Here is a 56,196-nt window from a genome sequence, read left to right on the forward strand (position 1 = left end):
AGCCCCCCGCGACGCCTGACGAACCTGGGTCGACAGGCACAAGGGGGCTTAGACAAACGCGGTCATGCGCAAAGTGCGGGGGAAGCTCTGGGGTTGGCCGAGGGCCAGGAATAACGTGGGGGCGCCTTGCAGCGCTGTTCGCGGTCAGGCCGGCGTACCTGCGCGATCCGCAGCAACCAGCCCAGACAGAACAGCAAGGCGATGCTCAAGGTCACGGACGAGCAGATCGGACAAGCAAAACTCCCGGCCCAGCCACTGGCGGACAGATCGGCGAGGTCTGTTTTCGAGGTCGGCGCGGAACTGCCCTGGGAGGAGCAGAACTGCCCGCCGACGCCATTGAGCGTCAGGCCCGTCACCTGTCCGTGAGCCAAACCGCAGGCGAACACATTGAACAGGACGCAGAAATACAGCGTCCAGGCAATGAGCGAGCGGTCTGAGCGGGTCAGTTTCATGGCGGCGACTCTAACACCGAACAGCCAGTCGGTTGAAGCGCGACCAATGTCGCCTCACAGGTTCAAACAGCGAGCCTTCAAAGCCTGAGCTGCTCGACCTGCCCTTCCAGCACCCGTGCCAACTGCCGCAACGCGTCGCTGGAATCACGCGTGCTGACGCTGGACGCGCCGCTGACCGTCACCAGCGTATGGATGCGCGCCAGGGTGCGGCTGATTTCATCTGCCGTCACCGCCTGCTGCTCGGCCGCACTGGCGATCTGCAAGGTCATGTCGCTGACGGTCGCGGCCGACTGGGTGATCCGCTTCAAGGCGTCGCCCGCCCGCGCCGAGATCTCGACCGGCACACGTGCCGTTTCGACGTTTGCGACGATGCGCTCCAGCGCCCCACGGGCACCTGACTGCACCTGCTCGATGATCTGCTTGATCTCCACCGTGGAGGCCTGCGTGCGCTGAGCCAAGGTCCGCACCTCATCGGCGACCACCGCAAACCCCCGCCCATACTCGCCCGCCCGCGCGGCTTCGATTGCCGCATTGAGCGCCAGCAGGTTGGTCTGCTCGGCAATCGCGCTGATCACATCCAGCACACTGCCGACTCGGCTGGAGTCAGCCTCCAGTTGCTTGACCAGTGCATGGGTGCCGAACAGCGCCTCGACCAATTGCTGGATAGCGTCGATGGTCGACTGAACGATGTGCTGCCCATCGCTGGCCTGCCCTTCGGCCAGCCGCGTGGCATCTGCCGCCACGGCGGCGTTGCGTGCGACATCCTGCACGGTGGCGACCATTTCATTCATGGCGGTGACCAGGCTGTCGGTTTCCAACAGTTGGTGATCGAGGCTGGTCTGGGTAGCCGCTGTGACCTCGCCGAGGTCGTCACTCAGGCGCAACACCTGCCCGCTGGCCACTGCCGTGCCTCGACTGACTTCGTGGGCGGCGTGGATCAAGCAGTTGACACTGCGTGACAGTTGCGTGAGTTCGTCATTGCCAACGGCGGGCAGCCGTATCGTCAGGTCGGTTTGCCCGCTGACCGCTGCCCCCAGCACCTCGACCGTCTCCCGCAGCGGCCGGGTAATGCTGCGGATGATCATCCAGGCAAACAGCATCAACCCGAGCAGCACCACGGCGCTGATCCATGCCGGCGCCACCAACACGCGGTTGACGACCCGTTGTACATCGCTGGGGTAGATGCCGCTCGCCACCACCCAGCCCCAGGGCTTGAACAGGCGCGCCTCAGACAGTTTGTATTCGGCCGGCGCGCCATTGGCACGGGGAAAGTAGTAATCCACCAACACCCGCCCCTGCTCGCGCGCGCCTTCCACGAACTGGCGGGAAAACGGCTTGCCGTTCTGGTCCTTGAAGTCGCCCAGCGCCTTGCCCACCAACGCCGGCGCCGTCGGGTGCATGATCATCCGATAGTCCAAGTCGAGGATCAGCAAATAGTTATCGCCCAGGTAGCGCAGGGTTCCGACCACCTCGGCGGCCTGGCGCTGGGCCAACGCCAGGCTCATGTGGCCGTTTTCCACTTGCCCGGCGTAGTACGCAAGGATCGAATTGGCGGTGTTCAGCGCGGTGTCGACGCCCGCCATTTTTTCTTCGAGCAACGAGCGCTGCAGCAACAGGCCCAGCCAGATGGCCAGACAAATGATCAACACGCCCAGGCCAACCACCAACGCGCCAATACGCGTCGTGATGCGCCATTTTCTAAGATTCAGCACGCAAGCCTCTCAGGATTATTGTTGTTGGGCAGGCAAGCAAACCGGCGGCCTCGGGGAGCCGCCTGATTCACCTGGCCTGGGGGCACGCACGCTAAAAACGCGCACGGTCAGGCTCTAGACGAAGGCGTCGGCATAGAAGTCGGCCGCCTCCAGTTGCCGCAACTCGACGTAGTCGCGCCGCGCTGAATCAACCACGATCGGCGCGCCACAGGCATACACTTCAAACCCCTTGAGGCTCTGGAAGTCGCTCAGCACCTGGCGGTGGACGAAGCCGGTCGCACCCTGCCAATCACAGGCCGCGGTAGGATCGGACAGCACCGGGGTGTAGCGCAGCCACGGCAACTGTGCCTCCCAGGCCAGCAACTGTTCATGCCGATACAGATCCTCACGGCGCCGGCCGCCCCAGTACAGGTAAACCGGACGCCGGTTGTGCCCCTGTTCGCGCAGCTGTTCGAGCAAGGCCTGGATCGGCGCAAAACCGGTGCCGCTGGCCAGGAAGATCATCGGCCGCTCGCTGTCGCGCAGGTAGAACGAGCCGAACGGGCCTTCCATGCGCAGGATGGCCTTGGGTTGCAAGGCGTTGAACACATGCCCGCTGAACACCCCGCCGGGCATGTGTCGAATGTGCAGCTCCAACTGGTTGTCCCGTGGGGTGTGGGTCGCCATCGAATAGCTGCGCCGGCTGCCATCCTTGAGCAACACCTGCACGTACTGGCCCGGGAAATAAGTAAACCCGGCGCCCGGGGCGAGTGTCAGCCGCAGCACTGCAACGTCACTGCTGACCTTGTCGAGGCTGGCCACACGCACGCCCATCTGCTGGATGCCGATACCGCGCAACGCCGTCACTTCTGGCGCCTCGATCACCAGGTCAGAGCGCGCCGTGGCGCAGCAAAACAACGCCAACCCCCGCGCCCGCTCGGCCGCGCTAAGTACCTCCAGCGGGCTGTCGCCGTGCTCCACTTCACCGCTGAGCACCTGGCCCTTGCAACTGCCGCACGTGCCGGTGCGGCAGCTGTGCTTGAGCATCAGGCCGTCGGCCAGCGCCGCGTCCAGCACGGTTTGTTCAGGCAGTAGCGGACAACTCAGGCCGACCGGAAGAATCTGCAGTTGATAGCTCATGCGCGCCTCCTCAGTGTGTGTGCTTGCCAGCGGCCAACAGGTCCAGCGCGACGTCGACGATCATGTCTTCCTGGCCACCGACCATCCGGCGTTTGCCCAGCTCGACGAGGATGTCCACGGTCTTCAAACCGTACTTGGCCGCAGCGATTTCGGCATGGCGCAGGAAGCTCGAATAGACCCCGGCATACCCCAGCGCCAGGGACTCGCGGTCGACCCGCACCGGCCGATCCTGCAACGGCCGCACGATGTCGTCCGCTGCGTCCATCAAGGTGTAGAGGTCGGTGCCGTGGTTCCAGCCCAGGCGTTCGGCGGCGGCGATGAACACTTCCAGCGGCGCGTTGCCGGCCCCGGCGCCCATGCCGGCGAGGCTGGCGTCGATGCGGTCGCAGCCTTCCTCGACCGCGGTGATCGAGTTGGCCACGCCGAGCGAGAGGTTGTGGTGGGCGTGCATGCCGGTTTCGGTTTCCGGCTTGAGCACGGCCTTGAACGCACGGAAGCGATCACGGATGTCCTGCATGTTCATCGCGCCGCCGGAGTCGGCCATGTACACGCAGGTCGCGCCGTAGCTTTCCATCAGCTTGGCCTGGGCGGCGAGCTGCTCGGCCGGGATCATGTGGCTCATCATCAGGAAGCCGACGGTGTCCATGCCCAGTTCGCGGGCGTATTCGATGTGCTGTCTGGAGACGTCGGCCTCGGTGCAATGGGTGGCGATCCGCACCACGCGGGCACCGGCGCTGTACGCCGCCTTGAGGTCATGCACGGTGCCGATGCCGGGCAGCAACAGCGTGGTGATCTTGGCGTGGCTGATCACATCGGCGGCGGCTTCGATCCATTCCAGGTCGGTGTGCGCGGCGAAGCCGTAGTTGAAGCTCGAACCTTGCAGGCCGTCGCCGTGGGCGACTTCGATCGAGTCGACCCTGGCCTTGTCCAGGGCGCGGGCGATGTCCTGCACGTTTTGCAACGAATACTGATGACGCACCGCGTGGCTGCCGTCGCGCAGGGTCACGTCGGAGATGTAGATTTTCTTACCGTTCATGTCGCTCTCCTCAGGCCTGTTGCATCGACTGCGCCATGCGCTCGGCGGTAGCCAAGGCTGCGGAGGTCATGATGTCGAGGTTGCCAGCGTAGGCTGGCAGGTAATGGGCGGCGCCTTCGACTTCGAGGAACACCGAGGTTTTCAGGCCGGAGAATTTGCCCAGGCCAGGGATGTTCAACGGCGCGTCTGCCGGAATCACGTCGAACTGCACGTTTTGCTTGAGGCGATAGCCCGGCACATAAGCCTGCACGGCCGCCGCCATTTCGACGATAGAGGCTTCGACCAGCGCCTGATCCGCCGCTTCGGACAGCACGAACACCGTGTCGCGCATGATCAACGGCGGCTCGGCCGGGTTCATCACGATGATCGCCTTGCCCTTGGCCGCGCCGCCGATGACTTCGATGGCCTTGGACGTGGTTTCGGTGAATTCGTCGATGTTGGCGCGGGTGCCGGGGCCGGCGGATTTACTCGCGATCGAGGCGACGATTTCGGCGTAATGCACCTTGGCCACGCGCGACACCGCGGCGACCATCGGGATAGTCGCCTGGCCGCCGCAGGTGACCATGTTGACGTTAAGCTGATCGAGGTTCTGCTCCAGGTTCACCACCGGCACGCAGTACGGGCCGATGGCTGCTGGCGTCAGGTCGATCAGGCGGATGCCGGGCTTGATCGCGCGCAGGAACGCATCGTTCTGCACATGCGCGCCGGCCGAGGTGGCATCGAAGACGAAATCGATGTGCTGGAACACGTCCATGCGGGTCAGGCCTTCGACGCCTTCGTGGGTGGTGGCCACGCCCATGCGCTGGGCGCGGGCGAGGCCGTCGGAGGCCGGGTCGATGCCGACCATGACCGCCATTTCCAGGTGTTTGGCGTTGCGCAGGATCTTGATCATCAGGTCGGTGCCGATGTTGCCGGAACCGATGATGGCGACTTTGAGTTTTGCAGGGTTCATACGGCTTCTCCGTAGACTTCAGCGAGGAGGATGACGCTGGGCTCGAGGCTGTCGGCGTACAGCCGTGTCACGGCCTCGGCGCGCAGGCTCAGCGCCATGCGCTGGTTGATGTAGCCTTTGTCGGTGATTTCGCCGTCATTGAGGCTGGGCGGCGAATCGAGAATCACCAGGCGCATGGCATGCTGGGACGACGCCGGGAATTCCTTGGCCAGCGCCAGCAGCCCCGAACACAAGGCCAGGCGCACCTCGGACTGCATCGCCAGTTGTGCGCCGCTCATCTGTTGTCCGGCGGCACCGAGCAGATCGCGCAGGGCCGGGCTCGGGTAGATCAGCGCACCGATCACGTCGCGATCATGCCCACAGATCACGCAATCGCTGACGTAAGGCGCCAAGGCACTGACCAGGCGTGGACGCAGGGTGCCCACCGACACCCAGGTGCCGCTGCTGAGTTTGAAGTCTTCAGTCACCCGACCGTCGAACTGCACCCCCAACTCCGGCCGCTGCGGGTCGACCAAGCGCCCCGCGTCGCCAATGCGGTAGAAGCCCTCCTCATCGAACGCCGCCAGGCTGCTGACCGGGTCCTTCAGGTAGCGCGGGAACACCGACGGCCCGCGCACGCGCATCTCCAGCTTGTCGCCGCAGGGCACGAACTTGAGCTGCGTGCCCGGTACCGGCAGGCCGATGATGCCGGCCTTGTCGGCGGCGAAATGCACGTTGGTGACCACCGGCGACGTCTCGGTCGAGCCCCACTCGGTGGCAAAGAACAGCGGGGTGTCGCGGACCTTGGTGGCACACGCCGCCAGCCGCCCCCAACTGCTCTGGGGCAGCGCGGCAGCGGCGTAGAACAGCATGCGCAGGCGCCCGAACAAGGCGCGCGCCAGTACCTCGTCGCGCTCGAGGTACGGCAGCAAGACCTCGTAGCCGCGCGGCACGTTGAAGTACAGGGTGGGTCGCACCGACTTGAGGTTTTCCACGGTGCGGTCGATTTGCCCCGGCAACGGCAGACCGTCATCGATGTACAAGGTGCCGCCGTTGCGCAGTACCAGGTTGAAGTTGTGGTTGGCGCCGAACACATGGCTCCAGGGCAACCAGTCGAGCACCACCAGTTCTTCGTGTTCAAGAAAGCGCCAGCACTGGGCAATCGCCTGCTGGTTGGCACAGAGCATGCCGTGGGTATTGACCACCGCCTTGGGCGCACCGGTCGAACCGGAGGTCATCAGGTAGCGCGCCGGGGTGTCGCCGTCGAGCCGTGCAAACGCTTGCATCACCGCTGGGCTTTCGGCCTTGTACAACAGCGGCAAGGCCAGCGCCCCGCGAATTTCCTGGGCGTTGCGCGCCGCCACCACCGGGCAATCCGGGTTGACCAACTCGATGGCACGGCAATAGGCATCGCCGTCGTTGACGAAAATCAGCGCCGGCTTGAGCACTTCGACAATCGCCTTGAGTTTGCTGCACCCGCTGCCGGTGTTGCGCGAGTACGCCACGGAAATCGTCGACACCGGGATGCCCACGTGCAGCGCCGCCAAGGTCAATAGCGCCTGGTCCAGATCGTTTTCCGAGAGCATCAGCAGCGGGCGCCCGGCCGGCAAGTCCAGCTCGAGCAAGCCCTGGGCCAATGCCCCCACGCGCTGGCGCACCTGGGCATAGTTCAGGCTGAACCAGCCGGCGCCGCGCCGCTCGGCCAGGTAGGCACGCTGCGGTGTCTGCACGGCCCAGTGTTCGAGCCACTGCCCGATACAGCGCGCATAGGGCTGCAGGGGTTCGGGGGAACTCAGCACGAAGCTGCCGTCGGCTCGTGCCTCATACAGCACCTTGGCAGGGGCCAATTGGGTCGGATCATTGAAAAAATCGTACATTGCACGCCCTCGTGAATACGGCAGGCCATCAGCCCGCTGCTCACTCGTTTTATTGTTGTAATCGCCACCGGGTCGTCAGCCCGGTAGCAGGGTTGTTGCCTGCCGGCCTCAGCCGAAACGACAGCTCACTTCACCCAGGCGGGTGAGGCGCAAGCGCACGCTGTCGCCCGCCACCACCGGCACCATAGGCCCGAACGCGCCCGACAACAGCACGTCGCCCGCCTGCAACGGGCGCCCGGTCAGGGCCATGGTGCGCGCCAGCCACAGCGCAGCGTCGAGTGGGTTGCCCATGCACGCGGCCCCCACGCCGATGGCCGCCTGGGCCGCGTTCTTCTCCAGCAGCATGCCTTCGAGCGCCAGGTCCAGGCCACGCAGGCTGACAGGGGTCTTGCCCAGCACGTAGAGGCCCGATGAGGCGTTGTCGGCCACGGTATCGACCAGGGTGATCTTCCAGTCCTCGATCGCCGAGTCGACGATTTCCAGGGCCGGCAGCACATGGTCGACAGCGCGCAGCAATTCGCCCAGGGTCGTATCGGGGTGAGGGAGATCGCGCCCCAGGACGAAGGCGATTTCGCCCTCGACCTTGGGCTGGATCAGCCGGGTGCTGTCGATGGTCTCGCCATCGCGGTATTCCATGTCGGCGAACAGCATGCCGAAATCGGGCTGATCGACGCCCAACTGCTGCTGCACCGCCAGGGACGTCAGGCCGATCTTGCGCCCGCTCAGGCGCCGACCGGCAGCCAGGGCGGCCTGGGTGTTGATCTCTTGCACGGCGTAGGCGTCGTGCAACGACTGGATGTCGAAACGCTCGGAAATGCGTGGGCAAGGGCTGCGGCTCGACCGCGCCAGGGCCAGCGCAGCGGCGGCGGCCTGAAGGTTTTCGTGGTGCATGGGGTTGCTCCTGAACGGTTCTGGATGGCTCACAACTGACGTGCGCGGCTTTCGCGATAACCCTGGTGCAACTCGTCCACCAGTTGCGCCACGCTGTAGGTGCCGGTGATCTGGCCTACGCCCTGGCCGGCCGACCACACGTGTTTCCAGGCTTTGTTGGCAGTGGAGATGTCACCGGAAAAGTCGATGCTGGCGCGGTTTTCGGCGCTGGGGTCGATACCGGCCTTTTCCAGCGACGGCCGCATCCAGTTGGCAAGCACGCCGCTGACCGCCTTGGTGGTGGTCACGTCATCCAGCGAGCAGGCCACCAACATGTCGCGGTAGGCGGCTTCCACCAGGCTTTCATGGGCGGCAATCAGACGGGTTCCGACCAGCGAGAAATCGCAGCCCAATACCTGCGCCGCATGGATGTCGCGGCCGTTGGAAATCGCCCCGGCCAAGCCCAGAGGGCCGTCCCAGAACTGGCGCACTTCGGCGACGAAGGCGAACGGGTTGTAGCTGCCGGTATGCCCGCCCGCCCCGTTGCACACCAGGACCAGGCCATCGACGCCAGCGGCCACCGCCTTGCGCGCCAGTGCCGGGCTGATCACGTCGGCGATCACCACGCCGCCATAAGCGTGTACGGTTTCAAGGACGCGCTTGGGGCTACCCAGGGCTGTGGACACGATGGGCGGCTGATAACGGCGCACCAACTCGAGCTCAGCGTCGAAGCGGTCGTAGGTGCTGTGTACGATCATGTTGAGCATCCATGGCGCCCACTGCTCGCCGCGTTGCTGCGCCAGCTCACGCTCGCGGCTGATCTGCTCCAGCCATTCCTGCAATTGCTCGACCGTTCGCGCATTGGGCGCCGGAAGGCTGCCGACGATGCCGGCCTGGCAGCAGGCGGCCACCAGGCCCGGCCCCGACACCAGGAACATCGGCGCCGCGAGGACCGGGAGGTTGAGCCCGGCAAACAGGTTCAGGAGTTGCTGTTGCGGTGCACTCAGGCTTGTTCTTGTCATCACGCATCTCTCTTATTCTAGTTATCAAGGCGTCGGCCTGGCTCAGGCCTTGCGCGGCTTGGCTGCACCGGCACTGCGGATCTCCCAGCCGCCATCGCTGTGGATGATGTTCGCCGTGGTCAGGCCGGAATTTTCCCGCGAGGCCAACAGCACGTAGTGCCCGGTGTGGTCTTCGGGCTCGGCAATCCGTTGCAACGGCACCGCCTGCGCCGCACCGGCTTCGAAGCCCGGGATCTGGTTCAGCGGCACACTGCGGCTGTTCAAGCCTTCCAGGCTTTTCATCGGCGTGTTGGTCGCCCCCGGAGCCACGCCGTTGACGCGGATGTCCGGCGCCAGCTCGTAAGCCAGTTGGCGAATCATGCCCACCAACGCATGCTTGGCGGTGACGTAGAGAATGCCACCGCCGCCGGCATAAAAGGCACTGTTGGAGAGGGTAAAGATCATGCTGCCCCGGGTTTCGCGCAGTGCCTCGATCGAGGCTTGCGCGCCCAGCAGATAACCCTGCACGTTGGTGGCGAAGAGTTTCTGGAAGGCGCCCTCGAACTCTTCCGGGGCAATACGGTCCAGGCGCGTGAAATAATCGAACACGGCAGCGTTGCCGACGAAGGTGTCAAGCCTGCCAAACGCCTCGAGGGTCGCCGCCACCGCACGCTGATTGTCCTGATACCGCGACACATCCCCCTCAATCGTGATGACCGCGTCGCCAAGCGTGTCAGCCAACGCGGCCAGTTGCGCCGCATCGCGGCCCATGACCGCGACGCGCGCGCCCTCGGCCACGTAACGACGGACGATGGCGCTGCCAATCCCGCCGGTACCGCCGGTGACCAATGCCACCTGCCCTTTTAACCAAGCCATATGCCAGCCCTCAGAGGAAGGTGTTGATGTTCTTGCACAGCAACATCGCGTTAGGGATCAGGATCTTGCGCTTGAGCAACTTGAGGCCGTCGGCCTCCAGGCGCAGTACATCCTCGCGCCGGCCAGCGATCTGGTGATGCTCGTCCAGGCCGCGGCTGCGCACGTTGATAAAGCACGAGTAGGCCAGGTATTCGCCCGGCGCCGGGCCGGCATACACTTCGATGTTGCTGATCAGGTGAACGTTGCGCGTCGGCGGGTTCTCGGCCCAGGCCGACGGCTGCTTGAAGCGTGCCACGCGGCGCTTGAGTTCGCGCATGCCGTCATCGAAGAAGGCCATGTGTTCCAGGCGATAGGGCCCGGATTTGTCCTCGCGGCGCCGGTTCTCGATGCCCGGCATCCAGTAGTGGATGGCTTCGCTGAGACCGTGCAGCCACGCGTCCCAGCATTCGCCGTCGAGCAGGCGCGCTTCGCGCAGCAAGAACTGTTCGACGCGGCGGGTTTCCTCGACTGAAACGAGGCTGTCCTGTTGTTCGTGTGTCATCTGGCCCCCTCAGCGCAGCGTGCCGTTGCGGTCCGGAACATCGGCCCAGGTCGGTGCCTGCAGCAGGTCCTTCCAGCGCTGATAGAACGCCCGCGCATTACATTCGTTGAGCTGGCCCTTGAACACATTGCCGGGCAACTCGCTGTTTTCGAGACGGGTGTGCATGCCCAGGCCGACGTACAGGTCCTGATAACGCGTGACCACGCCACGGCTGCTCTTGGTGCAGTACTCCCAGTTCTCGCCGTCGTCCATCTCGAACACCCCGGTGGGCGAGAACGTCATCATCGCGCCGCGCCGCCATTTGTCCTTGATCTCCTGCGGGGCGTTTTTGTTGACGATCACCCAGGTGAACAGCTCGATCTTGTGCGGGCCGCGCGGCTGCCAGATGCGAACGGTGTTTTGCCCCGGCAGAAAGGAAAAGTTGGGGAACACGGTGAACGAGGAAATCGCCCCGATCAGCCGCGAGCGGAATTCGCCGAGGCGGTCCGCCACCTTGGGACGCAGCACGTGCAGGTATTTGTTGATGTCTTTCTCGCCCAGGGTCGCGGCGTTGCCGACCACGTCGGTGGCGAACTCGTAGCCGTGGCCATTCCAGTTCACCGAGTACGACTCGGGCAACTCGCCGACATTCGCCACCGGCCCGCCGAGCATGGCCTTGGCCGCCGAATCGTGGGTCCAGCCGCCGTGCAGGATGTCACCGACGAAGTTCTCGGCGGCGATCTTCCAGTTGCACTCAATGGTGGAGCGGATGCAACCACCGAGAAACTCGCTGCCGCCTTCATCCATGTCGAGCATCACGTCCATGTACCAGGTCATCGGCCCGAGGTATTCCTCCAGGGTCGGCGCATCGCTGGCAAACGTGGCGAAAACCAGGCCTTTATAGCTGGCGACACGCGCCTCGCGCAGGCCGTGCCTGGACTTGTCGAACTGGCTTTCTTCGTAGCATTTGGATTCGTGCATGCCCATCAGCCGGCCGCCATCGGCACCGAACGACCAGCCATGGTAGTTGCAGATAAAGCCGCGGGCGTTGCCGGCCTCGGCAAAGCACACCTTGTTGCCACGGTGCGGGCAGGCATTGAGGAAGACCTTGATCGAGGCGTCCTTCTGGCGCACCACCAGCACTTCGTCTTCACCCATCGAGGTGGTCAGGTAGTCGCCGGACTTGGGCAGCTGGGACTCGTGCGCGACGAACAGCCAGCAGCGCGCGAAGATTTTCTCCAGCTCCTGCTCGTAGATCGCCGGGTCCCAGAAGACCTTGCCGGACAGGCGCCCTTCCTCCATGTCGCAGATACGGTCGAGGTTGCCCAGGGCGGGCGTGCTTTCAATGGTTCTGAGCGGTATGTGTTTGTTGTTATCCATGGTTCAGACTCACAGGAATACGGTTGGACAGCGGCCCGGTCACACCGGGCTGTTGGCGGCGGCCAGCGCCTCGTCAGCCTCCAGGGCGATGTCGGCGAACACCTCGCGGTCGGTGACGATGACCTTGTAGGTGCGCAAGTGGCGCTCGCAGGGAAACGTCACCGCCTTGCCGCTGGGCACATGGAACTGGCCCCAGTGGACCGGGCAGGTAATCAGGTCGTCTTCCAGGTCGCCCTCGGCCAGCGAAGCGGTGGCGTGGGTACACATGTCGGTGGTGGCGTAGAACGTGCCCCCCAGGTTGTAGACGCAGATGGCGTCACCCTCGCCGTGGGCAACCTTCTTCAGCTCCCCTGGCGCCAGCTCATCACGTTGGCAAAGTAATACACGGCTCATGCTCGGCCCTCACACTCAGTTGCACAAAGCCCAGCCCGGTGACCCAGGCGGGTACGGCTTCATAGGCAATCACTTCGCCCTGCGGGCGCTCGATGGCGGCCAGGGCGCAGGCGAAGTTACGGATTTCCATCGCGCCGTTGCCGGCCCGACGCAGGATCTCTTCGTCGCTGTAGGCGCACAGCGCTTGCAGGTCGCCATTGACGCCGAGGGCGAGAATCTCGCGATCGAAGTCTTCGGCCACCCGGCCCATCTCGGCGGTGCCGACCCAGTGACTGATCCCGCCACTGCCGATAATCACCACGCGCTCATCGGCATCGAACGCTTCGACGGCCGCGCGCAGCTGCCGGCCGAGGTCGGCCGACCGCTGGAGCGAGATGTACGGGTCAACGCCGCACGCCAGGTACACCGGGATGCTCGGCAACTCACGCCCGAGCAAGGCCTCGGCCGGCTTGACCACCAGTTGGTGCGGAATGGAAAAGGAATGGTCTACGGTAAAACTGCGCGCCACGGTCCAGTCCACGCCCTGCCCATCGCCGTGCTCGACAATGTGCGTGGCCAACGCTTGATGGTTGCGCACCGCGCCACGTTCCAGGCCCGGCAGGCGATCGATGGGGCCATCCACATCGCCGGTGCCGATCACATAGCGCGGCAGGCAATGGGTGCCGAACAGAATGTAATGGTCGCAACCGACGATGATCACCGAGGTCGGCTGCAAGGCCGCCAGGCGTTCGGCGCAGGCTTCGTATGCAGCCCATACCGCCTCACGTTGCGCCAACGGCGGCGCGTCGGGTGCCACGAACATTACCGGGTCATGCGGCATCCAGAAGCCGCCTACTATCTTGCCCATCGGTTCACCCCTTGAGCGCGGCGGAAAATCCCGCGCTGTGTTCGTCGGTAGCGCCCAGGCGCTGTTTGTAGAGGCTCATGTTGCGGTCAGGGGCAAGCTCCTGCCAGAAGCCCATGGTCAGCATCGGGTTGACCCCGGCCGCCTGCAGCCCGGCAACATCGAACTCGACGATCATGCGGACCTCGGCCTCCTCCAGGGCAAAACGCCCGAGGAACCCGACCGCGTCCTGCCGAAAGCGCTCTTTGGCGACACGCTCGACGCACAGCTGCCAGAGCGCACGCTCCATAACGTTTCTGCTCATACCGGCCTACTCGCTGAGGAAATCGCGGACCAGCGCGGCAAAGCGGCGCGGCTGCTCGCTCTGCACCCAGTGCCCGCAGCGCCCGAACAGGTGCAGGTCGGCATCGGGAATGCTGTTGGCGATCAGCAGCCCGCACTCGGGCGGCACCACGCGGTCTTCACGGCCGTGTACCACCAGCGTCGGCGCGACGATCTTGGCCAACGCGGCCGCAGGAAAGCCCTTGACCAGGGTCGGGCCGTCGGCGGCCGGCTGCGGGATCAGTTTGCGTAGCGCCTGCTGGGCACCAGGGCGCGCACTGGCTTCGTAACGTGCCTGCACCATCGCCTCGGTAATCAGCGACACGTCATAGGGGAACAGCTTCATCAGCTCGCGCATGTTGTCCAGCGATGGCTCGTATTCCCAGGCGCCGCGCAGGCCTGGGGTCTGCACGAACTCACCGGCCGGGGTGCCGAGCAACACCAGCTTGTTGACCCGCTCCGGTGCGAACACCGCCAGGCCGATGGCCAGCGCGCCGCCAAACGAATTGCCGACGAACGAGGCTTTTTCGATGTCCAGGGCATCCATGATGCCGAGCAGATGGTTGACCCACAGCTTGATGTCGTACTTGGCGTCGTCCTTGAACTCGGTGAAGCCGAAGCCGGCGATGTCCGGCACGACCACGCGCCAGCGATCAGCGAACACCGGCACGGTATTGGCCCAGTTGGCCCAGCCCGATACACCGGGGCCCGAACCATGCAACAGGAACAAGGCCTCGCCCTGACCGGCTTCGTGGTAGTGAGTCTGGTGCCCTGCTGCAAGCAGAGTCTTGGGATTTGCGCTCATGTCGGCCTCCGGTTCTTATTCTTAACATACAGATGTGTATCTGTATGCTATTTACCGATTTGACCTGCGTCAATTAAAAAAACGTGGCTTTGTGCAAATAATCTAAAAGCCAACCTACACATATGTACTCTAGAATCCGAGCACACGCAGCCCCCATGCGCGGGCCACAGTCGGTGCGCTGGCAATAGCTTCGTCGTTGCGCCGGGCGTTAGAATGGCGGCTCGCTGCCAAGGCGGGCGTCGAACGCTGCTGTGCCCTGGCGCTTATCCAGCTTGTTGGACAAGGCCCCTAGACAATGTCATCACGCACCAACCTCACGCGGGAAGATTGGATTCATGCGGCACAGGAAGTCCTGGTTACCAGCGGCGTCGACGCTGTGCGGGTCGACACCCTGGCCAAGGAATTGAAGATCACCCGTGGCAGCTTCTACTACCACTTCAAAAGTCGCGGGGAACTGCTCGAAGGCATCCTCGGCAACTGGCGCGCACGCGCCACCGAAGATGTGATTCTGCACCTGCGCAATGCCCACAGCTCGCCGCTGCAACAACTGCATCGCCTGCTCGAACTGCCCTCCCACGGGCAGACCGCCAAGGACGCCGCCTCGATCGAGCTGGGCATTCGCGGCTGGGCCCGCCGCGACAAGCAGGCGCGCCAGGCCATCGACGAAGTCGACAGCCACCGCCTGAGCTACATCGAAGGCTTGCTGATCCAGGCCGGCGTGCCCAGTGGCGATGCCCAGGACCGCGCCTACCTGATCTATGCCTACCAGATCAGCCTGTCATTGCTGCACAGCGAAGACACCCCGCAACAACGCCTGGAACGCAGCCAGCGCATGGCCGGCATCCTGATCCCCGAATCCTGCACCCTCCCCGCCTGAGCCCGGATGCCGACCTGCGTCGGCATTCATAAAAATACATAAATGTATCTTTCAAGATCACGAAGCAGCACGCGCACTGGGTGCTGAACTTTTCAGATGAAAAAGATTATTTTATTTTTTTATCTGAAAACAACAACATAGATCAGAACTCCGCCTTTAAACAAACCGTTACAGCGGCGCCTATTGACAAAGCGCCTACCCTCCCGCGTAGTCTATACATACACATTCACATGTGTATTTTAAAGCTGTGTATGGCGCTCCCTCAGGCTTATCCACACGACAATAAGAATAGAAAACGGGTACCTCACTATGCACTTGCATGCCCCCCTGCGCACGGCCACACCCTGCGCGCTTGACACCTCGCCCTCTCGACGACAGCACCCCGGCACGGCATTGACCGGCGCCCGCTGGCGCACACCTTCGCCTCCCTTCCCTACCGCTCGCTGAGGGCCGCTCATGGATATCTCGATACTGGCGTTTCTCGCCCAGGACGGCCTGACCACGGGCGCGATTTATGCCTTGGTGGCGCTGGCCCTGGTGCTGGTGTTCTCGGTGACGCGCACCATCCTGGTGTGCCAGGGCGACTTCGTCACCTACAGCGCCCTGACCCTGGCCACCCTGCAACTGGGGCTGGTGCCCGGCACCCTGTGGCTGCTGCTCGGCTGCTCGCTGGCCGCCTGCACACTGGACAGCATCGCCGCGTTGCGCCGTGGCCAATCGCGCCGAGTGCCCGGCCTGCTGGCACGCTACCTGGGTTTGCCGACGGTGCTGTGGGTGGTGCTGGACACCTTCGAGCTGGCCGGTTTGCCGGCCGTGTTGCAGATCCTGCTGACCCTGGCGCTGGTCACGCCGCTGGGGCCGCTGCTGTATCGCCTGGTGTATCAACGGGTGGCCGAGACCTCGGTGCTGTTGCTGCTGATCGTATCGGTGGCCGTACACATCACGCTGGTGGGTATCAGCTTGCTGATGTTCGGCGCAGAAGGGGTTCGCACCGATGCCCTGGCCGAAGCGGTGTTCATGCTCGGTGAGCTGCCGGTGGGCCTGCAAAGCCTGTTGGTGATCGCCAGCGCCCTGCTGCTGATCGGCCTGCTCTACGCGTTCTTCGGCCACAGCCTGTATGGCAAGGCCCTGCGCGCCACGGCACTGAATCGCAAGGGCGCGCAACTGGTGGGCATCCCCACACAGCTGGCCGGCAAGGCGGCGTTCGGCCTGGCGGCGTTGATCGGCGCCATTTCCGGCGTGCTGATCGGCCCGCTGACCACCCTGTACTACGACTCGGGCTTTCTGATCAGCCTCAAGGGGTTTGTCGCTGCGATCTTCGGCGGCCTGGCCAGTTACCCGATTGCCGCGGCCAGTGCGTTTTTCGTCGGTGTCCTGGAGAGCTTCGCCAACTTCGGCGCCTCGGCCTACAAGGAGGTGATCGTGTTCACCCTGGTGATCCCGGTACTGCTGTGGCTCTCGTTGAAGCACCCTCACCTTGAGGAGCAACACTGATGATCCGTCGACTGATCCCCCTGTTCGCCCTGCTGCTTCTGGCGGGCCTGGCACCAGTGCTGCTGCCGACCTTCCATGTCACGCTGCTGAATTACATCGGACTGTATAGCCTGGTCGCCCTGGGCCTGGTGCTGCTGACCGGCATCGGCGGCATGACCTCGTTCGGCCAGGCCGCGTTCGTCGGTATCGGCGCCTACGCCAGCGCGGTGCTGACCACCCAATATGGCCTGTCGCCCTGGCTCGGTTTGCTTGCGGGCCTGGCGATTACCCTTGTGGTTGCCACCAGCCTGGGTCTGTTGACCCTGCGCCTGGCCGGCCACTACCTGCCCATCGGTACCCTGGCCTGGGGCCTGGCGCTGTTTTACCTGTTCGGCAACCTGCCCGGGCTGGGCGGCTTCGGCGGCCTGCAAAACCTGCCGAATATCAGCCTGTTCGGCTGGCAGGTCCGCGACCCGGCCGACTTCAGCCTGCTGATTGGGCTGCTGTTGGCGATCAGCCTGTGGCTGCTCGACAACCTGCTGCACAGCCGCCAGGGCCGCGCCATCCGCACCCTCAAGGATTCCGCCGGCATGGCTGAGGCGATGGGCATCGACACGGCGCGCAGCCGCTTGCAGGTGTTCATCATCGCGGCCCTGCTCGCGGCGTTGTCGGGCTGGCTGTACGCGCACCTGCAACGTGTGGTCAATCCCACGCCGTTCTCGGTGGTGATGGGTATCGAGTATCTGTTCATGATCGTGCTCGGCGGCGTTGCCAGCCTCTGGGGCGCACTGCTCGGCGCAGCCCTGCTGACCCTGATCAAACAGGTGCTGCAAGACGTACTGCCACAGCTGTTCGGACACGCCGACAACGTCGAGATGATTTTCTTCGGCGTGCTGGTGATCCTGGTCCTGCAATACGCCCGTGGCGGCCTGTTGCCATTACTGAGTGGCCTGTTCCCGACGGCACAACCCCGTCCGCTGCCCGAGCACCCAGCCCATGCGCTGCCCCGCCGGACGATGCCCGCCAACGGGCAGCCGTTGATGGTCGCAGAAGGTCTGCTCAAGCAGTTTGGCGGACTGGTGGCCAACAAGGACATGGGCTTGACCGTCAATGGCGCCGAAATCACCGCGCTGATCGGTCCCAACGGCGCCGGCAAGTCGACCCTGTTCAATCTGTTGTCCGGGGTGCTGGCGCCCAATGCCGGCCAGATCGTTTTTCTCGGCCAGCGCATCGACGGCCTGTCGCCGCGTGCCATCGCCCGACTGGGCGTCAGCCGCACCTTCCAGCACGTGCGTTTGTTGCCGGACATGAGCGTCCTGGAAAACGTCGCCCTCGGCGCCCATGCCCGGGGCAAAGCCGGGCTGCTGCGCTCGATGCTGCATCTGGAGCGCGAAGAGGAAGCCGCCCTGCTGGCCGAAGCCCGGCGCCAGATCGAACGCGTGGGCCTGGGCGCCGCCCTGCACACCCCCGCCGGCAGCCTGCCGTTGGGCCAGCAGCGCATCGTCGAAATTGCCCGAGCGCTGTGCAGCGATCCCCTGTTGCTGTTGCTCGACGAACCCGCCGCCGGACTGCGCCATGGCGAAAAGCAGGCACTCGCCCACCTGCTCGAACAACTGCGCAGCGAAGGCCTCGGCGTGCTGCTGGTGGAGCACGACATGGAATTCGTCATGGGCCTGGCCGACCAGATCGTGGTGATGGAATTCGGCCAGCGCCTGGCCGGTGGCACGCCGCTGCAGATACAGCAAAACCCTGCGGTGCTTGCCGCCTACCTTGGAGGTGTCGAATGAGTCGCCTGCTGGATGTACGCAACCTGACGATCAGCCACGGCAAGGTCGAAGCGGTACGCCAACTCAACCTGAGCCTGGAGGAAGGCCAGATCGTCAGCCTGATCGGCCCCAACGGCGCCGGCAAGACCACCTTGATGGCGGCGCTGATCGGCCTGCTGCCAGCACAGGGCCAGGTGAGTTACGCCGGCCAGCCGCTGCTGGCGCACCACGACGTCGCCCAGCGCATCGACAAGGGCATGGCGCTGGTGCCGGAAAGCCGCGAACTGTTCGGCCTGATGAGCGTCGAGGACAACCTGCGCCTGGGCGCCTTCAGCCGTCATCGGCGTGGCTTTCGCGACCACCAGAAGACCCTCGACGAAGTTTTCGGCCTGTTCCCGCGCATGTACGAACGGCGCAGTCAGCCGGCCTGCACCCTGTCGGGCGGCGAGCGCCAGATGCTTGCCATCGGCCGCGCGCTGATGGCCAAGCCGCGCTTGCTGATGCTCGACGAACCCAGCCTGGGCCTGGCCCCGCGGGTGATCGGCGAAATCTTCACGATCTTCGAGACCCTGCGCCAGAGCGGCGTGTCGATCCTGCTGGTCGAGCAAAACGCCCGCGCCGCGCTGAAGATTTCCGACTACGGCTACGTGCTCGAAGTCGGGGAAATCGTGCTTGAAGGCAGCGCCCAAGCCTTGGCCAACAACCCCCAGGTGGCCGAAATCTACCTGGGCCGCCCACCCACCCGAGCCGCCATGGAGGTCACCAGCGCTACCGGCACGTAGCGCCCTGCCACAGCCTTTGCCACACCATAAAAAAAATATCAGGAGCGTGTATGAGATCGATTTTTCCCTTGCTGTTGCTGGCCTCACTGTCTGCCGCCGCACAGGCGGACATGACCGTCGGCGTGATTCTCTCCACCACCGGCCCCGGTGCCTCGCTGGGTATTCCCGAGCGCAATACCGTGGCCCTGTTGCCCAAGGAAATTGCCGGCCAGGCGGTGAAATACGTGGTACTGGACGACGGCAGCGACAGCACGGCCGCCGCCAAGAACGCGCGCAAACTGGTGAGCGAAAACCGTGTCGACCTGTTGATCGGCTCCACCACCGTGCCCACCTCGGCGGCCGTGGCGCAAATCGCCAAGGAGAGCAAGACCGCGCAGATCGCCCTGGCCCCATTCGCCCCGGCAAGTGGCGAACAGACCTGGATCTTCACCGTCGCCCAGACCAACACCTTGATGGCTGAGGCGCTGATCGAGCACATGCAAAAAGCCGGCGTAAAAACCCTGGCGTATATCGGCTACAACGATGTGTGGGGCGAAGACTGGCACAAAGTGCTGAGCGAGATGGCGCCGGCGGCAGGCATCCAATTGGTGCGAGACGAGCGCTTCAACCGCACCGACTCATCGGTCAGCGGCCAGGCCCTGAAGGTCATGAGCAGCAAGCCCGATGCGGTATTGATCGGCGCCACCGGCACACCCGCGGCCCTGCCCCACACCGAACTGCGGCGCCTGGGTTACAAGGGCACCATTTACCACACCCATGGTGCGGCCAACAGCGCGTTCCTGCGCATCGGCGACAAAGCCTTGAACGGCGCGATCCTGCCCGTGGGCCCCGTGGTGGTATGGGACAAACTGCCCGCCAGCCACCCGTCCAAAGCCATCGCCAGCCAATACGCGCAGGATTACCAGGCCCAGTACGGCGCCAACAGCCTGTCGCCATTCGGCGCCTACCTGTACGACGCCATGCGCCTGGTGGAGGCCGCCGTGCCGGCCGCGCTCAAAGGCAGCACACCGGGCACGCCAGCGTTTCGCGAGCAACTGCGCGACCAGCTTGAGCAGACCCGCAACGTGGTCGGCACCCACGGCGTGTACAACCTGAGCGCCACCGACCACTTCGGCCACGACCAGCGCGCTCGCGCACTGGTGACGGTGCAGGATCAGCAGTGGGTCCTCTTGCATGCCCCTGAATAACCCCGACAACAATAATAAAAAGGCAACGTCCATGAGTACTCTGAAACGGGTTCACACCACCCTCGCCCTCGGTACGCTGTGCAGCATCAGCCCCACGCTGCTGGCCCAGGGTTTTATCGAAGACAGCAAGGCCACGCTGACCTCACGCAACTACTACTTCGACCGCGACTACAAAGGCGACTCGGCGCAATCGGCCACCCGTGAATGGGCGCAGGGTTTCATCCTGCGCTTCACTTCCGGTTATACCCCTGGCACCGTGGGGTTTGGCCTGGATGCCCAAGGCCTGCTCGGTTTGAAACTCGACTCCAGCCCCGATCGCACCGGCACCGGCCTGCTGTCGTACAACCCGGTCACTCGCCAGCCGAACGACAGCTATTCAGAACTGGGGCTGACCGGCAAGGTCAAGGTATCGAAAACCGAACTGCAGGGCGGCACACTCGCGCCGAACCTGCCCATCCTGTTTGCCAGCCCGGCGCGCCTGCTGCCACAGACCTTTCGCGGCGCCCAGCTCAAGTCCCAGGACATCGACAACCTGACGCTCAATGCCGGCTGGCTCGACCGCATGAACCAGCGCGATTCGACCAACTACCAGAAGATCACCCTGGCCTCGCCCAACCGGCGCTTCAACGGTGCGGCCGAATCGGACAGCTTCAGCTTTGCCGGCGGCGACTACAAATGGTCCGACGCTCTCACACTCAAGTACTACCATGCGGAACTTGCGGACATTTATCGCCAGGACTTCGTCGGGTTTATCGACAATCGCCCACTGGGCCCGGGGCGGGTGAAAACCGATGTGCGCTACCACATCAGCGGCGAGGACGGCCCCGCCAAAGCGGGCAAGGTCGACAACCGCACCTTCGGCGTGATGAGCACCTACAGCCTGGGCGCCCACAGCCTCGGGCTCGGTTACATGCAACTGAGCGGTGACACGGCAATGCCCTACATCGCCGGTTCAGAACCGATGGTGGTCAGTGAAGGCGCCTTGAGCAGCGAGTTCCTCAACCCCAAGGAACGCACCTGGCAGGTCCGCTACGACTATGACTTCGCCGCCCTGGCGGTTCCCGGGCTCAAGGGCATGCTGCGGTATCTGGACGCCAGCCATATCGAACTACCGAGTGCATTGGGCGGCAGTGATCGCAGCGAGAGCGAAAAAGACATAGAGCTGTCTTATGTGGTGCAGAGCGGCACCTTCAAGAACGTCGCGTTCCGCTTGCGCCATGCCTGGTACCGCAATGACTTCGCCCCCAGCGCTTCGTTTCGCGATGACAACGAACTGCGGGTGAACATCGATTACACCTTGGCGCTCTGGTAAAGCCTCAATAGGTTAACCCGTTGCGAAACACCCCGGCTTTCCGGGGTGTTTTGCGTTGAGGCTTACTCGGCCGCGTTGATCAGGCCGATGGAGGAGTAGACGTTGCCCGGGGCCAGATTGCATCGCGGCCCGCGCAGCCACACAATTTACTGAATTACCGTTACCCGACCAACCGCTGCAGCGCAAACGGCGCCATCGCCGCCGACATCTCCCCCGTCAACACCCACTGCGCAATCGCCTGTCCGAACAGCGGCGCGAACTTGAAACCATGCCCGCTCAACCCTGCCGCGACCATCAACCCCGGCACGCGCGGGTCCGGGCCGAGCAGCGGATTACCGTCCGGCGTGTCGTCGAAGAACGACACGCGGCGCCCGATCGGCTGTGCGCCCAGTAAACGTTGCACGCGTTGCGCGGCGCGGTCACGGTAGGCCAACACCTGAGTGTCGCTGAAGGTGCCGTCGAAGGCATCCGGGTCGATGGGCGCCCCTTCGGCGCCGCCCAGCGCGCCGATCACGTAGCTGCCGGGGCGATCCGGGCGCAGGTAGAAGCCGACGTCGCGGTCGCAGTAGCCCGGCATCGGCTTATCCGCGCCGCAGACCTCGAGAATGCCCACGCATTGCCGTGTGGCGTGGATCGGCAGCGGCGCGCCGCACTCGGCGGCCAGTGCGGCGGCCCACGGCCCGGCGGCGTTGATCACATGGCTGCTGGCGATAAACCCGCAGTCGGTCTGCACGCCGATGACGCGGCCGGCCTGGCGCACAATCCGCCGCGCCGCCCGGCCCTCTTCGATCACCGCGCCCAGGGCGCTCGCACCGGCGGCAAAGCTGCGCGCGGTAAGACGCGGGTCGCAATAACCGGCGTCCGGTTCGTAGACCGCGCCCGCCAGGCCATCGGTGTACAGGTCCGGCACCCGTTCCCGTATCTGCTCGGGGCAGAGCCATTCAAGCGGCGCGCCCGCTGCCCGCAGACGCGCGACATTGGCCTGGGTGGTCGCTTGCGCGTGCCCGGCAATACCGGTCAGGAACCCCGTGCGCTGGTAGCCGCATGCGCCGGGATAGTGCTGCGGCCACTCGCGATAGGCCCGCACACCTTGCGTCGCCAGGTAGCTGAGGGCGGGGTCGGAATAATAAGCCCGGACGATCCCCGGCGATGCGCCCGACGAACCGCTGGCAATCGCGCCTTTATCGAGCAGCCTGACCGACGCCCCGGCCCGCGCCAGGTGCCAGGCTGCGGCGGTGCCGGTGGTGCCGGCGCCGATCACGATAACGTCGGCATATTCATGCATCGCTGGTGGCCCCGGCAAGCACCACGCTGGCCGGCAGGCACGGCGCCAATGCGGCCGGCGACAGCGGCGCAAAGCGTGGGCGCGCCGAGGTCTGCGGACGTGGCTGCGAGGCAGCGCGCAGCGCCTGGATCAGCGGCAAACCGTCATGCCCCAGGCGCTGCCACAGGTACTCGGCCAGGCGCGGCATGATCGGCGCGGCCAGGTACGCCAGGCCCTTGAGCCACAGGTAGGCGTGGGCGGGCTGCGTGACGTCCAGGTCGGGGCGTTGCATCCATTGATGCAGCACGTCCCAGGCTTCGCGCACCGACACCGCGTCCAACCGGAAGGCCTGCCCCAACCGCGTAACGGCCAGCTCCAGGGCCGGCCACAGTGCCGGGTCGATGGACTGCGGTCGCGTGTGATCGAGGACGGCCAGCGCCAGGTCGATGCGACCGTCGAGCGCACCGGCCAGGTCCACATTGACCACCTCGACAAACTCCTCCACGGCGAAGTTGGTTTCGCCGTGTTCGGGGCTTTCGCGGCTCAGGAAGTAACGCACCGCGTCGCTGGTCGCCGGGGTCTTTTCGACGATATCGGCGGCCCATACCACATGCAGGCGGCTGGTGGAAAACTTCGCGCCTTGCAGGTTGTAGAAGTAATTGGTCAACACGTAATCGAATGAGCGGTGATCCTGCAACGCATCCATCACCGCGACACTTCCGGCCAACAGCAGCACCGCGTTGTCGATGCCAAAACTGACCAGCGTCGTCACCTCGCTGCTGCGCAGCATGGCATGGCCGTGCTCGGGCGCCTGTTCCTGGGATCGGTCGGCGCAGGTCAGCGCATACTCCCAGCCCGACTCGAACAACACGCGCGGGTTGCCGAAGCGGTCCGGGCTCCAGGCAACGCCCCATTCCCCCGGCGCGGTCAGCCGCACCCGGCCGTTTTCCCGTTCCAGGAAGCGCGCAATCACCTCGACGATCGACGCCGGCGCACCGGAGGTCGCCATGCGCTGCAGCAACTGCTCGGGGTGGGCGACGGTCAGAAACAGGCTTTCGACCTCAACCCAGTGCAGGGGGCTGTCGCCCATGCGCGGTTGCGGGTCAAGCATGGCTTCCGGGCGAAACAGCGCGCCGCAGCCTTCGCAAAAATAGCCGCCCGCCCCCGCCCGGCAATACGGGCATTGCCCCAGCAGCCAGGCCCCCGCCATGTAGCGCCGGGTGTCCGGGCAATACAGCACGCGTTCGACCACGCTTTGCGTCACCCCGAGCGCCACCAGGCGCTCCACCGTGCGCTGGGCATTGCGCGCATGCTGCTGCGCATAGGGGCCTTGCACCAGGTCGAGGAAGTCATCCACCTCGACATCCAGCGCGCGCAGGTCATGGGCGATTTGCCCGTGATAGTCGCGCACCACGGCTTCGGGCGTGCGCTGCTCTTGCAGGGCCTTCCACAGCACATAGGAGTCGAAGCCGTCGACCGCCGAGACCACGTCGACACGATGGCCCTGGCTGCGCAGGTAGCGCCCCAGCATGTCCATGCGCAAGTACGGCCCGGCGATATGCCCCAGGTGCAGCCTGCCGTTCGGAGTCGGCGGGATGGGCATCAGGAAGAAGGTTTGCGCGGCGATAGCGGTCATCTTTTCAATCCATCGAAACAGTAGAAAGGGTGGGTTTGGCGGTAGCGGGCGCATCGGGCCACTGGGCGACGAGCAGGTCCACGGCTTCGCGGGCAATGCCCGGTGCCAGGCGGAAACCCGCGCCGCTGCCGGCGCCGGCAAACACCAGGTTCTGCCCGGCGTCGAAGCTCACCTGCGACTCTCCGCCGGGGCTGTAGCTGTCGCAGAACACCCGGCCGCCGCGACAGCGGGGCACCAGCTCGGGCAGGTAGTGCGCCAGCGTGCGGGTGGCCACCTGCACATCGTGGCGGTTGATTTCCAGTGCATGTTTGCGCGGCGCAACGTCCCATTCATCGCACCGGAAGCTGAACAACCACTGGTTACGCGCCGCCAATGGCATCAGGTAAGCGTCGGATTGCGGCAGGAACAGCGCCGCGGCGTTGCTCGGCGGTACGCCGTCGATATGCAGGGCCACCACCTTCTTCACCCGCAGCCCATGGCGCGCGGCAAGCGCGTCGAACGGCGGCTCGCTGACCCACGGCCCCGTGGCAACCAGGGTGCGGCGGGCGCGCAGCGTGGCGCCGTCGGCCAGGGTGATGCGCGTGCCGCTGCCCAGCGCATCGATCTGCTGCACGCCTACGCCTTCGATGCAGCGCACATGGGCACTGGCCAGGCTGTGGCCGATCAGCAACCGCGCCACCAGCGGCGGCTCATAACTTTCGGCGGTGCCGCCACGCAACAGGCTTTCGTTCGTGCCAACGTTGAGTGGGGCGCCCAGGCGTGAGCCCAGGTCCGCCACGCACAAGTCGGCGGGCTGAACCGGCGCATCGACCAGGGCCTGCTCGATGTCTGCGCTAAAGCTGCGTTCGGCCAGCCAGTACACCGGCGCCTGGGTGGTGCGGATGCCCAGGCGATCACGCAGGGCCCGATACAGCTCGGCGCTCTCCCCGGCCAGGCGCCGTTCGCGCGGCGAGCGGCCGGTGGCCAGCAGCACACCCGCCGAATGGGCGGTGGCCCCGTCGCCGATGCGGTAGCGGTCGATCAGCAGAATCTGCCAGTGGGGATAGCGTTGCGTCGCATGATGCAACGCCCAGGCACCGATAATGCCGCCTCCGACAATCACCAGGTCGAAGTGCTGTGCCATGCTCATGCCCACCACACCGAAAACACCTGGACCTGGGTCATGCCGTTGTTGCGCGCGAAATGCGGTCGCCAGGGCGCGAAATACAGGCTTTCGCCATTTCTGACCGCGTGCCAGGTGCCGTCGTAGCAGACGTCCAGTTCCCCGCCGCTGATAAACCAGATTTCGTTCACGGCGTGCTTGTCTTCGTCCGTCGCGCTGTGTGGCTCGAGGGTGAAACGCGATGACTGGATCGGCGCATTGGCCAGTTTGCCGGCAAAGTGGTGCAGGTACAGGCGCACGCCTTCCGGCGCCACGGGCTCCTCGGTTTCTCGAATCACCGGGGCATTGCCGTTGGGGGCAAGTGTGATGGGTTCCATGACCGGGCTCCTGGGTCTAGTTGGCGAGAGCGGTCAGGCGATCGAAACGCGCATCGCCGACCTCGTCGAATACTTCGTTGGCGCCCCATTGGACGAACGCCTCGGGCTCATCCAAGTCGTACAGGGCTTGCCCGCTGACGCTGTTGATGATGTTCGCGCAACGCCAGGGGATCAGGCCCAGGTTCGGGTCGGCGATGCCTTTCTGGCTGCGCGCGGCGTTTTGCACATAGATGGCCGAGCCCTGCGGCCCATCCCAGGCGACGGAATAGTCATCGTTGAAGACGTACTCGCCGTTGCATCGGGTAATCCGTGATTCAAGCGCCGCCAGGCACGCCGGCATCTGGTAGGCATAGCCTGTACACAGCACCGCGGTGTCGGCACTCAGTTCCTCCTGCACCTGGCTGTGCCCGTGCGCCATCGACAGGCTCCAGTGATGCGGGCGCTGCTGAATCGCGGTCAACTCGCGCCCGGGCAGCAGGCGAATGTGACAGGGGTGCTGCAAGACGTGCTTGAGCTCGTACAGGCGGCGATAAATCGACTGCAACAACGCCTGGGAAATGCCGTCGCTCGCCAGTTTCTGCTCGACCAGCAATGGCCGGCGCACGGCCTCGGGCTGGGCGAAAAAGTGGTCGCTGTACTGCGGGGTGTAGAGCTCGTTGGTAAACGGCGACTCATCCAGCGGCGAAAAATTCCAGCGCCGCGAGACCCAGGTCACGCTGGCGGGCAAGGCGGCGGTGTCGGACAGCAGGTGCTGGATGATTTCGGCCCCGGTCTGGCCGCCACCGATCACCACCACGCGCTGGTCTTTGAAGCTGCGCTTGCGGGTCATGTACTGCGAGGAGTGAAACAGCGTATCGCCCAGATGCGCCTGCGCGCACGCCGGGATCGACGGTTGCTGCCCGGTGCCCAACACCAGGTGGCGCGCCGGCTGCGCCCAGGTATCGCCCTGGAGCAGGAACAGACCGTTATCGAACGTCACCGAACGCACTTCGCTGTTGAAATGCAGATTCGGCAGCTGGCTGCACGCCCAGCGGTAGTACTGGTTGAACTCGCGGCGCAGCACCTGCTCGAAATGCGCGTTGATAAAACTGAGCAGCTGTTTTTTCTGCGCCAGGTAAGCGAGGAATGACAGCGGGTTGGACGGGTCCACCAGGCTGACCAGGTCCTTGAGGTAATGCACCTGCAGTTTGGCCTCGGGCACCATCATCCCCGCATGCCATTGAAATTCGCTGCTGCGCTCGAAGAACGCTGCGCTAATGCTCGGTTTGGGCTGGGCCAGCGCCGCCAGGCTAAGGTTGGCCGGACCGATGCCGATCCCTGCCATATCGACAACTGCAGGTGCAGAACGCAGATTCATGATCATTATCCCTATTGATGATGTTTTTCAGGTGCAGCGACGCTTCGCGAATGTCACGAAAACGTGCCGGGCAATCGCCTTTACAGGTGCAGGTCCATCAACTTTCCACGGGTTGCGCTGCCGGCGCTTTCAGCACCAGGGCGGCCATCAGCATGGCGAGCAACGACAAGCCGATGGCGACGCTGACGGCGACGTCGATGGCATCGCCCAGGGGCTGAATCGAGGTGAGCAAGGCGCCGAAGATCGCCACACCGAAGGCGGAGCCGCTTTGGCGGCTGGCATTGAGCGTGCCCGCCGCCACCCCGGCCTTGGTGCGGTCAACCACACTCATCAGCACGGAGGTGGCGGCCGGGGTGATGATCCCGGCACCGAACCCCACGGCCGGGTAGCACACTGCGATACGCCAGTACGGTGCGTCACTGGCCAGGGCGAACAGGCCGATAAACCCCACGGTGTACAGGCCGAACCCCGCACACAGCACGGCGCGCGCGCCATACGCACGGGTCAGCCGGCCGCAGGTGAAGCTGCCCAGGGTGACCATGGCGGTCAATGGCAGGAAAGCCAGCCCGGTGTCCAGCGGCGACCAGCCACGCTCGCTCTGGAAGTACACGCTGAGCAGGAAAAACAGACCATAGAACACCAGGGCCGATGCCAGCGACAGCAGCGTCGCCCCCGAGAACACCGGGTTGCGGAAATACTGCAGCGGCAGCATCGGGTCCTTGTGGCGGCTTTCGGTCACGAAGAACACGCACCAGGCGATACAGGCCACGAACACACAGGCATACACCCATTCGGAGTTCCACCCCAGCTTCGCCCCTTCAATCAGCACCGCCACCGAGGTCGCCAGCGCGATAATCGCGGCGACTTGCCCAGTGACGTCCAAGTGCCGGTTTGGTGCCAACGGTGCCGAAGACGGGATGCGCGAGGTCAGCCACACGCCCACCAGGGCGATCGGCACGTTGATCAAGAAGATGCTGCGCCAGCCGAACAGCTCGATCAGTACGCCGCCCACCAGCGGTCCGGCCGCCATGGCGATGCCGCCGCACCCGGCCCACACGCCAATGGCGCCGGCGCGCTGGTGGGTCTGCGGGTAAGCGCTGTTGATCAACATCAAGGAACACGGCACCAGTAACGCGGCGCCCAGCCCCTGCAGGACCCGCGCACCGACCAACTCCGGCAGGTCGGTGGCCAGGCCGCACAACGCCGAGGCCAGGGCAAACAGGCCGAGGCCGACGGCGTAGATTTTCTTCGCGCCGAAACGATCGCCCAGCAGGCCGCCCGTCAGCAGCAGGCTGGCGAAGGTCAGGGTATATGCGTTGATCACCCACTGCAGCCCGGTGATACCCGAGCCAAAGGTGCGGGAAATCGACTCCACTGCCACGTTGACAATCGAAGTGTCGAGGATAACGACCACATAGCTCAGACTCGTCGCAATCAGTACTTGTCGTTGGTAGCGGGTGTTGGAGGTCATGACCGCGAGCGTCCTTTAAGGGGGCGGCTCGACTATATGCAGCTTTCTGGGATAAACGCTTCGAGCTGTGTCGAAGTGTTTATGTTTATGTCATCCTGAAATTCGATTTCACCTGGCACAGCACGGAGTTCGACGGAATGACCCAGCCAAAAATCTCATCCATCGCCTACCTGATCGCCGAACCCGTGCGCGCAGTGATCCTGATCACCCTGGCAGATGGCAGTTCGATGTCTGCCAGCGCCTTGGCCGATGCCGCTGGCGTGACGCCGCAGACGGCCAGTTCGCACCTGGCGAAGCTGCTCGACGGCGGCTTGCTCACCGTGGAGACCAAGGGCCGCAACCGCTTCTATCAATTGGCCGGCCCCGATGTGTCTCATGTGCTGGAAAGCCTGGCGGCGGTCGCGCCGCAAACCAGTTCGTGGCGTAGCCTGCCCAACCGTTCGGCCCATGAATTGCGTTTTGCTCGTTGCTGCTACGACCACCTGGCCGGCCAGGTCGGCGTAGCGGTGACCCAAGGCATGCTGGAGCAGGGTTTTCTCCTTGAAAGCGACGAGCGCGAATACGTGCTCACCCGGCGTGGTACCGAGTGGCTGCAGTCACTCACCCCGCAGGCCGGCGAGCCATGCTTGTACGACCACCTCCAGGCCCGCCGCTGCCTGGATTGGACCGAACGGCAACACCACATCGCCGGGCCGCTCGGCACCCACCTGCTGGAGACTTTTTGCCGGCAGGGTTGGCTGCGCCGAACCGCCGGCTCGCGTGCGGTGTATGTAACCGGCTCGGGCTGGCGTGCATTCAAGCTGCATCTGGGGATTGAGCATCTGCGCCATCTCGAAGCACCGCTGCATGCCGTGACCCCGGCCAGGAAAACCCTTATGCCGGCACCTGTTGCGAGCTGAACAAGCGCTCGATTTCGGCGATGCGGCGCTCCTGGGCCACCCCGCTCTGCTGCCAGGCGAGCAGCGCATTGATCCGCGCGTACCAGGCCGCCACATGGGGATACTCCAGAAACGGCGCCTGGGTCCGCGGAATATGACTCAGCGGGGCCGCCAGGTCGATGTCCGCCAGGCTCAACGCGTCGCCCACCACAAAGCGCCGGGTGCGCAAGTGCCCGTCGAGCACCGCCGTGTAGCGGTGGATCGCCTGCAACGCTTCGGCCACCAGGGTCGGGTTTTCGGCGCGGCCTTTGAGGCGGTCCATGAACCGCTGCTCGATCAGCACCGTGGGCCCGCGACGAAAATGCTCGGCGGCCCAGAACATCCATTTGAGCGTTTCGTACTTGGCATTGCCCGCGGGCAGCAATGACGAGCCGGCCCGTTCCGCCAGGTAAATCATGATCGCCGAGGCTTCGAACAGCACCACGTCGCCGTCGACCAAGGTCGGGATCGTGCCGTTGGGGTTGAGCGCCAGGTACTCCGGCGTGCGGTTTTCGCCACTGAACAGGTCGAGGAAGACGAATTCGACCTCAAGCCCCAGGTAAGCGGCGGTCGTCAGTACACGCCGGGTATTGCTCGAACCTCTGTCGCCATACACTTTCATGCCACTGCCTCGGTTGCGTGTTTGTCCATGAATGAAGGGTGCTCGGCGAGCAGCATCACCACCTCGCGGGCCTGGCGCACCGATTGGTACACCGAGTTGACCATCGGCGCCGCCAGGTACGAGGCCACGCCCAGCAGCCAGATGTCTTCCGGCGCCTCGGCGCCGGGGAGGCTGACCTGCAACTGCGCTGACACATAAGGCGGCGTACACGGCGTTGCCGGCGGCACCTGCAGCTCAAGGCCGTTGCGCGAGGCATGGAAAAACTGTTTATGAAAGCCGCTGGCACACACCACCGCATCCACCGCCTCGATGCGCCCCTGGGCATCGTGGACCCGCCATTGGCCTTGCCACTCAAGCTGTGTCGGCAAGTGCGCGGCCAGTTGCAGGCGCCCTTCATCGATCAGGCGCAGCAGCGTGGTTGCGGTCTGCAACGGCACCGCGAACAGGTAACGCCCGACCGCTTCCCAGCAGTTTTGCAGCGCCGCCACGCGCACCGAGGGCGGCGCCGCGCGCAACTTCACGTCGGCCAGGTCCATGCACTGCACCAACAGGTTCTGCCAGTCCGTCGCGCCCCGTCGGGCCAAGGCGACCTCGCCGCGCAGACGCTGGGTGGGCTCCGCGCTGCGATCGACTTGTTCGCGCAGCGAGCGGCCATTGATCGCCTTGGTCGCCCGCGCAACGATGCGCAGCAAGTGCCAGTACAGCTTGGGGTTTTCCAGGTCCAGCCGGGCGAATCGCGCTTCATCCAGGGCCACCGCGCCACGCCGGGGGGTGGCGGTACGCACGCCCGGCAAACGCCCGGAAGGCGACGCCATCAGCACCTGGTGCCCCGCGCCGCAGAGCAGCAACACACTGTCGACCGCCGACAGGCGACTGCCCAGCACCAAGACCCGTGACGGTTTATCCAGGCTGTCCAGCCAGGCCTTGGCCGGGTATGGCGTGGAGAAAATGCCCGGCGCACCGGCATGCGGGCTGACCAGCGGCGGCACGAACGGCGCGGCACTGCCGGTGCAGACCAGCACGGCACAGGCGCGCAGCTCGCTGCCTTCATCCAGCACCAGGCGATAGTCGCCGCGCGCGACCGGCTGGATATGCCGCACCGTCGCCCGCACGATCCGATGCACAATGCCCCGGGCCTCGGCCACATCGCGATACTCGGCATAGCGTTGCTTGAGATAGCCCGCCACCCAGGTCCTTGGCACAAACGCGTCTTCGCCGACGTCGATGCCCTGCGCCTGGAGGTAACGCTGAAAGTCGTGCGGCTCATCGTCCAGTATCGACAGGGTCTGCACCGAGGTATTGCATAACAGCACGTCCTCGCAGACGCCGAAGGCAATCGAGTCCGCCAGCCCCTCGGGATCGATGATGTCGATACGCTTGGCGTTGCCGGCGCGCACCAGTTGGATAAACGCCGCGACACCGGTCACCGACCCACCAATGATCGCAACCGCCGCACGCGGGTTCACAGCGCTTGCGCCTTCGCCAGCACTGGCGCCAGCAAGCGCACGCCATACCAGCCCCAATACACGCGGTGGCAGGTGATCAAGCCGTTTTCTATCTCCATCATTTCCATCAGGTCGACCTGCTCCCCCGTCGGCGTCTTGCGCGGGTATTCCCACGTCAGGTTGCGGCCGTTGATGAAGGCTTTATCGCTGCGATACCACTCAGCCAGGTCATTGGGAAAGCGGCGCTTGCTGTCCTCCATGAACCGCTGGATCGTCTCCCGGCCGACCAGCACGCCGCTGCCGTGGTCGGGGTAGATCGCCAGCACCAGCGGCGTTTCGAACACCGCCTGCTCGGCATACAACGCCGCCGTCGCGGCCAGGTCGCCGGCACAGACGCTGGCGTGCCAGGCTTCATAGATAGCCAGCAGGCCGGGATCGATGGACGAAGTCATGGCGTTTCCTCGCGTGGCAGCACAACGGCTAATAGAAGCCGCAATTGTAAAGAATTGCCACCCGGCCATGCTTCGACCTGGCCCGAAGTGTCAGGCACGCGATGCCTCTCAAGGATTACAGGGCGCCCAACTGTTTCATCAAGGTGAGGTTGTCTTCGATGTGCCAGTTGGCGGCGATCTTGCCGTTGTCGATCTGATAGATATCGGTGGCGATAAAGTCCACGGGCTGCCCACCGCCCTTGATCTGGCCGAAGGTGCCGGTGAAGTGCCCGCGAAAATGCAGGTGAACCACCACGCGGTCGCCGGCGATGAACATGTGTTCGACCTCGCAACGCAGGTCCGGCACCGCTTCACGAAACGCCCGGGAGGCAAGCAACGGGCCTTCGGGGCCTTGTTTACGTCCGGCCGGTGGGGTTTTGTCGATGAAATCTGCGGCCAGCGCCTCACGGGCCAGGCTTTCGTCGCCGGTGTCCCAGAAGGTGTCATAACGGCGGGCGGCGGTTTCCATGAGCGCCAGTTGCGCAGGCGGGAGGCTCTTGTCCACCACCAGCACACCCGGCTTGACCAGTTCAGTGTTGGCCGCGAGGACGGCGCCGGAAAAGGTCGAGGTCAAGAGTGTGGCGATGAGGCAAGCGCGCGCTATAGGTGAGGGTTTCATTGAAAAATCTCCTTGGGTGATGGGCTCAGAGGGTCTCGTGTTCGCGCAGGCTAAGCGGGCTTTTAAGATGGCGCGCATCGCCTGTTGGCAGACGCCGACGAGTTGCACACCAGCATTCGCCTGGGCGCCGACACCCTTTGCGGGCCGATCCGCCTCAGCGCCCCGCAAGACTTCGGTCGCCAATACATCGAGCCGATCCTCGCGCAGTTCATGCAGGAGCACCCGCAGGTCAGCATCGACCTGAACCTCAGCGATGGCTATGTCGACCCCGTCGGCCAGGGGATCGACTTCGCCGTGCGCTTCGGCGCGCTGGCCGACAGCACCCTGCATGCCCGTCTGATTGGCGAAAACCGCCGAGTGGTGTGTGCATCACCGCTGTACCTGGCGCGCCACGGCACCCCGCAACACCCCGAGGACCTCGCCGCGCACGAGTGCCTGGTGATGCGCTTCGGCGTCAATATTTCGCGGGAGTGGGCGTTCACGCAGCACGGGCAGACCCACCGGATCATGGTGCGTGGCCGCCGCGTGGCGAACGACGGCGCGCTGGTCCGCCAATGGTGCCTGGCCGGCCACGGGATTTGCTTGAAATCGGTGTGGGACGTGCGTGCCGACCTCGACGCCGGCCGCTTGGTCGAGGTGCTCGAGGATTACGACCTGGGCCGCACAGCGCTGAACATCGTCTACCCGCCCACGCGCATTCAGCCCAGACGGGTGAGAATGTTGATAGAACGCATCGTTGCGCAGCTGGCGAGCGACAGTGCCAGGTAGGCATTGCGGCGTTCCTTGCAGCGCGCGCAACATGCCTTTGTCATCAAGCATATTGATAGCTGCCTAATGAAACCCGCAGACTAGAGGGCTCACTCCGCGCTTATATCATTCCGAATGATAGTTATCTTTGCTTCATTCGATTCGTGACCAAGCAGCTCCCCGCGCATGATCCGCCCATCTCAAATACATTGGCGGATACACCTCATGGAACAGACACTCAAACACTTACGCTTGCCCCTGGCGATTCTGGCCGTGGCGGTGATGAGCGCGTGCGGCAAAACCCCGGAACAAGCGGCCGCCATGCCTCCTGCAAAAATCAGCGTGGCCAAGGTGCTTGAGCAACCGGTCAACGAGTGGGACGAATTCACCGGACGCCTGGAAGCACCGGAAACCGTGCAGATCCGTCCACGGGTGTCCGGCCAGATCGATCAGGTGGCCTTCACCGAAGGCGCCCTCGTGAAGAAAGGCGACCTGCTGTTCCAGATCGACCCACGCCCGTTCCAGGCCGAGGTGCGCCGCCTCGAAGCCCAGTTGCAACAGACCAAAGCCGCCGCCACCCGCAGCGATAACGAAGCGCAACGGGGCGAACGCCTGCGTCAGAGCAACGCGATCTCCGCCGAACTGGCCGACTCGCGCACCACCGCCGCCCAGGAAGCCCGCGCCGCTGTCGCCGGCATCCAGGCACAGTTGGACCTGGCCAAGCTGAACCTGAGCTTCACCCGCGTCATCGCGCCGATCAGCGGCCGTGTCAGCCGTGCCGAGATCACCGCTGGCAACCTGGTCACCGCCGACGTCACCGCGCTGACCAGCGTGGTCTCCACCGACAAGGTCTACGCCTACTTCGACGCCGATGAGCGCGTGTACCTCAAGTACACCGAACTCGCCCGCCAGGGTCGCCGTGGCGCGACCACCCCGGTGTACCTGGGCCTGTCGAATGAAACCGGCAACCCGCACCTGGGCCAGATGAACTTCGTCGACAACCAGGTCAACCCGGCCACCGGCACCATCCGTGGCCGCGCGGTATTCGACAACAGCAAAGGCGAATTCACCCCTGGCTTGTACGCCCGCCTGAAACTGGTCGGCAGCGGCACTTACTCCGCCGTGCTGATCAACGATGAAGCGGTTGGCACCGACCTGGGCAAGAAGTTCGTGCTGGTGATGGAAGGCGACAAGCCAGCCTACCGCTCGGTGGAACTGGGGCCGAAGATCGAAGGTTTGCGCATCGTGCGCAGCGGCCTGAACAAGGACGACACCATTATCGTCAAGGGCCTGCAGCGTGTGCGCCCGGGCGCGCCGGTCGCCCCGGAAACCATCCCGATGGCCAGCAAGGAAACCCTCGCCGCCTTGGCCCAACAACGACAAGCGCTTGAAGCCAGCAACCTGGAGCAAGTGGCGCCGGAAAAAACCGCGCCCAAGCTCGCAGCCGTCGCGACTCCACGCGGTTAAGGGATACGACTCAAGATGAATTTTTCCAAGTTCTTCATTTCGCGGCCGATCTTCGCAGCGGTGCTCTCGCTGTTGATCCTGATCGCTGGCGCGATCTCGCTGTTCCAACTGCCGATCAGCGAATACCCGGAAGTGGTGCCGCCGACCGTGGTGGTGCGTGCCAACTTCCCTGGCGCCAACCCCAAAGTCATCGGCGAAACCGTCGCCGCGCCGCTGGAACAGGCGATCACCGGCGTCGAGAACATGCTGTACATGTCCTCGCAGTCGACCGCCGACGGCAAACTGACCCTGACCATCACCTTCGCCCTGGGCACCGACCTGGACAACGCGCAGGTGCAGGTGCAAAACCGTGTGACGCGCACGCAACCCAAGCTGCCCGAGGAAGTGACGCGCATCGGTATCACCGTGGACAAGGCCTCCCCCGACCTGACCATGGTGGTGCATTTGACCTCCCCGGATCAGCGTTACGACATGCTTTACCTGTCCAACTACGCCTTGCTCAACATCAAGGACGAGTTGGCGCGCCTGGGCGGCGTGGGTGATGTGCAGCTGTTCGGCATGGGCGACTACTCCCTGCGCGTCTGGCTGGACCCGAACAAGACCGCTTCGCGCAACCTGACCGCCACCGATGTGGTGACCGCGATTCGCGAGCAGAACCGTCAAGTGGCCGCCGGTGCGCTGGGTGCGCCGCCTGCACCGAATGCCACCAGCTTCCAGTTGTCGGTGAACACCCAGGGCCGCCTGGTCACGGAAGAAGAGTTCGAGAACATCATCATTCGCGCCGGCGATAACGGTGAAATCACGCGCCTCAAAGACATCGCGCGGGTCGAGCTGGGTTCGAGCCAATACGCCCTGCGTTCGTTGCTCAACAACCAGCCGGCCGTGGCGATCCCGATCTTCCAGCGCCCGGGTTCGAACGCGATCCAGATCTCCAACGAAGTGCGCGACAAAATGGCGGAGCTGAAGAAGAGCTTCCCCGAAGGCATGGACTTCAGCATCGTCTACGACCCGACCATCTTCGTGCGCGGCTCCATCGAGGCGGTGGTGCATACCCTGTTCGAAGCGCTGATCCTCGTGGTGCTGGTGGTGATCCTGTTCCTGCAGACCTGGCGCGCCTCGATCATTCCGTTGGTGGCGGTGCCGGTCTCGCTGATCGGTACGTTTGCGGTGATGCACCTGTTCGGCTTCTCGCTCAACGCGCTGTCCTTGTTCGGCCTGGTACTCGCCATCGGCATCGTGGTGGATGACGCCATCGTGGTGGTGGAGAACGTCGAGCGCAACATCGAGCTGGGACTGGAACCGTTCCAGGCGACTGAAAAGGCCATGAGCGAAGTGACCGGGCCGATCATCGCCACGGCACTGGTGCTGTGCGCCGTGTTCATTCCCGCCGCCTTCATCAGCGGCTTGACCGGGCAGTTCTACAAGCAGTTCGCCTTGACCATTGCGATTTCGACGGTGATCTCGGCCTTCAACTCGCTGACCTTGTCCCCTGCCCTGGCTGCCGTGTTGCTGCGCAGCCATGACGCGCCGAAGGATCGTTTCTCCAAGATACTCGACAAGCTGTTGGGGGGCTGGTTGTTCCGGCCGTTCAACCGCTTCTTCGAAAAAGCCAGCCATGGCTACGTCGGCACCGTGCGCCGGGTGATCCGCGGCAGCGGCATCGCGCTGTTCCTGTACGCCGGCCTGATGGTGCTGACGTGGTTCGGGTTTGCCCACACCCCGACCGGTTTCGTACCGGCTCAGGACAAGCAGTACCTGGTGGCTTTCGCCCAATTGCCGGACGCCGCGAGCCTGGACCGCACCGAAGACGTGATCAAGCGCATGTCCGACATCGCCCTGAAACAGCCGGGCGTGGAAAGCGCCGTGGCCTTCCCGGGCCTGTCGATCAACGGGTTCACCAACAGCCCGAACAGCGGCATCGTGTTCGTGACCCTCAAACCGTTCGACGAGCGTAAAGACCCGAGCATGTCCGCCGGTGCGATTGCCGGTGCGCTGAACGGCAAGTACAGCGACATCCAGGAAGCCTACATGGCGATCTTCCCACCGCCGCCGGTACAGGGCCTGGGCACCATCGGCGGGTTCCGCCTGCAGATCGAAGACCGTGGCAACCTGGGTTACGAAGAGCTGTACAAAGAAGTGCAGAACGTCATCACCAAGAGCCGCACCACGCCGGAGCTGTTCGGCCTGTTCACCAGCTACACGGTCAACGTGCCCCAGGTCGATGCCGCCATCGACCGCGAAAAGGCCAAGACCCACGGCGTGGCGATCAGCGACATCTTCGACACCCTGCAGATCTACCTGGGTTCGTTGTATGCCAACGACTTCAACCGCTTCGGCCGCACCTACCAGGTCAACGTGCAGGCTGAACAGCAGTTCCGCCTGGATGAAGACCAGATCGGCCAGTTGAAAGTGCGCAACAACAAAGGCGAGATGATCCCGCTGGCGACCTTCATCAAGGTCAGCGACACTTCTGGCCCGGACCGCGTAATGCACTACAACGGCTTCATCACCGCGGAAATCAACGGCAACGCTGCACCGGGCTACAGCTCCGGCCAGGCCCAGGCCGCGATTGAAAAACTGCTGAAGGATGAACTGCCCAACGGCATGACCTACGAGTGGACCGACCTGACGTATCAGCAAATCCTCTCGGGCAACACCGCGCTGTTCGTGTTCCCGCTCTGTGTGCTGCTGGCGTTCCTGGTACTGGCCGCCCAATACGAAAGCTGGAGCCTGCCGTTGGCGGTGATCCTGATCGTACCGATGACGCTGCTGTCGGCCATCACCGGGGTGATCATCTCGGGCGGCGACAACAACATCTTCACCCAGATCGGCCTGATCGTGCTGGTGGGCCTGGCCTGTAAGAACGCGATTCTGATCGTCGAGTTCGCCAAGGATAAACAGCAGGAAGGCCTCGACCCGCTCGCCGCGGTGCTGGAAGCCTGCCGTCTGCGGCTGCGGCCGATCCTGATGACCTCGTTCGCCTTCATCATGGGTGTGGTGCCCCTGGTGCTGTCCAGCGGTGCCGGTGCCGAGATGCGGCATGCCATGGGCGTGGCGGTGTTCTCCGGGATGATCGGCGTGACCTTCTTCGGGCTGTTGCTGACACCAGTGTTCTACGTACTGATCCGTCGCTATGTGGAGCGCCAAGACGCGCGCAAAGCGGCCAAGGCCTTGAAGCTGGAGACACAGCAATGAGTGTGAAAGTCTTTCTGCCGAGCTTGCTGGTCCTGGCGCTGAGCGCCTGTGCCGTGGGCCCGGACTACACAACCCAGACCCCGGAGGCGGCCAATATCACGGCTGCCGCCGATGCCAAAAAATACGACCACGGGAAATTCGAAGGCATCTGGTGGCAGCAGTTCGACGACCCGACTCTGAACCAGTTGGTGACCCAGTCGCTGAGCGGTAACCGCGACCTGCGTGTGGCGTTTGCCCGCCTGCGGGCCGCACGGGCGATCCGCGATGACGCCAGCAACGACGCGATGCCGACCATCACCAGCCGCGCCAGCAGTGACCTGGCCAAGGGGCAAATCCCTGGCCAGACCACCAAGCGCGTCAACAGCGAGCGTTATGACCTGGGCCTGGACATGGCCTGGGAGTTGGACCTGTTCGGCCGCATCCAGCGCAACCTGGAAGCCACCGACGCCGACCAGCAAGCGGCCGAAGCCGACTTGTACCAGCTGCAAGTCACGCTGATTGCCGAACTGGTGGACGCCTACGGTCAACTACGCGGCGCGCAACTGCGTGAACGCATCGCCCTGGACAACCTGAAGAACCAGCAGGAGTCACGCACCATCACCGTCAGCCTGCGCGATGCCGGTGTGGGCGACCAACTCGACGTGGAACGTGCCGACGCGCGCCTCGCGGCGGTGGAAGCCAGCGTGCCGCAACTGCAGGCCGAACAAGTGCGCGAGCGCAACCGCATCGCCACCCTCCTCGGCCAGCGCCCCGACAAGCTGAGCGTGGACCTGAGCCCGAAAGACTTGCCGGCGATTGCCAAGGCGCTGCCGATCGGCGATCCAGGGCAACTGCTGCAACGGCGCCCGGACATTCTGAGTGCCGAACGCAAACTGGCATCCGCCACCGCGCGCATCGGCGTGGCCAAGGCCGACCTGTTCCCACGGGTCAGCCTCAGCGGCTTCCTCGGCTTCACCGCCGGGCGCGGTTCGCAGATCGGTTCATCCGCGGCGAATGCCTGGGCCCTCGGCCCGAGCATCACCTGGGCCGCGTTTGACCTGGGCAGCGTGCGCGCGCGCCTGCGCGGCGCCGATGCCGAGGCCGATGGCGCCCTGGCCAACTACGAGCAGCAAGTGTTGCTGGCGTTGGAAGAATCCGAGAACGCCTTCAGCGACTACGGCAAGCGTCAGCAACGCCTGGTCTCGCTGATCCGCCAAAGCGAATCCAGCCGCGCCGCCGCCGACCTCGCCGCGATCCGCTACCGCGAAGGCACCGTGGACTTCCTCGTGCTGCTCGACGCACAACGCGAACGCCTCGCTGCCGAAGACTCCCAGGCCCAGGCCGAGGTTGATCTGTATCGCGGGATTGTTGCGATCTACAAGGCGCTGGGTGGCGGTTGGCAGCCGGATACGGTGGTCGCTACGGCCAAGTGATGTAAAGAGCTCCTTTGGTTGGTCGCATCCAGCCAATTTTTAGCCCCGTGGTCTGTTTGGTCATGGGGCTTTTTTTTGTGTCGCAGTTACTGATGTAGCCACTTATACAAGATGTCAGCGGTGGCGCTCATTAGAAAAAGCACTCCAACAAGCAGGGTTCCCTGAAGCAATCGCTTGAGGTTACGAGGAAAGGCTTGTACCTGCTGCCAATCCACTGCACCTCGTTTTACGTTCCACTTTGGTAGAACAACCGCTGCGGTGACGGCAGATAGTCGAATCATTCTTCCTCGAATCGAATTACCCCAAACACGTTGATTGGGTGTGATAAGACTGCATTTGTTTAGAAGATATTCCATTTCGTCGAGTCTTCGATAAGCCAGGTATATCAAAACCACAAAGGCGATGAAGACCAAAAAAAAAAACAGAGTCAAATCAAACCAGAGCTTCAGCGGATGATAAATAAAACAATCAATACTCATATAGTTTCTCTCCTACTTACTTGCCGAGCTAACTCCCATAACTGCCCCTTACAGCGCCTGCGGTTCCCCCCGCCAGTGCCAAATGATGTAAAGAGTTCCTTTGGTTGGTCGCATCCAGCCAATTTTTAGCCCCGTGGTCCGTTTGGTCATGGGGCTTTTTTTGTGTCGCTGATCAGCGTGTTAGCCATTTATAAAATATGTTGGATATGGCAGACGTCATAAAAAGTACTTCCCCAAGGATCTTTCCCTGAAGCAAGCGCTTGAGACCGCGAGGAAAATCCTGAACTTGCTGCCGATCCACAGTACCGCGCTTTATGTTCCACCACGGCATAACAACCGCTGAGGTGACGGCACACAGCCGAATCATTCTTCCTCGTATCGAATCGCCCCAGAACTGTTTGTTAGAAGTGACAAGGCTGCATTTATTTAAACGATCCTCCATTTCATCCAATCGTCGATACATCAGGAAAATGCCAACTACATTGATGCTAAGGACTACAAACAGAACGCTCACACTAAACCAGAACTTAAGAGGAAGATTGAGCCAGTAGTCAATATTCATAAATTTTCTCCCCTGCGTACTCACCCAACTCGCTTCCAAGACTGCCCCCAACCGCGCCCAAGGTCCCACCTGCGATTAACAGGCAACTCAATGATCCCGGCCCAGTTGTAGGGAGTAGTACGGTGAAACATAAAGCTGCCGCCATAGACCCACCTGCCATCCCCCCCAGAACCCCTCCTCCTAGCTTGCTCACTTCCACATATTTCGCCTGCCTGCACTGCTCCTCCCTCCCCGTGGAACAGGCTTCCTTGATCTCCAGCCCAGTGGACGCAGCGCTCAAAGCAATCCCCAACGGCGTCCCTGCCTTGAGCACTTTCGCCACCCTGGAAATCCGCGCAATCCTCTCGGCATATCGACTGATCTCCCCGGTATGCAAATAACTCTTGGTGGAAATACCGAGCATTTTCTTGATCGAGCCTTCATTACGCAAACCCGTGCCGTAACGGGCAAACCCGCGCAGTTGTGCTTCCAGTTTTTTGAACAGGGTTTGGCGACGCGCCAAAAACTCCTCCCGCGCTGCGCCACCGCCTCGGCGCAACGCCTGTTTATGCAGGGCATCGATTTCTTCCAGGGTTTTGACGATCGCCTTCAAGTGGTGATTCCACGCATCTCCCGCCGTGCCGATACCGAGCGACGTGTAGCCGAGCAGTTTCTGCAACAAATCGTAGTTTTGCAGGGCAAAGGCATCTCCCCCTTCGGCCATCACGCTATGGCGGATACGCCAGGCGGATTGCATCAGCAGATGCTCTTCCGGCTTGCACAACGCCGTGGAGTCATCACCGATGATGACCAACTGCCCCGGCAGCACCACAACGTTTCGAATATGGGTATTGAGCCTGTCGAACTTGGCTTCGGCGTGCTGGCTCAAGCGCAATCTTGCCTTGAGTTCAACGGAGGTTTGTTGCCAATCATTAATGAACGCATAGGGCTGAGACATTAAAAACCTCTCAGCCGCAGTGGGCGAAGGGAGCCGGTTGATGTGGGCGTATTGCTTGCCATACGTGCATTCCTGATTGAATGAAGATGGCGTCGTAATCTAATTAACGGCTCAAGCGCTGTCGCGGATTTAGCCGGTGAATTCGCGCATCGTCGATCAACTTGGGAAATGGACTTCTCCTCGTCTACCAATAGCTGTCAGACACTTCCTAATAGCTATTCCAATGGAATAATTTCGTTAAGGAAACTCTGAAAAAGACTTTCTGATTTGGCAAAATACCGCGACCCCACCCACCGAGTTTCCCGATGAAGCAGATGACCTTCGCCGACGCCGAGTACGCTGGCAAGCGCAAGCAAACCCGCAAGGAGTTGTTCCTGATCGAGATGGATCGGGTGGTGCCGTGGAAGGGCTTGATTGCTTTGATCGAGCCACATTATCCGAAAGGTGAAGGTGGCCGTCCGGCCTACCCGTTGATGGCGATGCTGCGTGTGCATCTGCTGCAGAACTGGTTCGGCTACAGCGATCCAGCGATGGAGGAAGCGCTGTACGAAACCACGATCCTGCGCCAGTTTGCCGGGCTGAACCTGGAGCGCATCCCCGACGAAACCACCATTCTCAACTTCCGCCGCTTGCTGGAGAAACACGAGCTGGCGGCCGGCATCCTCGCTGTCATCAATGGCTATCTGGGCGACCGCGGCCTGTCGCTGCGCCAGGGCACCATCGTCGATGCAACGCTGATCAATGCGCCCAGTTCGACCAAGAACAAGGACGGCAAGCGCGACCCGGAAATGCACCAGACCAAGAAGGGAAACCAGTATTATTTTGGCATGAAGGCCCACATCGGCGCCGATGACGAATCGGGTCTGGTGCACAGCGTAGTGGGCACGGCGGCCAATGTGGCGGATGTCACCCAGGTGGACAAATTGCTGCATGGCGACGAAAACGTGGTCTGCGCCGATGCAGGCTACACCGGTGTCGAAAAGCGGCCCGAGCATGAAGGACGTGAAGTTATCTGGCAGGTGGCGGCACGCCGCAGCACCTACAAAAAACTCGATAAGCGCAGCGTGCTGTACAAAGCCAAGCGCAAGATTGAAAAGGCCAAGGCTCAGGTGCGCGCCAAGGTCGAGCATCCGTTCCGGGTAATCAAGCGCCAGTTCGGTTACACCAAGGTGCGCTTTCGCGGCTTGGCCAAAAACACGGCGCAACTGGTGACACTGTTCGCTCTGTCGAACCTGTGGATGGCGCGCCGACATTTACTGACGAATGCAGGAGAGGTGCGCCTGTAATGCGGGAAATGGCCACCGGAGTGGGGTCCGGGTGGCGAAAACGTAAGAAATACTCGTCGAATTGATTGTTTTTTGATCATTTGGCGAGTTTAAAAGTTGCGCTAGGTGGTATGCCGGGGAAATACATGGCTACTTCAGACCATCCTTAACCAATATGACTGCGGCAACGCAAATGACGCGAAACGTCACTAGTACCAGATAATGTAAAGAGTCTCTTTGGTTGGTCGCATCCAGCCAGTTTTTTACCCCGTACTCCATTCGATCACGGGGCTTTTTTGGCTCAGCAACTTAAGAAAAACATTCCTACTGAACACTAATTCATTTAGGCAGCCAAAAAATGATGCCGTACATAAAGACAACGACGATGACGAAATAGATACCACGAAACAAGTTTTTCAGGCTGCGAGGAAACTCCTGGACTTGCTGCCAGTCAATGACACCGCGTTTCAAGTTCCGTTTTGGCAGCAATACTGCTACTGCGACCGCACCGAATCGCATCATTCTCCCTCGCGGTGAGTTGTCCCAAAACTGGGCGTGAAACACAACGAAACTGCATTTATTCAGAAGGCGCTCCATGTATTCCAAACGCCGATAGGCCAGAAAAGCATAGATCAGTAAGGCAACGCCGAGTGAAATACACAACGCTATTTCAAACCAGAAAATGATATGAGGACTTAGTAGATCATCAATATTCATAGAGTTTTTCACCCACCATTTCCCCACCTCTGCTGCCAATTCCCGTACCCCATTCGACCACGGCTTTTTTGGATCGGCAACTTAAGACGAATCCTCCTACTGAGCACTATTTCATTTACGCAGCCAAAAAACGACGCCGCACATAAAGACAACGACGATGACGAAATAGATACCACGAAACAAGTTTTTCAGGCTGCGAGGAAACTCCTGGACTTGCTGCCAGTCAATGACACCGCGCTTCAGATTCCATGTTGGCAGTAATACGGCTACTGCAACCGCAGATAACCGCATCATTCTTCCTCGCGGCGAGTTGCCCCAAAACTGAGAGTGGAAGGTAACGAGACTGCATTTGTTCAGAAGGCGCTCCATGTAGTCGAGACGTCGGCAGGCCAGAAAAACGCCTATTAGTACAACGATATTGATAGAGAGTATTAACGCCACCAGAAACCAAAACATAACGCGAGAATTTAAGAAATAGTCAATACCTAACACTATTTGCAAAGCCAAAAATAGGTACCAAAGACAAAGAAAACCACACCAACGAAGAGCATTCCCCTGAACAGGTTTTTAAGGCCACGAGGAAATTCCTGAACTTGCTGCCAGTCAATAACGCCGCGCTTCAAATTCCTCTTTGGCTGTAGTACTGCCACTGTAATTGCAGACAGCCGCATCATTCTTCCTCGCGCAGAGTTGTCCCAAAACCGGGAGTGAAATACGACGAGACTGCATTTATTCAAAAGCCGCTCCATATATTCCAGCCGTCGATAGGCCAGGAAAACACCTATGAGTACGACAACGACGACCGAAACACACAAGGCTAATTCAATCCAAAAAATGATGAGCGGATTTAGGAAGTTGTCAATATTCATAGAGTTTTTCACCCACCATTTCCCCACCTCTGCTACCAATCGCACCTCCTACACCCCCCCCAGCCGCGCCACCGATTAATAGACAAGCCAGTGAGCCTGGACCGGTTGTTGGTATCAATACGGCAAGACACAAACTTGATCCTATATAACCTCCTAGAGCGCCTCCTCCAACCCCCATCGTGAACTTCCCCACCTCCACATACTTAGCCTTCGTACACTGCTCCTCCCTCCCCGTGGAACAGGCTTCCTTGATCTCCAGCCCAGTGGACGCAGCGCTCAAAGCAATCCCCAACGGCGTCCCTGCCTTGAGCACTTTCGCCACCCTGGAAATCCGCGAAATCCTCTCGGCATACCGGCTGATCTCTCCAGTATGCAAATAACTCTTGGTGGAAATACCGAGCATTTTCTTGATCGAGCCTTCATTACGCAAACCCGTGCCGTAACGGGCGAACCCGCGCAGTTGTGCCTCCAGTTTGGCGAACAGCGTTTGGCGACGCGCCAAAAACTCATCCCGCGCTACGCCACCGCCTCGGCGCAACGCCTGTTTATGCAGGGCATCGATTTCTTCCAGGGTTTTGACGATCGCCTTCAAGTGGCGATTCCACGCATCTCCCGCCGAGCCGATACCGAGCGACGTGTAGCCGAGCAGTTTCTGCAACAAATCGTAGTTTTGCAGGGCAAAGGCATCTCCCCCTTCGGCCATCACGCTATGGCGGATACGCCAGGCGGATTGCATCAGCAGATGCTCTTCCGGCTTGCACAACGCCGTGGAGTCATCACCGATGATGACCAACTGCCCCGGCAGCACCACAACGTTTCGAATATGGGTATTGAGCCTGTCGAACTTGGCTTCGGCGTGCTGGTTCAAGCGCAATCTTGCCTTGAGTTCAACTGAGGTTTGTTGCCAATCATTGATAAACGCGTAGGGCTGAGACATTAAAAACCTCTCAGCCGCAGTGGGCGAAGGGAACCGGTTGATGTGAGCCTGTTGCTTGCCATGCATGCATTCCTGATTGAATGAAGATGGCGTCGTAATCTAATTAACGGCTCAAGCGTTGTCGCGGATTTAGCCGGTGGATTTGCACGCGGTAGATCAATTTGGGAAATGGACTACCCCTCTCAAGCTAATCGCTGTCAGACACTTCCTCGCATCTATTCCAACAGACTGTTTTCGTTAAATAACATGACCACAGTAATGCAACGGGCACGAAGGCCATCAGCGTCTTGTGATGTAAAAATCTCCTTGGATTGGTCGCCTCCAGCCAATTCTTTGCCCCACGGCCCATTCGGTCACGGCCCTTTTTTAAAGTAGGTACAAGAGTGGCCCGATATAAAAGTGTACGTTTCGACTAATGGAGGATTTCACTATGGCCGTTTTATTGACTGCGGAACAAATGAGGTACACCAAAGCGTCTAACACGTTCCAGATAAAGAACCCGAAACAGGTTATCAATACATTCACGATAACGGAAGAATCAAAAGCTTCGGACACCTTGAAGCTTCGAAAACAAGAGTCGATTGATGATCTGAAAGCATTTTTGAAAGACTACGACATGACATCGATCACCACCAACGAACTAAAAAAGTCGGCAGACGGTTTTATGAAAACGACGTAATTGATGGCGAGGCGTTTCATATGTTCATATCTGGTCTGGGTGCTTTTGATGCCAACGGCCAGCAAGCTGAAACAGACGTAAAATACAATGCAATCGCCTTATTTAACGAAAGCTGGACGATTACCTTTCGTTTCTTGAAAGCCATCCCAACGTGAAGCGGTCACAAGGCATCCCCGAATATGTTCAAGGCATGTTCGCTGCCAATCATGCAATCAATGCACGGGCATTTTTTGTTAATTCTTCCCGCAGTGATCTCTCGATAGAGGAGCGTGCCTGAGTTTGGCTCTTTATCCCGTACACCCACTCCATCACAGGCGATTTGTCTCGTTCAAAATCAAACTACGATAATGCCCCGGATTCGACCCGACCCATTTACGAAACGCCTTGTAGAACGAACTGGCATCGGCAAATCCCAATCGCGTGGCAATTTCGGCAAAGCTGATCTGCGGTTCGGCCAGCCAGACAATCGCCAACTCTTTGCGCACGCTGTCCTTGAGCCCCTGATACGTTTGCCCCTCTTCCGCCAAGCGGCGGCGCAGGGTCGAGGCGGAGATGCACAGGTTGGCGGCCAGGCCGTCGGTTTCCGGCCAGGTCTCGGGCGGCATCTGGCGCAGGTCGTGCTTGATGCGCGTGGCCAGGCTGTCGGGGTCGCGGTATTTGACCAGGATATTGGCCGGTGCGTGGCCAAGGAAACGCTTGAGTTCTTCGGCGCTGCGCTTGATCGGTAGGTCGAGGCAATCGGCGGAGAAGATCATGCGCGTGCGCGGCCGGTCGAAACGCAGGTTGTCGGAGAACATCACCCGGTAATCGTCACAAAAATCCGGTTGTGGGCAGCGCAGTTCGATGGCCAGGATCGGTATACGCCGCCCCGCGAGCCAACAGGCGACGCCGTGGACGATCATCCAATAAGTGAAATAGCTGAACGCCCGGCGCGGCTCGGGCTCGGTTTCGAGCAGCACGATTTCCGCCAGGCTTTGCTGGCGCACCAGTTGGGCAGGCAAATGCTCGAACATCAATGACAGGAACGCTAAGCCGGTTTCCAGCCCGGCCGCCACCGTCGGTTGAGCCATGGCCACGCGGCACAGAAACGCCAGGCTGCCGGACTTGAGCGGGCGCGGGTCCATGCCAAAAAACTCATCGTCCAGGCGCCGCGCCAGCAGGCGCCACAACCGAGCGTAGGTCGTGGCCGAGACACGTGCACCAGGCTGCAACAGCAGCTCGGGAGCAATGCCCGCCTTGCTCAAGGCCTCAACGCTCGCTGCCTCCGACGCGCAGCTCTGCAACAGGGCTTCGCGCACAAGGTGGATGGAGATGGTGTCTTTTTCCGACATGGGTGTGGGGCAATCCAACGGCACAAAAGGTGGGGTGCATCATAAGGGCGCTTGAGCTTTGCCACCACCGTTCAGCCGCCGTTCAGCAAAGGTCAATGTTTCTTGTTTGGCAATGAGTATCATTATGTTACAACTTAGCTTCCTATCCAGTTTCCCTGCGGTGTCGAATGCTTGTTCCCTTTCTCATCATGTTGCGCGAAGGCATTGAAGCCGCATTGATCGTTGGCATCATCGCCAGTTACCTGCAACAGACCGGCCGTGGCCAGTGGATGCCCGCCGTGTGGGTCGGTGTCTTCCTCGCCGCGGCCCTGGCCTTGCTGGTCGGTGGTGGCCTGGAACTGATGAGTGCCGAATTTCCGCAAAAGCAGCAGGAATTGTTCGAAGGCGTGGTCGGCCTGGTCGCCGTGGGCATTCTCAGTTCCATGGTGTTCTGGATGCGCAAGGTTGCACGCTCGATCAAACATTCACTGCACCAATCCCTCGACCATGCCCTGGCCGGCTCGCGCCACCAAGTCACCGCACTGATCCTGATGGTGTTTTTCGCCGTGGCCCGTGAAGGCCTGGAAACCGTGTTTTTCCTGTTGGCGGTGTTCCAGCAGAGTGAAGGCCCCGGCGCACCGCTGGGTGCCCTGCTCGGGCTGGTGCTGGCGATCATCGTCGGGTTCCTGATTTACAGCGGCAGCATGCGCCTGAACCTCGGCGCGTTTTTCCGCTGGACTGGCCTGTTCATCCTGGTGGTGGCCGCCGGCATCCTCGCCAACTCCGTGCAGGCCCTGCATGAAGCCGGCGTGTGGAACCACCTGCAAAGCGTGCTGTTCGATGTCAGCGCGACGTTGCCGATGGATGGCCCGGTGGGCTCGGTACTCGCCGGGATGTTCGGCTATCAGGATGCGCCGACCGTCAGCACGCTGGGGGCCTACCTGATCTACCTGGTGGTGGCCCTGGCGATGTTCTTCCTGCCCGCGGCACCCGCCAAGCCGGTCGCCGCGCCCTCTTCCGTTTCTCACCCGTAAGGACCGTCCCTTGTCCAACCCAACTCCTCAACCGGCCTCGCCGCCACGCGCCCTGCGCTGGGCGGTGGCCGGCTCGGCGGTCGTGATGATCGCCGCCGGCGGCCTGTTCTACTATGCCTCGCAGCTGGCAGCGACCAAGCGCCAGACCCACCAAGATGAAACCGTCGTGACCATTCACGGCCACGCCTGCGAACCCAACGCACTGACCGTTGCGGCCGGGCGCGCGAGTTTTCGCATCATCAACCGCTCCGACCGCGCGGTGGAATGGGAGATCCTCGACGGCGTGCTGGTGGTCGAAGAACGCGAAAATATCGCGCCGGGCCTGAGCCAGGTGATCAATGCCAATCTGTTGCCCGGCGACTATGCAATTACCTGCGGCCTGTTAAGCAACCCGCGCGGCACCTTGCACGTAACGCCGACGGCGGCATCCGACGCCCAAGCCAAGGCCAAGCCGTCGATGGTGGCGTTTATCGGACCGTTGTCGGAATTCCGTGTGTACCTGAGCAGCCAGGCCAGCGCTCTGATCAAGGCCACGACCGCCTTGCAACAAGCGATCGACGCCGGTGACCTGGCCCAGGCTCAGGCGCTGTATGTGCCGGCCCGCGAGGCTTATCAGCGTCTCGCCGCGGCGTCGCAACGCCTGGCGCAACTGGACAACGCGATCAACGCCCGCGCCGATTATTTCGAAAAACGCGAGCAGGACCCAGCCTTCAGCGGCTTCCACCGCCTCGAATACGGCCTGTTCCAGCAACGCAGCCTCGATGGCCTGGCCCCGCTGGCGCAGCGCCTGGTGAGCGACGTCGGCACCCTCAAACAACAGTTGCTGGCGCAGTCGCTGCCACCGGAACAACTGGTGAGCATCGTGGTGCGCAACCTCAATAGCCTGGCCGACGTGCGCGCCGTCAGTGGCGAAGAGGAGCGCTACAGCCATATCGACCTGAACGGTTTCGCCGCCAACCTGGATGCCGCGCGCAAGGTGGTGGACCTGATGCGTCCACTGCTGAGCAAGTCCGCCGCCGACCTGTTGCCGAACATCGACACGGCCCTCGCCGCGTTCGAGACGGCGCTCGATGGTTTGAAAGTCGACGGCCAGTTCAGCCGCTACGACCGTGTTACCGCCGATCAGCGCAAGCAGATCGCCGACAAGGCCAAGGTACTGGCCGCCGCACTCGATGGAATCGACCCCGCCCTTGGCCTCTCCGGCCTACAGTGAAGACGACCGCATACATGAGTGATTTACCACCGTTAGACCTTCAACGCCGTCGCGTCCTGCTGGGCATGGCCGCCACCGGTGCCGCGCTTGCCGGCAGCACCTTGAGCTGCCCGGCCATGGCTGCTGCCGCCGAGCAAGTGACCACCGCCCCGCGCAGCGACAAGACCCAGGACCACCACGATTTTTTCGGCAAGCACCAAAGCGGCATCGTCACCCCGCGCCCGGCCTGCGGCATGCTGGTGGCCTTCGATGTCCTGGCTGCTGATCGCGACGACTTGGAGCGGCTGTTCCGCACCCTCAACGAGCGCATCAGCTTCCTGATGACCGGCGGCAGCGTGCCGCAGGTCGACCCGAAACTGCCGCCCACCGATTCGGGCATCCTCGGCCCGGTGGTTACGCCGGATAACCTGACCATCACCGTATCGGTCGGCGAATCGCTGTTCGATGAGCGTTTCGGCCTCAGCGCAGCCAAACCCAAGCGCCTGATCCGCATGGTCGGTTTCCCCAACGATGCGTTGGAAGCGGCGCAGTGCCACGGCGACCTGAGCCTGCAATTTTGCTCCAACACTCCGGATACCAATATCCACGCCCTGCGCGACATCGTGAAGAACCTGCCCGACCTGCTGCTGGTGCGCTGGAAGCAGGAAGGCAGCGTGCCGCCACAGGCGCCCGCCCGCCCCGGCGAGCCTGCGCAGAGTGCGCGCAACTTCCTGGGCTTTCGTGACGGTTCGGCCAACCCGAATTCCAACGATGCCAAGACCATGGACCAAGTGGTCTGGGTGCAGCCCGGCAGTGACGAACCGGCCTGGGCGGCCAATGGCAGCTACCAGGCAGTGCGGATCATTCGCAATTTTGTCGAGCGTTGGGACCGCACGCCGCTGCAGGAACAGGAAAGCATCATCGGCCGCATCAAGCCCACCGGCGCGCCCATGGGTGGCCAGCACGAAGCCCAAGTGCCCGATTACAGCAAAGACCCGCAAGGCAAGCTGACCAAGCTCGATGCCCATATCCGCCTGGCCAACCCGCGCACCCCGCAGACCCAGGCCAACCTGATCCTGCGCCGGCCATTCAACTACTCCAACGGCGTCAACAAAAACGGTCAGTTAGACATGGGGCTGCTGTTCATCTGCTACCAGGCTGACCTGGAAAAAGGTTTTATCAGCGTACAAACCCGGCTCAACGGCGAGCCCCTGGAGGAGTACCTCAAGCCAGTCGGCGGCGGGTATTTCTTCACCTTGCCGGGGGCAACGGGACCGAAGGATTTCATCGGGCGCACGCTACTTGCTGCAACGCACGTTCAACCTCCTGCCAACACTTAAAGCGGAAACCGTCCCATGAACAAGTCGACTCTCGCGCTGTCGCTGTTAATCACCCTCTCGCCCCTGGCGGCCTTCGCCGCCACGGCGCCGCTGGACCTGGTAGGCCCGGTGTCGGACTACAAGATCTACGTCACCGAACAAATCGCTGAGCTGGCGACCCAGACCCAGGCGTTCACCGACGCAGTGAAAAAAGGCGACCTGGCCACCGCCAAGCAGCTGTATGCGCCGACCCGCGTGCATTATGAGGCCATCGAACCGATTGCCGAGCTGTTCAGCGACCTCGACGCGGCCATCGACTCGCGGGTCGACGACCACGAAAAAGGCGTGAAGGCCGACGACTTCACCGGCTTTCACCGTATCGAGTACAGCCTGTTCGCCGAAAACACCACCCACGGCCTCGACGCCTTGGCCGACGGCCTGAACAACAACGTCAAGGACCTGCAGACGCGCGTGGCCGGCCTGACCTTCCCGCCGGAAAAAGTCGTGGGCGGCGCCGCAGCCCTGCTCGAAGAAGTCGCCGCCACCAAGATCTCCGGCGAGGAAGACCGCTACAGCCACACCGACCTGTATGACTTCCAGGGCAACATCGACGGCGCGAAGAAAATCGTCGACCTGTTCCGCGGCCAGATCGAGAAACAGGACACTGCCTTCCTGGCCAAGGTCGACAAGAACTTCGCCAGCGTGGACACGATCCTGGCCAAGTACAAGACGGCGGACGGCGGTTTCCAGACCTACGACAAGGTCAAGGAAAACGACCGCAAAGCCTTGGTGGGCCCGGTCAATACCCTGGCTGAAGACCTGTCGACCCTGCGCGGCAAACTGGGTTTGAACTGAGCCCTCTAGGTCTCGCTCAACGGTCGGTACCCTTCCAACGGCGTACCGACCGGCAAGCCGCTTTCAGGATTGGCCGCATACCAATGCGCGCCCATTTGCACCGCTCGAACGGGCACGCCTTGATGGTGCCCATTGTGCGTTGCCACCGCGCGATCTATTGCCGCGTGTACGCCGAAGAATGTGCGCAACTTTTCCTGCGCCGCGAGCATGTTCGCGAACGCCGACACGTTGGGCGCGCTGTTCAACGCGCGAGGCAAGGCGAGCACGCCTTTGGCACTGTTGACCAACAGATCGGCAGCGCCATCTACCGGATTCAAAAACGCGCTGACCACGCTCACGCCCTTTTCCAGCACGCGGAATGCCTTGGCGCCAAAAGGCGCGACGACCTTGGTGGATTTGACCAACGAGCGCACCGCCGTTCCCGCGCCACCTAGAAACGCACCGGCCGTATCGATCAACAAGCCCCGCGTACCCTCGATGATATTGCCCTTGGCCAGGTCCACGATGGCCCCGACAAACGGAATCATGCTCAGCAAAATACTGTCGTTGCGTTGCGACACTTCTCGTTGTTGCTCAAGGGGTAATTGGCCTTGGGCGTACTTGAGCACACTGTCGCGGTGATGAATGAAATTGCCCTGCATGATCCGGTCGACAATCGCTTGGCTGCGGGGCGATGCAAAGCTGTTGGGCACCGCCGCGCTCACGCGGCCATCCGCAGCCGCGGGAGCGGCCGGCAAGGTATCACCGAGCTTATCGATAATGATGCCGGCGGACGAAACGTCCGATCGCGGCAAGGCATCGGAGGTGTAGGCGGTGAAGTCGAACGGCTCCACTGCGCCGTTCTGCAACAGGACCGTCGAGGGCGCCCAACGTCCGTAGGTGCGCTGCGTCTCTTCGAGGGTGCCGCCCAGCACCAGTTGCTCGGGTAAGTCCGTGCGCTTAACGATCATCATCTTGGCCGGGAACACTTCAAAGTAGCTGATCTCCCCGTTGTAGTCACAGCGGATCAGCGTGCCTTTGCGCCCTCGTCGCGCTTCGACTTGCGCGGATGTCTGGTCCAGCGTGGGCACCCCGTCGATCTGTTCGCGCAGGGTAAACAGCTCGACGGCGCCATACTCCAGGGCCTGGCGATCAGCCAGGGGCAAGTTGGCGATCATGCGCTTGGTGGTAATGCCCAAGCCTTGCTTGAGGCTCGCCAGGTAGCCGTCGACTTCGCTCACCACTTGCCCCGGCAGGCCGGGCAAACGGTTGATCCTGGCATTCAGGGCGCGCACGTTTTTGACGATGGCGGCTTGTTCGGTGCGACTTGGGCGTGCGTTTGAAAAGGGCGTTCTTGCAGCGCCAGTGGCGCCGGGAGTGTCAGCCTCCAGCAGCATCCAGCGGTCCCTGACCAGGTCGCCGGTCATATAGGTCTCGATCAGCGAACGGATCTTGGGTTCCGAGACCTTCATGTTGCGGCGCTCGTCCGGGTCCGCAACGTAGACCTGCAACGCTTGCAACTGGGGCCCGCTGAGTTCCGGGAACACCTTCTGCAGGTTCGCGACCGCCTGGTCCCGGCGTGTCGGCAGCGGCGTCTTGAACGCCATCAGGGCCTGCAGGAGTTGCTCGCGCTGGGCCTGAAAGGCTTCACTGGCCTGCTGGTAGTGCTGCGGTGTATAGCGACCGTCGGCGGTCTTGGCGTAAACCCCTTGCATCAAGCCCCAGTCCAGCAGCACGTCGACGCCGTGGTTATCCAGCACTGCCGCCTCGTCGGCAGTGCGTGCATCCAGCCGGGCAAGCGCCATGATTTCCGGGTAACTCATCGCCCGCGAGCTGCCCGCGCCGCCTTGACGTTCGGCAAAGGTCACGCCCAGGCGCAGATCCGCCCATTCCGCAGACCCCATGCGCAGCGTGGAAGGAACATCCCGAATCAGAAACTCAGGGGCGGCAGCGGCCAGAAACAGGTGGGCCAACAGGGGCGCGACCTTGGGGTCCAGTGAGGTTTTTTTCCACAGGTGCGTTTCGATATCCGTGCGTACCGAGGCCAGCGTCCGCCCATTGTTGGCAGGTTGGTAGATGTCATAACCGGCAATGGTCCCGGGGCGTCCCGGGGCGTCGGGATCGATTTGCAGCATGATGGCCGCCAGCACCCACTGCTTGGCTTCGAGCGTCGAGAGTTGATCGCTGCCGGACGCGCCCTGGAACTGGCGATTACGCGCCACGGCCCTGCCCCAGTTCAACACCACGGGGCTGTTCAGGACCTGCTCAAGGAAGCGCTCAGCGTCGGCGCGCAAGGTGCCTGCGCTGTTGAGAGCAAGCACCCCGCGGATATCCAGGACACGCAGCAGGTTCACCGCAGGCTTGTTGCCAGGAGTATCGTCATCGCTCAACTCCGCCACGAAGCGTTTGTCGGCGTCGGACAAGACGCCAGGGGCCCACTGACGCGCGATCAACTGTGCATAGCCCCCCAGCGCCGGCGCTGGCGGCAGCGCAGCGTCGAGCCAGCGCAGGATATTGCGCACCTCCCGCGCCGTCTTCGGCACCGACAACCCATGGGACGCCAGCACCTCGCTGACCGCTGCCTGCTCGGCGCCGTCAATCGCCAGCGACGAGCTGCGGCTGATCGGCGTTTGCACGTCGGCCAGCAACACCTCGTCTTCATCGGAGAGGTGCCGCACGCGCTCACTCAAGGTGCCCGCCAGATGCACGCGCTCGTCCATCACGTCGATGACTTTTCTAGCCCTCAGGTTGCGCTGCTCCAGGCGCCCCTTGACCTCCGGCGACAAGGCAGACCAATCCGCCGTCGAGAGTGCCTGGCGCACAGTCTGCAGTTCGTCGGCGGTGTGCGGCGGGGGAATACCATACCCCTGCAACACCGCGTTGCGAGACAAGCCTTCGCTCTCGGGATGCACATACGCAAGCCCGTTGCCGGCCACATCCAGGGCGGCAGCGGCGGCGCGCAGCCTGGCGCTGACCTGCCACCATCCCGAGGTGTCGTTCAAGGTGAAGGTCTTTTGTGTCGCTACCCCACTGTCGACGACCCAACCGCTGACCGAGTCGGGTTTGACCACGACGGTATCCAGGGCCATCCCTTTGCTGGCGACCCAGGCCCGCATCTCGGCGGTATTGAAGGCACTGCGCAGCGCCTCGAAGCCTGGACGAATCGTGGCGCCATGGGGAATCTGGACGCTCGAGTCCGCTAACTGACGCAGGGCCGAGGTGCTCAACGCCGTGTGTAACTGATGATCGGCCTCCGCCGACGTGGCCGGCGCTGGCTGCAAGGTCCATGGCGGCGCCGCGCTGGCCGGTAGATCGGATGGCGCCGCGCGCCGGTAGCGCACAACGGTTTCGGGGATGATGCTGCCAATCGGCGCCGGCGCGGCGCTCAGCGCCAGCGGAATTGGCGAACGGGCATGAAGGATTGGGGAGACGGGCGACATTTCTAGTTCCTCTCTACCAGTGAATGGCAAGAGTTCTTGTCCTTAAGAACTGTCGAGAGAAAACATACCCGCCTGGGCCAGCGCTGCGTGTAGGCGAACTCTCAAGGCTTTGAAGGCAGCAAGAGAGTTCGTTGCGCGATGCCCGTGTTACAGAATGCGATACAACAACCGCTCGATCCGCACGCGGCTGACGCGGCGCAGGAACTTGCCGACTGCCTGCGGGTAATCCACCAGGGTCTGCAGTTGCTGATAACCTTCGATGCGCGTGGTGTGCTGGAAAATCTGCGCCAGCTCGGTGCGCCGGGGTTCCAGCCACTCGCTCTTGGGGTCATCGATCAGCAAGGCGTTTTCCAGGTCAAGGCGGAACGCGCGTGGGTTGAGGTTGTTGCCGGTCAGCAACGTATAACGCTGGTCGACCCACATGCCTTTGAGGTGGTAGGTGTTGTCGCCGTCGCGCCACAGGTGCAGGTTCAATTGGCCGCTGTCGATCATCGGCTGATGGCGCTTGGCAAAGCGGCGCAGGCTGATTTCATAGAGGTACGGCAAGGCCGCGATCACCTTGAACGGCTCGCTGGGCGAAATGTAGAAGTCGTTGGCGGTCTTGTCGCCGACGATGATGTCGATCTTCACCCCGCGCGCCAGGGCGCGGTTGATTTCCCGGGTCACCGGCAGCGGCAGGTTGAAGTATGGCGTGCAAATGGTCAGTTGATGCTGGGCGCTGGCGATCAGTTCGAGGATCACCCGGCTCAGGGGGTTGTTCTTACCGACACCGAGCAAGGGGCTGACAGACAGGTGGCCGTTGGGCAACTGGCCGCTGGTGGTGTCGTAGGCCGCGTGCTTGAGTCGGCTGCGCAGGTCGCCGATATCGTTGCGCAGGCTGCGGGTCGTCGGCGGGTTGGGCAAGTCGAGGCGATGCACGGCCTTGGATGCCATCAGCCCGTGCTCCACCAGGTGTTGCATCGAATC

General features: G+C 62.5%; 53 protein-coding genes (1 of these 53 cut by a window edge). 18 read left to right on the forward strand and 35 right to left on the reverse strand.

The features are described 5' to 3' along the window. Positions 1–62 precede the first annotated feature (62 nt). The 15 genes from MOQ67_RS17405 to MOQ67_RS17475 all read right to left on the reverse strand — a co-directional run bounded on the left by MOQ67_RS17405 (position 63) and on the right by MOQ67_RS17475 (position 14,137). A complete protein-coding gene (locus tag MOQ67_RS17405) occupies positions 63–452 on the reverse strand; it encodes a DUF2946 domain-containing protein (RefSeq protein ID WP_017845565.1) in 390 nt (129 codons plus the stop codon). A gap of 77 nt (positions 453–529) precedes the next feature. Beyond that, positions 530–2,164 carry a methyl-accepting chemotaxis protein gene (locus tag MOQ67_RS17410; protein WP_046486945.1) on the reverse strand — a complete coding sequence of 545 codons (1,635 nt, stop codon included), beginning with the start codon at positions 2,162–2,164 and terminating at the stop codon, positions 530–532. A gap of 114 nt (positions 2,165–2,278) precedes the next feature. Further along, a complete protein-coding gene (locus MOQ67_RS17415; protein ID WP_104903113.1) occupies positions 2,279–3,283 on the reverse strand; it encodes a CDP-6-deoxy-delta-3,4-glucoseen reductase in 1,005 nt (334 codons plus the stop codon). A gap of 10 nt (positions 3,284–3,293) precedes the next feature. Then, positions 3,294–4,319 (reverse strand): 4-hydroxy-2-oxovalerate aldolase, encoded by a 1,026-nt coding sequence (dmpG, locus tag MOQ67_RS17420; RefSeq protein WP_448675532.1) that lies wholly within the window; start codon positions 4,317–4,319, stop codon positions 3,294–3,296. Positions 4,320–4,329: 10 nt separating this feature from the next. Beyond that, the gene (locus MOQ67_RS17425) at positions 4,330–5,271 is read right to left on the reverse strand and encodes an acetaldehyde dehydrogenase (acetylating) (protein ID WP_079443695.1); all 942 of its coding nucleotides are present in this window, start codon (positions 5,269–5,271) and stop codon (positions 4,330–4,332) included. Then, the gene (locus MOQ67_RS17430; protein WP_193040699.1) at positions 5,268–7,127 is read right to left on the reverse strand and encodes a feruloyl-CoA synthase; all 1,860 of its coding nucleotides are present in this window, start codon (positions 7,125–7,127) and stop codon (positions 5,268–5,270) included. Before MOQ67_RS17430 ends, MOQ67_RS17425 begins: the two co-directional genes overlap by 4 nt. 108 nt (positions 7,128–7,235) lie before the next feature. Then, positions 7,236–8,018 (reverse strand): 2-keto-4-pentenoate hydratase, encoded by a 783-nt coding sequence (locus MOQ67_RS17435; RefSeq protein WP_198718395.1) that lies wholly within the window; start codon positions 8,016–8,018, stop codon positions 7,236–7,238. Between the two features lie 29 nt (positions 8,019–8,047). Continuing rightward, positions 8,048–9,019 carry an NAD(P)H-dependent flavin oxidoreductase gene (locus MOQ67_RS17440; protein ID WP_126589493.1) on the reverse strand — a complete coding sequence of 324 codons (972 nt, stop codon included), beginning with the start codon at positions 9,017–9,019 and terminating at the stop codon, positions 8,048–8,050. Positions 9,020–9,061: 42 nt separating this feature from the next. Then, positions 9,062–9,874, reverse strand: coding sequence for a 3-(cis-5,6-dihydroxycyclohexa-1,3-dien-1-yl)propanoate dehydrogenase (gene hcaB / locus MOQ67_RS17445; RefSeq protein ID WP_017847310.1), 813 nt, complete (start codon positions 9,872–9,874; stop codon positions 9,062–9,064). A 10-nt stretch (positions 9,875–9,884) separates the two neighbouring features. Further along, positions 9,885–10,415, reverse strand: coding sequence for a 3-phenylpropionate/cinnamic acid dioxygenase subunit beta (locus MOQ67_RS17450; protein WP_017847309.1), 531 nt, complete (start codon positions 10,413–10,415; stop codon positions 9,885–9,887). Positions 10,416–10,424: 9 nt separating this feature from the next. Beyond that, positions 10,425–11,774 carry an SRPBCC family protein gene (locus tag MOQ67_RS17455; RefSeq protein ID WP_057005521.1) on the reverse strand — a complete coding sequence of 450 codons (1,350 nt, stop codon included), beginning with the start codon at positions 11,772–11,774 and terminating at the stop codon, positions 10,425–10,427. 39 nt (positions 11,775–11,813) lie between these two features. Beyond that, positions 11,814–12,167 carry a non-heme iron oxygenase ferredoxin subunit gene (locus MOQ67_RS17460; RefSeq protein ID WP_046383255.1) on the reverse strand — a complete coding sequence of 118 codons (354 nt, stop codon included), beginning with the start codon at positions 12,165–12,167 and terminating at the stop codon, positions 11,814–11,816. Continuing rightward, positions 12,139–13,014 (reverse strand): DODA-type extradiol aromatic ring-opening family dioxygenase, encoded by an 876-nt coding sequence (locus tag MOQ67_RS17465; protein WP_017847306.1) that lies wholly within the window; start codon positions 13,012–13,014, stop codon positions 12,139–12,141. The genes MOQ67_RS17460 and MOQ67_RS17465 overlap by 29 nt, the downstream gene beginning before the upstream one ends. 4 nt (positions 13,015–13,018) lie before the next feature. Then, entirely contained in the window at positions 13,019–13,315 is a 297-nt protein-coding gene (locus MOQ67_RS17470) for an extradiol ring-cleavage dioxygenase (RefSeq protein ID WP_032804499.1), read from the reverse strand. A gap of 6 nt (positions 13,316–13,321) precedes the next feature. Beyond that, on the reverse strand, positions 13,322–14,137 hold the full coding sequence (locus MOQ67_RS17475; RefSeq protein ID WP_017847304.1) for an alpha/beta fold hydrolase: 816 nt from the start codon (positions 14,135–14,137) through the stop codon (positions 13,322–13,324). A gap of 295 nt (positions 14,138–14,432) precedes the next feature. Between MOQ67_RS17475 and MOQ67_RS17480 the strand changes: the two genes are divergently transcribed. From MOQ67_RS17480 to MOQ67_RS17505, 6 genes are all read left to right on the forward strand, one after another. Continuing rightward, entirely contained in the window at positions 14,433–15,014 is a 582-nt protein-coding gene (locus MOQ67_RS17480; RefSeq protein ID WP_017847303.1) for a TetR/AcrR family transcriptional regulator, read from the forward strand. A 456-nt stretch (positions 15,015–15,470) separates the two neighbouring features. After that, positions 15,471–16,508, forward strand: coding sequence for a branched-chain amino acid ABC transporter permease (locus MOQ67_RS17485; protein WP_102618766.1), 1,038 nt, complete (start codon positions 15,471–15,473; stop codon positions 16,506–16,508). Continuing rightward, positions 16,508–18,274 (forward strand): branched-chain amino acid ABC transporter ATP-binding protein/permease, encoded by a 1,767-nt coding sequence (locus MOQ67_RS17490; protein ID WP_017847301.1) that lies wholly within the window; start codon positions 16,508–16,510, stop codon positions 18,272–18,274. Before MOQ67_RS17485 ends, MOQ67_RS17490 begins: the two co-directional genes overlap by 1 nt. Positions 18,275–18,279: 5 nt before the next feature. Beyond that, positions 18,280–19,035 carry an ABC transporter ATP-binding protein gene (locus tag MOQ67_RS17495; RefSeq protein ID WP_232566609.1) on the forward strand — a complete coding sequence of 252 codons (756 nt, stop codon included), beginning with the start codon at positions 18,280–18,282 and terminating at the stop codon, positions 19,033–19,035. A 50-nt stretch (positions 19,036–19,085) separates the two neighbouring features. Further along, positions 19,086–20,222 carry an ABC transporter substrate-binding protein gene (locus MOQ67_RS17500; RefSeq protein WP_046486463.1) on the forward strand — a complete coding sequence of 379 codons (1,137 nt, stop codon included), beginning with the start codon at positions 19,086–19,088 and terminating at the stop codon, positions 20,220–20,222. Positions 20,223–20,253: 31 nt separating this feature from the next. Beyond that, positions 20,254–21,534, forward strand: a complete 1,281-nt coding sequence (locus tag MOQ67_RS17505; RefSeq protein ID WP_046486464.1) for an OprD family porin — start codon at positions 20,254–20,256, stop codon at positions 21,532–21,534. Between the two features lie 160 nt (positions 21,535–21,694). Here MOQ67_RS17505 and MOQ67_RS17510 read toward each other — a convergent pair whose 3' ends face one another. The 6 genes from MOQ67_RS17510 to MOQ67_RS17535 all read right to left on the reverse strand — a co-directional run bounded on the left by MOQ67_RS17510 (position 21,695) and on the right by MOQ67_RS17535 (position 28,741). Continuing rightward, positions 21,695–22,819, reverse strand: a complete 1,125-nt coding sequence (locus MOQ67_RS17510) for an NAD(P)/FAD-dependent oxidoreductase (protein ID WP_193040704.1) — start codon at positions 22,817–22,819, stop codon at positions 21,695–21,697. Beyond that, the gene (locus tag MOQ67_RS17515) at positions 22,812–24,434 is read right to left on the reverse strand and encodes a methionine--tRNA ligase (RefSeq protein ID WP_198718394.1); all 1,623 of its coding nucleotides are present in this window, start codon (positions 24,432–24,434) and stop codon (positions 22,812–22,814) included. The genes MOQ67_RS17510 and MOQ67_RS17515 overlap by 8 nt, the downstream gene beginning before the upstream one ends. A gap of 4 nt (positions 24,435–24,438) precedes the next feature. After that, positions 24,439–25,563 carry an NAD(P)/FAD-dependent oxidoreductase gene (locus tag MOQ67_RS17520; protein WP_232925682.1) on the reverse strand — a complete coding sequence of 375 codons (1,125 nt, stop codon included), beginning with the start codon at positions 25,561–25,563 and terminating at the stop codon, positions 24,439–24,441. Continuing rightward, a complete protein-coding gene (locus MOQ67_RS17525) occupies positions 25,560–25,913 on the reverse strand; it encodes a cupin domain-containing protein (protein WP_017847294.1) in 354 nt (117 codons plus the stop codon). The genes MOQ67_RS17520 and MOQ67_RS17525 overlap by 4 nt, the downstream gene beginning before the upstream one ends. A gap of 16 nt (positions 25,914–25,929) precedes the next feature. After that, a complete protein-coding gene (locus tag MOQ67_RS17530; protein WP_126586751.1) occupies positions 25,930–27,270 on the reverse strand; it encodes a lysine N(6)-hydroxylase/L-ornithine N(5)-oxygenase family protein in 1,341 nt (446 codons plus the stop codon). 97 nt (positions 27,271–27,367) lie between these two features. Continuing rightward, the gene (locus tag MOQ67_RS17535) at positions 27,368–28,741 is read right to left on the reverse strand and encodes an MFS transporter (protein WP_198718392.1); all 1,374 of its coding nucleotides are present in this window, start codon (positions 28,739–28,741) and stop codon (positions 27,368–27,370) included. Positions 28,742–28,878: 137 nt separating this feature from the next. On the opposite strand from MOQ67_RS17535, the gene MOQ67_RS17540 reads away from it, so the two are divergent. Continuing rightward, positions 28,879–29,640 (forward strand): ArsR/SmtB family transcription factor, encoded by a 762-nt coding sequence (locus tag MOQ67_RS17540; protein WP_126586755.1) that lies wholly within the window; start codon positions 28,879–28,881, stop codon positions 29,638–29,640. On the opposite strand, the gene MOQ67_RS17545 is transcribed toward MOQ67_RS17540, so the two are convergent. The 4 genes from MOQ67_RS17545 to MOQ67_RS17560 form a co-directional block, all read right to left on the reverse strand. Next, on the reverse strand, positions 29,615–30,280 hold the full coding sequence (locus tag MOQ67_RS17545) for a glutathione S-transferase family protein (RefSeq protein WP_017847290.1): 666 nt from the start codon (positions 30,278–30,280) through the stop codon (positions 29,615–29,617). The two genes, MOQ67_RS17540 and MOQ67_RS17545, sit on opposite strands and share 26 nt — an antisense overlap. Beyond that, the gene (locus MOQ67_RS17550; RefSeq protein ID WP_198718391.1) at positions 30,277–31,746 is read right to left on the reverse strand and encodes an FAD/NAD(P)-binding protein; all 1,470 of its coding nucleotides are present in this window, start codon (positions 31,744–31,746) and stop codon (positions 30,277–30,279) included. Before MOQ67_RS17550 ends, MOQ67_RS17545 begins: the two co-directional genes overlap by 4 nt. Then, positions 31,743–32,177 (reverse strand): nuclear transport factor 2 family protein, encoded by a 435-nt coding sequence (locus tag MOQ67_RS17555; RefSeq protein WP_198718390.1) that lies wholly within the window; start codon positions 32,175–32,177, stop codon positions 31,743–31,745. The genes MOQ67_RS17550 and MOQ67_RS17555 overlap by 4 nt, the downstream gene beginning before the upstream one ends. A 115-nt stretch (positions 32,178–32,292) precedes the next feature. After that, the gene (locus tag MOQ67_RS17560; protein WP_198718389.1) at positions 32,293–32,835 is read right to left on the reverse strand and encodes an ester cyclase; all 543 of its coding nucleotides are present in this window, start codon (positions 32,833–32,835) and stop codon (positions 32,293–32,295) included. Between the two features lie 84 nt (positions 32,836–32,919). Here MOQ67_RS17560 and MOQ67_RS17565 point away from each other — a divergent pair, with 84 nt between their 5' ends. From MOQ67_RS17565 to MOQ67_RS17580, 4 genes are all read left to right on the forward strand, one after another. Beyond that, the gene (locus tag MOQ67_RS17565; protein ID WP_232925680.1) at positions 32,920–33,603 is read left to right on the forward strand and encodes a substrate binding domain-containing protein; all 684 of its coding nucleotides are present in this window, start codon (positions 32,920–32,922) and stop codon (positions 33,601–33,603) included. A gap of 204 nt (positions 33,604–33,807) precedes the next feature. Next, positions 33,808–35,049 (forward strand): multidrug efflux RND transporter periplasmic adaptor subunit MexE, encoded by a 1,242-nt coding sequence (gene mexE / locus MOQ67_RS17570; protein ID WP_017847284.1) that lies wholly within the window; start codon positions 33,808–33,810, stop codon positions 35,047–35,049. Between the two features lie 15 nt (positions 35,050–35,064). Continuing rightward, positions 35,065–38,244 (forward strand): efflux RND transporter permease subunit, encoded by a 3,180-nt coding sequence (locus MOQ67_RS17575; protein ID WP_046486472.1) that lies wholly within the window; start codon positions 35,065–35,067, stop codon positions 38,242–38,244. Beyond that, positions 38,241–39,656: an efflux transporter outer membrane subunit gene (locus tag MOQ67_RS17580; RefSeq protein ID WP_017847282.1), complete on the forward strand. Its 1,416-nt coding sequence runs from the start codon at positions 38,241–38,243 to the stop codon at positions 39,654–39,656. The genes MOQ67_RS17575 and MOQ67_RS17580 overlap by 4 nt, the downstream gene beginning before the upstream one ends. An 86-nt stretch (positions 39,657–39,742) precedes the next feature. Here the strand turns inward: MOQ67_RS17580 and MOQ67_RS17585 are convergent, their stop codons facing one another. From MOQ67_RS17585 to MOQ67_RS17595, 3 genes are all read right to left on the reverse strand, one after another. Next, entirely contained in the window at positions 39,743–40,135 is a 393-nt protein-coding gene (locus MOQ67_RS17585; protein WP_448675533.1) for a hypothetical protein, read from the reverse strand. Between the two features lie 172 nt (positions 40,136–40,307). Beyond that, complete coding sequence (locus MOQ67_RS17590) at positions 40,308–40,697, reverse strand: hypothetical protein (RefSeq protein ID WP_017847280.1); 390 nt, start codon at positions 40,695–40,697, stop codon at positions 40,308–40,310. Beyond that, positions 40,687–41,634: a hypothetical protein gene (locus MOQ67_RS17595; RefSeq protein WP_104903095.1), complete on the reverse strand. Its 948-nt coding sequence runs from the start codon at positions 41,632–41,634 to the stop codon at positions 40,687–40,689. The genes MOQ67_RS17590 and MOQ67_RS17595 overlap by 11 nt, the downstream gene beginning before the upstream one ends. 305 nt (positions 41,635–41,939) lie before the next feature. On the opposite strand from MOQ67_RS17595, the gene MOQ67_RS17600 reads away from it, so the two are divergent. Next, positions 41,940–42,920, forward strand: coding sequence for an IS5-like element IS1384 family transposase (locus MOQ67_RS17600; RefSeq protein ID WP_010466230.1), 981 nt, complete (start codon positions 41,940–41,942; stop codon positions 42,918–42,920). A gap of 318 nt (positions 42,921–43,238) precedes the next feature. Here MOQ67_RS17600 and MOQ67_RS17605 read toward each other — a convergent pair whose 3' ends face one another. The 4 genes from MOQ67_RS17605 to MOQ67_RS17620 form a co-directional block, all read right to left on the reverse strand. Continuing rightward, entirely contained in the window at positions 43,239–43,616 is a 378-nt protein-coding gene (locus MOQ67_RS17605; RefSeq protein ID WP_193069336.1) for a hypothetical protein, read from the reverse strand. 111 nt (positions 43,617–43,727) lie between these two features. Continuing rightward, entirely contained in the window at positions 43,728–44,123 is a 396-nt protein-coding gene (locus tag MOQ67_RS17610; protein ID WP_226927663.1) for a hypothetical protein, read from the reverse strand. Beyond that, on the reverse strand, positions 44,108–44,485 hold the full coding sequence (locus MOQ67_RS17615) for a hypothetical protein (protein WP_193040856.1): 378 nt from the start codon (positions 44,483–44,485) through the stop codon (positions 44,108–44,110). Before MOQ67_RS17615 ends, MOQ67_RS17610 begins: the two co-directional genes overlap by 16 nt. Beyond that, the gene (locus tag MOQ67_RS17620) at positions 44,475–45,422 is read right to left on the reverse strand and encodes a hypothetical protein (protein WP_448675534.1); all 948 of its coding nucleotides are present in this window, start codon (positions 45,420–45,422) and stop codon (positions 44,475–44,477) included. Before MOQ67_RS17620 ends, MOQ67_RS17615 begins: the two co-directional genes overlap by 11 nt. Positions 45,423–45,852: 430 nt before the next feature. Between MOQ67_RS17620 and MOQ67_RS17625 the strand changes: the two genes are divergently transcribed. Next, the gene (locus MOQ67_RS17625) at positions 45,853–46,101 is read left to right on the forward strand and encodes a hypothetical protein (protein WP_232925648.1); all 249 of its coding nucleotides are present in this window, start codon (positions 45,853–45,855) and stop codon (positions 46,099–46,101) included. Positions 46,102–46,121: 20 nt separating this feature from the next. Continuing rightward, positions 46,122–46,256, forward strand: coding sequence for a hypothetical protein (locus MOQ67_RS17630; protein WP_448675535.1), 135 nt, complete (start codon positions 46,122–46,124; stop codon positions 46,254–46,256). A 153-nt stretch (positions 46,257–46,409) separates the two neighbouring features. On the opposite strand, the gene MOQ67_RS17635 is transcribed toward MOQ67_RS17630, so the two are convergent. Continuing rightward, positions 46,410–47,432: an AraC family transcriptional regulator gene (locus MOQ67_RS17635; protein ID WP_046486474.1), complete on the reverse strand. Its 1,023-nt coding sequence runs from the start codon at positions 47,430–47,432 to the stop codon at positions 46,410–46,412. A 167-nt stretch (positions 47,433–47,599) separates the two neighbouring features. On the opposite strand from MOQ67_RS17635, the gene efeU reads away from it, so the two are divergent. The 4 genes from efeU to efeO (MOQ67_RS17655) are packed head-to-tail and all read left to right on the forward strand — an operon-like array spanning position 47,600 to position 51,811. Further along, entirely contained in the window at positions 47,600–48,445 is an 846-nt protein-coding gene (gene efeU, locus MOQ67_RS17640) for an iron uptake transporter permease EfeU (protein WP_017847276.1), read from the forward strand. A 10-nt stretch (positions 48,446–48,455) separates the two neighbouring features. Further along, complete coding sequence (efeO, locus tag MOQ67_RS17645; protein WP_017847275.1) at positions 48,456–49,658, forward strand: iron uptake system protein EfeO; 1,203 nt, start codon at positions 48,456–48,458, stop codon at positions 49,656–49,658. Between the two features lie 14 nt (positions 49,659–49,672). Next, complete coding sequence (efeB, locus tag MOQ67_RS17650) at positions 49,673–50,977, forward strand: iron uptake transporter deferrochelatase/peroxidase subunit (protein ID WP_046385265.1); 1,305 nt, start codon at positions 49,673–49,675, stop codon at positions 50,975–50,977. Positions 50,978–50,992: 15 nt separating this feature from the next. Beyond that, positions 50,993–51,811 carry an iron uptake system protein EfeO gene (gene efeO / locus MOQ67_RS17655; RefSeq protein ID WP_017847273.1) on the forward strand — a complete coding sequence of 273 codons (819 nt, stop codon included), beginning with the start codon at positions 50,993–50,995 and terminating at the stop codon, positions 51,809–51,811. 5 nt (positions 51,812–51,816) lie between these two features. Here efeO (MOQ67_RS17655) and MOQ67_RS17660 read toward each other — a convergent pair whose 3' ends face one another. Beyond that, on the reverse strand, positions 51,817–55,230 hold the full coding sequence (locus MOQ67_RS17660; protein WP_198717705.1) for a hypothetical protein: 3,414 nt from the start codon (positions 55,228–55,230) through the stop codon (positions 51,817–51,819). 147 nt (positions 55,231–55,377) lie between these two features. Further along, positions 55,378–56,196 carry the 3' portion of a CDP-diacylglycerol--serine O-phosphatidyltransferase gene (gene pssA / locus MOQ67_RS17665; protein ID WP_046486476.1) on the reverse strand. It continues 525 nt past the right edge of the window, so the window shows 819 of its 1,344 coding nt (coding positions 526–1,344); its start codon lies beyond the right edge, outside the window — the gene reads right to left on this strand; the stop codon is at positions 55,378–55,380.

The sequence above is a fragment of the Pseudomonas sp. LY-1 genome (assembly GCF_053502595.1).

Excerpts from the sequence above, each read along its gene's own strand:
- MOQ67_RS17535 (WP_198718392.1), bottom strand. The coding sequence starts at position 28,741 with ATGACCTCCAACACCCGCTACCAACGACAAGTACTGATTGCGACGAGT.
- MOQ67_RS17580 (WP_017847282.1), top strand. The coding sequence starts at position 38,241 with ATGAGTGTGAAAGTCTTTCTGCCGAGCTTGCTGGTCCTGGCGCTGAGC.
- MOQ67_RS17590 (WP_017847280.1), bottom strand. The coding sequence starts at position 40,697 with ATGAATATTGACTACTGGCTCAATCTTCCTCTTAAGTTCTGGTTTAGT.
- efeB (WP_046385265.1), top strand. The coding sequence starts at position 49,673 with ATGAGTGATTTACCACCGTTAGACCTTCAACGCCGTCGCGTCCTGCTG.
- MOQ67_RS17660 (WP_198717705.1), bottom strand. The coding sequence starts at position 55,230 with ATGTCGCCCGTCTCCCCAATCCTTCATGCCCGTTCGCCAATTCCGCTG.
- MOQ67_RS17560 (WP_198718389.1), bottom strand. The coding sequence starts at position 32,835 with ATGAAACCCTCACCTATAGCGCGCGCTTGCCTCATCGCCACACTCTTG.
- MOQ67_RS17545 (WP_017847290.1), bottom strand. The coding sequence starts at position 30,280 with ATGAAAGTGTATGGCGACAGAGGTTCGAGCAATACCCGGCGTGTACTG.
- dmpG (WP_448675532.1), bottom strand. The coding sequence starts at position 4,319 with ATGAACGGTAAGAAAATCTACATCTCCGACGTGACCCTGCGCGACGGC.
- MOQ67_RS17520 (WP_232925682.1), bottom strand. The coding sequence starts at position 25,563 with ATGAGCATGGCACAGCACTTCGACCTGGTGATTGTCGGAGGCGGCATT.
- MOQ67_RS17450 (WP_017847309.1), bottom strand. The coding sequence starts at position 10,415 with ATGACACACGAACAACAGGACAGCCTCGTTTCAGTCGAGGAAACCCGC.
- MOQ67_RS17425 (WP_079443695.1), bottom strand. The coding sequence starts at position 5,271 with ATGAACCCTGCAAAACTCAAAGTCGCCATCATCGGTTCCGGCAACATC.
- MOQ67_RS17630 (WP_448675535.1), top strand. The coding sequence starts at position 46,122 with ATGTTCATATCTGGTCTGGGTGCTTTTGATGCCAACGGCCAGCAAGCT.
- MOQ67_RS17585 (WP_448675533.1), bottom strand. The coding sequence starts at position 40,135 with ATGAGTATTGATTGTTTTATTTATCATCCGCTGAAGCTCTGGTTTGAT.
- MOQ67_RS17485 (WP_102618766.1), top strand. The coding sequence starts at position 15,471 with ATGGATATCTCGATACTGGCGTTTCTCGCCCAGGACGGCCTGACCACG.
- MOQ67_RS17405 (WP_017845565.1), bottom strand. The coding sequence starts at position 452 with ATGAAACTGACCCGCTCAGACCGCTCGCTCATTGCCTGGACGCTGTAT.
- efeU (WP_017847276.1), top strand. The coding sequence starts at position 47,600 with ATGCTTGTTCCCTTTCTCATCATGTTGCGCGAAGGCATTGAAGCCGCA.
- MOQ67_RS17605 (WP_193069336.1), bottom strand. The coding sequence starts at position 43,616 with ATGAATATTGATGATCTACTAAGTCCTCATATCATTTTCTGGTTTGAA.
- mexE (WP_017847284.1), top strand. The coding sequence starts at position 33,808 with ATGGAACAGACACTCAAACACTTACGCTTGCCCCTGGCGATTCTGGCC.
- MOQ67_RS17555 (WP_198718390.1), bottom strand. The coding sequence starts at position 32,177 with ATGACTTCGTCCATCGATCCCGGCCTGCTGGCTATCTATGAAGCCTGG.
- MOQ67_RS17515 (WP_198718394.1), bottom strand. The coding sequence starts at position 24,434 with ATGACCGCTATCGCCGCGCAAACCTTCTTCCTGATGCCCATCCCGCCG.
- MOQ67_RS17635 (WP_046486474.1), bottom strand. The coding sequence starts at position 47,432 with ATGTCGGAAAAAGACACCATCTCCATCCACCTTGTGCGCGAAGCCCTG.
- MOQ67_RS17615 (WP_193040856.1), bottom strand. The coding sequence starts at position 44,485 with ATGAATATTGACAACTTCCTAAATCCGCTCATCATTTTTTGGATTGAA.
- MOQ67_RS17435 (WP_198718395.1), bottom strand. The coding sequence starts at position 8,018 with ATGCACCACGAAAACCTTCAGGCCGCCGCCGCTGCGCTGGCCCTGGCG.
- MOQ67_RS17460 (WP_046383255.1), bottom strand. The coding sequence starts at position 12,167 with ATGAGCCGTGTATTACTTTGCCAACGTGATGAGCTGGCGCCAGGGGAG.
- MOQ67_RS17470 (WP_032804499.1), bottom strand. The coding sequence starts at position 13,315 with ATGAGCAGAAACGTTATGGAGCGTGCGCTCTGGCAGCTGTGCGTCGAG.
- MOQ67_RS17620 (WP_448675534.1), bottom strand. The coding sequence starts at position 45,422 with ATGTCTCAGCCCTACGCGTTTATCAATGATTGGCAACAAACCTCAGTT.
- MOQ67_RS17530 (WP_126586751.1), bottom strand. The coding sequence starts at position 27,270 with ATGAATCTGCGTTCTGCACCTGCAGTTGTCGATATGGCAGGGATCGGC.
- MOQ67_RS17625 (WP_232925648.1), top strand. The coding sequence starts at position 45,853 with ATGGCCGTTTTATTGACTGCGGAACAAATGAGGTACACCAAAGCGTCT.
- MOQ67_RS17510 (WP_193040704.1), bottom strand. The coding sequence starts at position 22,819 with ATGCATGAATATGCCGACGTTATCGTGATCGGCGCCGGCACCACCGGC.
- efeO (WP_017847273.1), top strand. The coding sequence starts at position 50,993 with ATGAACAAGTCGACTCTCGCGCTGTCGCTGTTAATCACCCTCTCGCCC.
- hcaB (WP_017847310.1), bottom strand. The coding sequence starts at position 9,874 with ATGGCTTGGTTAAAAGGGCAGGTGGCATTGGTCACCGGCGGTACCGGC.
- MOQ67_RS17500 (WP_046486463.1), top strand. The coding sequence starts at position 19,086 with ATGAGATCGATTTTTCCCTTGCTGTTGCTGGCCTCACTGTCTGCCGCC.
- MOQ67_RS17430 (WP_193040699.1), bottom strand. The coding sequence starts at position 7,127 with ATGTACGATTTTTTCAATGATCCGACCCAATTGGCCCCTGCCAAGGTG.
- MOQ67_RS17595 (WP_104903095.1), bottom strand. The coding sequence starts at position 41,634 with ATGTCTCAGCCCTATGCGTTCATTAATGATTGGCAACAAACCTCCGTT.
- MOQ67_RS17525 (WP_017847294.1), bottom strand. The coding sequence starts at position 25,913 with ATGGAACCCATCACACTTGCCCCCAACGGCAATGCCCCGGTGATTCGA.
- MOQ67_RS17475 (WP_017847304.1), bottom strand. The coding sequence starts at position 14,137 with ATGAGCGCAAATCCCAAGACTCTGCTTGCAGCAGGGCACCAGACTCAC.
- MOQ67_RS17440 (WP_126589493.1), bottom strand. The coding sequence starts at position 9,019 with ATGACAAGAACAAGCCTGAGTGCACCGCAACAGCAACTCCTGAACCTG.
- MOQ67_RS17415 (WP_104903113.1), bottom strand. The coding sequence starts at position 3,283 with ATGAGCTATCAACTGCAGATTCTTCCGGTCGGCCTGAGTTGTCCGCTA.
- MOQ67_RS17575 (WP_046486472.1), top strand. The coding sequence starts at position 35,065 with ATGAATTTTTCCAAGTTCTTCATTTCGCGGCCGATCTTCGCAGCGGTG.
- MOQ67_RS17540 (WP_126586755.1), top strand. The coding sequence starts at position 28,879 with ATGACCCAGCCAAAAATCTCATCCATCGCCTACCTGATCGCCGAACCC.
- MOQ67_RS17480 (WP_017847303.1), top strand. The coding sequence starts at position 14,433 with ATGTCATCACGCACCAACCTCACGCGGGAAGATTGGATTCATGCGGCA.
- MOQ67_RS17600 (WP_010466230.1), top strand. The coding sequence starts at position 41,940 with ATGAAGCAGATGACCTTCGCCGACGCCGAGTACGCTGGCAAGCGCAAG.
- MOQ67_RS17505 (WP_046486464.1), top strand. The coding sequence starts at position 20,254 with ATGAGTACTCTGAAACGGGTTCACACCACCCTCGCCCTCGGTACGCTG.
- MOQ67_RS17455 (WP_057005521.1), bottom strand. The coding sequence starts at position 11,774 with ATGGATAACAACAAACACATACCGCTCAGAACCATTGAAAGCACGCCC.
- MOQ67_RS17490 (WP_017847301.1), top strand. The coding sequence starts at position 16,508 with ATGATCCGTCGACTGATCCCCCTGTTCGCCCTGCTGCTTCTGGCGGGC.
- MOQ67_RS17465 (WP_017847306.1), bottom strand. The coding sequence starts at position 13,014 with ATGGGCAAGATAGTAGGCGGCTTCTGGATGCCGCATGACCCGGTAATG.